56 protein-coding genes and 1 pseudogene (2 of these 57 only partly in view) are annotated in these 55,259 nt (G+C 69.8%); 29 read left to right on the top strand and 28 right to left on the bottom strand.

All coding sequences use genetic code 11. The features are described 5' to 3' along the window. Together OG205_RS12600 and OG205_RS12595 are read right to left on the bottom strand one after the other, a co-directional pair. Positions 1–1,237, bottom strand: partial view of an ABC transporter ATP-binding protein gene (locus tag OG205_RS12600; protein WP_330278155.1) — the 5' portion only. Its footprint begins 710 nt before the window's first position; the window shows 1,237 of its 1,947 coding nt (coding positions 1–1,237); its start codon is at positions 1,235–1,237; the stop codon falls past the left edge of the window. Positions 1,238–1,257: 20 nt separating this feature from the next. After that, positions 1,258–1,842: a TetR/AcrR family transcriptional regulator gene (locus OG205_RS12595; protein WP_330276400.1), complete on the bottom strand. Its 585-nt coding sequence runs from the start codon at positions 1,840–1,842 to the stop codon at positions 1,258–1,260. A 346-nt stretch (positions 1,843–2,188) separates the two neighbouring features. Here OG205_RS12595 and OG205_RS12590 point away from each other — a divergent pair, with 346 nt between their 5' ends. Continuing rightward, entirely contained in the window at positions 2,189–3,640 is a 1,452-nt protein-coding gene (locus OG205_RS12590) for an amidase (protein ID WP_330276399.1), read from the top strand. A gap of 138 nt (positions 3,641–3,778) precedes the next feature. Beyond that, complete coding sequence (locus OG205_RS12585; protein WP_330276398.1) at positions 3,779–4,060, top strand: DUF3040 domain-containing protein; 282 nt, start codon at positions 3,779–3,781, stop codon at positions 4,058–4,060. A 36-nt stretch (positions 4,061–4,096) separates the two neighbouring features. On the opposite strand, the gene OG205_RS12580 is transcribed toward OG205_RS12585, so the two are convergent. Next, the gene (locus OG205_RS12580) at positions 4,097–4,597 is read right to left on the bottom strand and encodes a hypothetical protein (RefSeq protein WP_330276397.1); all 501 of its coding nucleotides are present in this window, start codon (positions 4,595–4,597) and stop codon (positions 4,097–4,099) included. A 105-nt stretch (positions 4,598–4,702) separates the two neighbouring features. On the opposite strand from OG205_RS12580, the gene OG205_RS12575 reads away from it, so the two are divergent. Continuing rightward, a complete protein-coding gene (locus OG205_RS12575) occupies positions 4,703–5,230 on the top strand; it encodes a hypothetical protein (protein ID WP_330276396.1) in 528 nt (175 codons plus the stop codon). Between the two features lie 11 nt (positions 5,231–5,241). On the opposite strand, the gene OG205_RS12570 is transcribed toward OG205_RS12575, so the two are convergent. The 3 genes from OG205_RS12570 to OG205_RS12560 are packed head-to-tail and all read right to left on the bottom strand — an operon-like array spanning position 5,242 to position 7,828. Next, positions 5,242–6,411 (bottom strand): NAD(P)/FAD-dependent oxidoreductase, encoded by a 1,170-nt coding sequence (locus OG205_RS12570; protein ID WP_330276395.1) that lies wholly within the window; start codon positions 6,409–6,411, stop codon positions 5,242–5,244. After that, on the bottom strand, positions 6,411–6,605 hold the full coding sequence (locus tag OG205_RS12565; RefSeq protein ID WP_330276394.1) for a ferredoxin: 195 nt from the start codon (positions 6,603–6,605) through the stop codon (positions 6,411–6,413). The genes OG205_RS12570 and OG205_RS12565 overlap by 1 nt, the downstream gene beginning before the upstream one ends. After that, positions 6,602–7,828 (bottom strand): cytochrome P450, encoded by a 1,227-nt coding sequence (locus OG205_RS12560; protein WP_330276393.1) that lies wholly within the window; start codon positions 7,826–7,828, stop codon positions 6,602–6,604. The genes OG205_RS12565 and OG205_RS12560 overlap by 4 nt, the downstream gene beginning before the upstream one ends. 109 nt (positions 7,829–7,937) lie before the next feature. Here OG205_RS12560 and OG205_RS12555 point away from each other — a divergent pair, with 109 nt between their 5' ends. Beyond that, on the top strand, positions 7,938–8,540 hold the full coding sequence (locus OG205_RS12555; RefSeq protein WP_330276392.1) for a TetR/AcrR family transcriptional regulator: 603 nt from the start codon (positions 7,938–7,940) through the stop codon (positions 8,538–8,540). Here the strand turns inward: OG205_RS12555 and rph are convergent. Then, a complete protein-coding gene (gene rph, locus OG205_RS12550; protein ID WP_330276391.1) occupies positions 8,537–11,059 on the bottom strand; it encodes a rifamycin-inactivating phosphotransferase in 2,523 nt (840 codons plus the stop codon). The genes OG205_RS12555 and rph overlap by 4 nt on opposite strands. Positions 11,060–11,337: 278 nt before the next feature. Between rph and OG205_RS12545 the strand changes: the two genes are divergently transcribed. Beyond that, positions 11,338–12,348 (top strand): lysyl oxidase family protein, encoded by a 1,011-nt coding sequence (locus OG205_RS12545; RefSeq protein WP_330276390.1) that lies wholly within the window; start codon positions 11,338–11,340, stop codon positions 12,346–12,348. A gap of 12 nt (positions 12,349–12,360) precedes the next feature. Here the strand turns inward: OG205_RS12545 and OG205_RS12540 are convergent, their stop codons facing one another. Further along, positions 12,361–12,933, bottom strand: coding sequence for a TetR/AcrR family transcriptional regulator (locus OG205_RS12540; protein ID WP_330276389.1), 573 nt, complete (start codon positions 12,931–12,933; stop codon positions 12,361–12,363). Between the two features lie 58 nt (positions 12,934–12,991). Here OG205_RS12540 and OG205_RS12535 point away from each other — a divergent pair, with 58 nt between their 5' ends. Genes OG205_RS12535 through OG205_RS12525 form a run of 3 tightly spaced genes read left to right on the top strand, consistent with a single transcriptional unit; the run spans position 12,992 to position 15,425 of the window. After that, positions 12,992–13,624: an NAD(P)-dependent oxidoreductase gene (locus OG205_RS12535; protein ID WP_330276388.1), complete on the top strand. Its 633-nt coding sequence runs from the start codon at positions 12,992–12,994 to the stop codon at positions 13,622–13,624. After that, positions 13,621–14,556 carry an SDR family NAD(P)-dependent oxidoreductase gene (locus OG205_RS12530; protein WP_330276387.1) on the top strand — a complete coding sequence of 312 codons (936 nt, stop codon included), beginning with the start codon at positions 13,621–13,623 and terminating at the stop codon, positions 14,554–14,556. Before OG205_RS12535 ends, OG205_RS12530 begins: the two co-directional genes overlap by 4 nt. A 35-nt stretch (positions 14,557–14,591) precedes the next feature. Further along, complete coding sequence (locus tag OG205_RS12525; protein ID WP_330276386.1) at positions 14,592–15,425, top strand: DUF1963 domain-containing protein; 834 nt, start codon at positions 14,592–14,594, stop codon at positions 15,423–15,425. A gap of 113 nt (positions 15,426–15,538) precedes the next feature. On the opposite strand, the gene OG205_RS12520 is transcribed toward OG205_RS12525, so the two are convergent. Further along, positions 15,539–15,961 carry a PLAT/LH2 domain-containing protein gene (locus tag OG205_RS12520; RefSeq protein ID WP_330276385.1) on the bottom strand — a complete coding sequence of 141 codons (423 nt, stop codon included), beginning with the start codon at positions 15,959–15,961 and terminating at the stop codon, positions 15,539–15,541. Positions 15,962–16,058: 97 nt separating this feature from the next. On the opposite strand from OG205_RS12520, the gene OG205_RS12515 reads away from it, so the two are divergent. Next, complete coding sequence (locus OG205_RS12515) at positions 16,059–16,955, top strand: oxidoreductase (RefSeq protein ID WP_330276384.1); 897 nt, start codon at positions 16,059–16,061, stop codon at positions 16,953–16,955. 472 nt (positions 16,956–17,427) lie between these two features. Here OG205_RS12515 and OG205_RS12510 read toward each other — a convergent pair whose 3' ends face one another. Next, entirely contained in the window at positions 17,428–17,865 is a 438-nt protein-coding gene (locus OG205_RS12510; RefSeq protein ID WP_330276383.1) for an Hsp20/alpha crystallin family protein, read from the bottom strand. Between the two features lie 101 nt (positions 17,866–17,966). On the opposite strand from OG205_RS12510, the gene OG205_RS12505 reads away from it, so the two are divergent. Next, a complete protein-coding gene (locus OG205_RS12505; RefSeq protein WP_330276382.1) occupies positions 17,967–18,527 on the top strand; it encodes a hypothetical protein in 561 nt (186 codons plus the stop codon). Here the strand turns inward: OG205_RS12505 and OG205_RS12500 are convergent. Together OG205_RS12500 and OG205_RS12495 are read right to left on the bottom strand one after the other, a co-directional pair. Then, entirely contained in the window at positions 18,524–19,807 is a 1,284-nt protein-coding gene (locus OG205_RS12500) for a cation:proton antiporter (RefSeq protein ID WP_330276381.1), read from the bottom strand. The genes OG205_RS12505 and OG205_RS12500 overlap by 4 nt on opposite strands. 150 nt (positions 19,808–19,957) lie before the next feature. Beyond that, the gene (locus OG205_RS12495) at positions 19,958–20,317 is read right to left on the bottom strand and encodes an STAS domain-containing protein (protein ID WP_330278154.1); all 360 of its coding nucleotides are present in this window, start codon (positions 20,315–20,317) and stop codon (positions 19,958–19,960) included. A 298-nt stretch (positions 20,318–20,615) separates the two neighbouring features. On the opposite strand from OG205_RS12495, the gene OG205_RS12490 reads away from it, so the two are divergent. The 4 genes from OG205_RS12490 to OG205_RS12475 all read left to right on the top strand — a co-directional run bounded on the left by OG205_RS12490 (position 20,616) and on the right by OG205_RS12475 (position 23,821). Next, complete coding sequence (locus OG205_RS12490) at positions 20,616–21,443, top strand: ANTAR domain-containing protein (RefSeq protein ID WP_442916819.1); 828 nt, start codon at positions 20,616–20,618, stop codon at positions 21,441–21,443. 83 nt (positions 21,444–21,526) lie between these two features. Further along, on the top strand, positions 21,527–22,231 hold the full coding sequence (locus OG205_RS12485) for a GAF and ANTAR domain-containing protein (RefSeq protein WP_330276379.1): 705 nt from the start codon (positions 21,527–21,529) through the stop codon (positions 22,229–22,231). A gap of 105 nt (positions 22,232–22,336) precedes the next feature. Beyond that, a complete protein-coding gene (locus OG205_RS12480; protein WP_330276378.1) occupies positions 22,337–23,038 on the top strand; it encodes an ANTAR domain-containing protein in 702 nt (233 codons plus the stop codon). Between the two features lie 45 nt (positions 23,039–23,083). Next, positions 23,084–23,821: a GAF domain-containing protein gene (locus OG205_RS12475; protein WP_330276377.1), complete on the top strand. Its 738-nt coding sequence runs from the start codon at positions 23,084–23,086 to the stop codon at positions 23,819–23,821. Here the strand turns inward: OG205_RS12475 and OG205_RS12470 are convergent. Then, entirely contained in the window at positions 23,818–24,114 is a 297-nt protein-coding gene (locus OG205_RS12470; RefSeq protein ID WP_330276376.1) for a hypothetical protein, read from the bottom strand. The two genes, OG205_RS12475 and OG205_RS12470, sit on opposite strands and share 4 nt — an antisense overlap. Positions 24,115–24,120: 6 nt before the next feature. Further along, positions 24,121–24,609 carry a DUF6328 family protein gene (locus OG205_RS12465; protein WP_330276375.1) on the bottom strand — a complete coding sequence of 163 codons (489 nt, stop codon included), beginning with the start codon at positions 24,607–24,609 and terminating at the stop codon, positions 24,121–24,123. Positions 24,610–24,717: 108 nt separating this feature from the next. Between OG205_RS12465 and OG205_RS12460 the strand changes: the two genes are divergently transcribed. The 5 genes from OG205_RS12460 to OG205_RS12440 all read left to right on the top strand — a co-directional run bounded on the left by OG205_RS12460 (position 24,718) and on the right by OG205_RS12440 (position 29,491). After that, a complete protein-coding gene (locus OG205_RS12460; RefSeq protein WP_330276374.1) occupies positions 24,718–25,149 on the top strand; it encodes a hypothetical protein in 432 nt (143 codons plus the stop codon). Continuing rightward, positions 25,146–26,375 carry an NRAMP family divalent metal transporter gene (locus OG205_RS12455; protein WP_330276373.1) on the top strand — a complete coding sequence of 410 codons (1,230 nt, stop codon included), beginning with the start codon at positions 25,146–25,148 and terminating at the stop codon, positions 26,373–26,375. Before OG205_RS12460 ends, OG205_RS12455 begins: the two co-directional genes overlap by 4 nt. Continuing rightward, positions 26,372–26,770 carry a hypothetical protein gene (locus OG205_RS12450; RefSeq protein WP_330276372.1) on the top strand — a complete coding sequence of 133 codons (399 nt, stop codon included), beginning with the start codon at positions 26,372–26,374 and terminating at the stop codon, positions 26,768–26,770. Before OG205_RS12455 ends, OG205_RS12450 begins: the two co-directional genes overlap by 4 nt. Continuing rightward, on the top strand, positions 26,757–27,029 hold the full coding sequence (locus OG205_RS12445; RefSeq protein WP_330276371.1) for a PRC-barrel domain-containing protein: 273 nt from the start codon (positions 26,757–26,759) through the stop codon (positions 27,027–27,029). The genes OG205_RS12450 and OG205_RS12445 overlap by 14 nt, the downstream gene beginning before the upstream one ends. A gap of 155 nt (positions 27,030–27,184) precedes the next feature. Beyond that, complete coding sequence (locus OG205_RS12440; RefSeq protein ID WP_330276370.1) at positions 27,185–29,491, top strand: ATP-binding protein; 2,307 nt, start codon at positions 27,185–27,187, stop codon at positions 29,489–29,491. Between the two features lie 51 nt (positions 29,492–29,542). Here OG205_RS12440 and OG205_RS12435 read toward each other — a convergent pair whose 3' ends face one another. Further along, on the bottom strand, positions 29,543–30,532 hold the full coding sequence (locus OG205_RS12435; RefSeq protein ID WP_330276369.1) for an NAD-dependent epimerase/dehydratase family protein: 990 nt from the start codon (positions 30,530–30,532) through the stop codon (positions 29,543–29,545). After that, the gene (locus OG205_RS12430; protein ID WP_330276368.1) at positions 30,529–31,668 is read right to left on the bottom strand and encodes a zinc-dependent alcohol dehydrogenase; all 1,140 of its coding nucleotides are present in this window, start codon (positions 31,666–31,668) and stop codon (positions 30,529–30,531) included. The genes OG205_RS12435 and OG205_RS12430 overlap by 4 nt, the downstream gene beginning before the upstream one ends. A 101-nt stretch (positions 31,669–31,769) precedes the next feature. On the opposite strand from OG205_RS12430, the gene OG205_RS12425 reads away from it, so the two are divergent. Next, positions 31,770–31,967, top strand: a complete 198-nt coding sequence (locus tag OG205_RS12425) for a CDGSH iron-sulfur domain-containing protein (RefSeq protein ID WP_330278153.1) — start codon at positions 31,770–31,772, stop codon at positions 31,965–31,967. Here OG205_RS12425 and OG205_RS12420 read toward each other — a convergent pair. Together OG205_RS12420 and OG205_RS12415 are read right to left on the bottom strand one after the other, a co-directional pair. Beyond that, entirely contained in the window at positions 31,889–32,911 is a 1,023-nt protein-coding gene (locus tag OG205_RS12420; protein WP_330278152.1) for an iron-containing redox enzyme family protein, read from the bottom strand. The two genes, OG205_RS12425 and OG205_RS12420, sit on opposite strands and share 79 nt — an antisense overlap. Further along, positions 32,886–33,866, bottom strand: a complete 981-nt coding sequence (locus tag OG205_RS12415) for a carboxylate-amine ligase (protein ID WP_330276367.1) — start codon at positions 33,864–33,866, stop codon at positions 32,886–32,888. Before OG205_RS12415 ends, OG205_RS12420 begins: the two co-directional genes overlap by 26 nt. A 97-nt stretch (positions 33,867–33,963) precedes the next feature. Here OG205_RS12415 and OG205_RS12410 point away from each other — a divergent pair, with 97 nt between their 5' ends. From OG205_RS12410 to OG205_RS12395, 5 genes and pseudogenes are all read left to right on the top strand, one after another. Next, positions 33,964–34,350 carry a hypothetical protein gene (locus OG205_RS12410; protein WP_330276366.1) on the top strand — a complete coding sequence of 129 codons (387 nt, stop codon included), beginning with the start codon at positions 33,964–33,966 and terminating at the stop codon, positions 34,348–34,350. A gap of 50 nt (positions 34,351–34,400) precedes the next feature. After that, complete coding sequence (locus OG205_RS12405; RefSeq protein ID WP_330276365.1) at positions 34,401–34,838, top strand: SRPBCC family protein; 438 nt, start codon at positions 34,401–34,403, stop codon at positions 34,836–34,838. Between the two features lie 122 nt (positions 34,839–34,960). Beyond that, positions 34,961–35,143 (top strand): hypothetical protein, encoded by a 183-nt coding sequence (locus tag OG205_RS12400; RefSeq protein WP_330276364.1) that lies wholly within the window; start codon positions 34,961–34,963, stop codon positions 35,141–35,143. Then, positions 35,140–35,277, top strand: a pseudogene (locus OG205_RS46770) (DUF1295 domain-containing protein); the annotation flags it as partial. The gene OG205_RS12400 and the pseudogene OG205_RS46770, both read left to right, overlap by 4 nt. A gap of 84 nt (positions 35,278–35,361) precedes the next feature. Beyond that, positions 35,362–35,829, top strand: coding sequence for a YybH family protein (locus tag OG205_RS12395; protein ID WP_330276363.1), 468 nt, complete (start codon positions 35,362–35,364; stop codon positions 35,827–35,829). A gap of 14 nt (positions 35,830–35,843) precedes the next feature. On the opposite strand, the gene OG205_RS12390 is transcribed toward OG205_RS12395, so the two are convergent. The 7 genes from OG205_RS12390 to OG205_RS12360 all read right to left on the bottom strand — a co-directional run bounded on the left by OG205_RS12390 (position 35,844) and on the right by OG205_RS12360 (position 45,880). Beyond that, positions 35,844–37,049, bottom strand: a complete 1,206-nt coding sequence (locus OG205_RS12390; RefSeq protein ID WP_330276362.1) for a PP2C family protein-serine/threonine phosphatase — start codon at positions 37,047–37,049, stop codon at positions 35,844–35,846. Then, the gene (locus tag OG205_RS12385; RefSeq protein WP_330276361.1) at positions 37,046–39,757 is read right to left on the bottom strand and encodes a SpoIIE family protein phosphatase; all 2,712 of its coding nucleotides are present in this window, start codon (positions 39,755–39,757) and stop codon (positions 37,046–37,048) included. The genes OG205_RS12390 and OG205_RS12385 overlap by 4 nt, the downstream gene beginning before the upstream one ends. A gap of 211 nt (positions 39,758–39,968) precedes the next feature. After that, entirely contained in the window at positions 39,969–40,811 is an 843-nt protein-coding gene (locus tag OG205_RS12380) for an ANTAR domain-containing response regulator (RefSeq protein ID WP_330276360.1), read from the bottom strand. Positions 40,812–40,976: 165 nt separating this feature from the next. Then, the gene (locus tag OG205_RS12375) at positions 40,977–41,378 is read right to left on the bottom strand and encodes an ankyrin repeat domain-containing protein (RefSeq protein WP_330276359.1); all 402 of its coding nucleotides are present in this window, start codon (positions 41,376–41,378) and stop codon (positions 40,977–40,979) included. An 11-nt stretch (positions 41,379–41,389) separates the two neighbouring features. Further along, positions 41,390–43,651: a catalase gene (locus OG205_RS12370; RefSeq protein WP_330276358.1), complete on the bottom strand. Its 2,262-nt coding sequence runs from the start codon at positions 43,649–43,651 to the stop codon at positions 41,390–41,392. Positions 43,652–43,790: 139 nt separating this feature from the next. Beyond that, the gene (locus OG205_RS12365; protein WP_330276357.1) at positions 43,791–44,687 is read right to left on the bottom strand and encodes an SDR family NAD(P)-dependent oxidoreductase; all 897 of its coding nucleotides are present in this window, start codon (positions 44,685–44,687) and stop codon (positions 43,791–43,793) included. Beyond that, entirely contained in the window at positions 44,684–45,880 is a 1,197-nt protein-coding gene (locus tag OG205_RS12360; RefSeq protein ID WP_330278151.1) for a zinc-dependent alcohol dehydrogenase, read from the bottom strand. Before OG205_RS12360 ends, OG205_RS12365 begins: the two co-directional genes overlap by 4 nt. A 151-nt stretch (positions 45,881–46,031) precedes the next feature. On the opposite strand from OG205_RS12360, the gene OG205_RS12355 reads away from it, so the two are divergent. From OG205_RS12355 to OG205_RS12345, 3 genes are all read left to right on the top strand, one after another. Then, complete coding sequence (locus tag OG205_RS12355; protein ID WP_330276356.1) at positions 46,032–46,508, top strand: SRPBCC family protein; 477 nt, start codon at positions 46,032–46,034, stop codon at positions 46,506–46,508. Further along, positions 46,505–48,103 carry a phytoene desaturase family protein gene (locus tag OG205_RS12350; protein WP_330276355.1) on the top strand — a complete coding sequence of 533 codons (1,599 nt, stop codon included), beginning with the start codon at positions 46,505–46,507 and terminating at the stop codon, positions 48,101–48,103. Before OG205_RS12355 ends, OG205_RS12350 begins: the two co-directional genes overlap by 4 nt. Positions 48,104–48,210: 107 nt before the next feature. Next, positions 48,211–49,113, top strand: coding sequence for a DUF1963 domain-containing protein (locus OG205_RS12345; RefSeq protein ID WP_330276354.1), 903 nt, complete (start codon positions 48,211–48,213; stop codon positions 49,111–49,113). A 129-nt stretch (positions 49,114–49,242) separates the two neighbouring features. Here OG205_RS12345 and OG205_RS12340 read toward each other — a convergent pair whose 3' ends face one another. The 3 genes from OG205_RS12340 to OG205_RS12330 are packed head-to-tail and all read right to left on the bottom strand — an operon-like array spanning position 49,243 to position 53,720. Next, complete coding sequence (locus tag OG205_RS12340) at positions 49,243–50,337, bottom strand: acetate/propionate family kinase (protein ID WP_330276353.1); 1,095 nt, start codon at positions 50,335–50,337, stop codon at positions 49,243–49,245. Then, the gene (locus tag OG205_RS12335; protein WP_330276352.1) at positions 50,334–52,664 is read right to left on the bottom strand and encodes a phosphoketolase family protein; all 2,331 of its coding nucleotides are present in this window, start codon (positions 52,662–52,664) and stop codon (positions 50,334–50,336) included. Before OG205_RS12335 ends, OG205_RS12340 begins: the two co-directional genes overlap by 4 nt. Before the next feature lie 57 nt (positions 52,665–52,721). Then, complete coding sequence (locus OG205_RS12330; protein ID WP_330276351.1) at positions 52,722–53,720, bottom strand: Acg family FMN-binding oxidoreductase; 999 nt, start codon at positions 53,718–53,720, stop codon at positions 52,722–52,724. Between the two features lie 139 nt (positions 53,721–53,859). Here OG205_RS12330 and OG205_RS12325 point away from each other — a divergent pair, with 139 nt between their 5' ends. Then, positions 53,860–55,259 carry the 5' portion of a sensor histidine kinase gene (locus OG205_RS12325; protein ID WP_330276350.1) on the top strand. Its footprint extends 274 nt past the window's final position, so 1,400 of the gene's 1,674 nt are visible here — the first part of the coding sequence; the start codon lies at positions 53,860–53,862; its stop codon lies off the right edge, out of view.

The raw sequence follows: 55,259 nt of genomic DNA, 5'->3' as shown, positions 1-55,259 counted from the left end.
CGGGATCCTCGGCGCCCGGATAGCTGAAGGTCACCGAGTCGAACTCGATGTGACCCTCCACTGTGGACGGCATCGGCCGTGGCGACGGCGGCGCCGTGATCTCCGGCTTCGTGTCGAGGAACCGGTACAGCGTGTCGAGGTAGAGGTTGTTCTCGTACATCCCCGAAAGCGCGGTGAACAACCCGGACACCGACGTCTGCACGGACGCCGCGGCAGCCGTGTACAGCGCCAGGTCTCCCAGTGTGAGCCGTCCGCCGACCGCTTCCAGCGCGATGTACAACGTGATCGCCGAACCCGCGAACGTGCTCAGCAGCCCCCAGGACGTCGAGCTGATGTTGCGGTTGACCGTCAGCTTCCGCTGCCGTTCGTAGGAGACGGTGCCGAGCCGGCGGAACCGGTCGACGAAGTACGGGCCGAGCCCGAACAGCTTCGTCTCCTTGGCGTAGGTGTCCGTCGTGACCAAAGAGGACAGGTAGTCCATCCGCCGCTTGATCGGCGACATCATGAAGGTCAGCCAGAACGCGCGCGAGCCGTACTTCGACTGCGAGATGAACGCGGGGATCGGCGCCAGCAGCGCGACCAGGGCGAGCAGCGGGCTGATCGAGACGAGCAGCGCGATCATGCTGCCGAACGTGATCAGCGTCCGCAGGAGCCCCAGCGCGGAGTTCATCATCGACAGCGGGCGCGTCGGCGCTTCCTGAGCGGCCTGACGCAGCATGTCGTACGACGTCGAGCCCTCGAAGTACGCGAGGTGCAGGTCGCTGGCGTGCGCCATCACCCGGTGGCGGATGGTCAGCGTCATGCGTTCCTGCAGCAGCGCCTGCGCGATCGACGTCAGCGCGCCACTGATCGCGGTCGCGCCGAGAACGGCGAACTGGAGCAGCGCGACTTTCGCGATGTCACCCGTGGTGCCGGTGTGCTGGATCGCCGCGACGACGGAGTCGAGCAGCAGCTTCGCGATGTAGGCGGTCGCGGTCGGCAGGAGCCCCGACAGGAGCGTGATCAGCGCCAGCACGATGGTCAGGGCCGGGCTGGCCTGCCACGTCAGCCTCGCGACCTTCGGCAGGCCGCGGACGGTGCCCGCCACGGACGTCTTCACGCGCTTCAGCCGGGAGCGCAGATCCTTCGGTTCGTCGTCCGGCTTCGGTTCCGGAATGTCGACGGGTCCGGTGAGCCCGCTCTCCGGCACCGTCGTGGCGCGCCGCCGCCGGCCGCGCCTGCCCAGCATGAACTCCATGCCGCCCCCGCCGCCCGGGATCATTCAGCCTCCACGGCGCCGCGCAGGAAGAAGTCGACCACCTGGCGCGTGGTGGGCGGGTCGACGTCCGCCGTCAGCCGGCGGCCGCCGAACAACAGGGTCATGAAGAGCGCGGCGAGCTGCTCCGGCGGCAGCCGCAGCCGATCCTTCTCCGGCGTGAACAGCTCGACCATCGCCCCTCGGATGGCGGCCATCGACTCGCGGCGCCCGCCCTTCCTGGCGCCGTCCTTGTGACGCTGTTCGGGGTCGCGGTGCTTGACGCGGCCGGACGCGTGCAGCGCGCCCATCAGCGCGCCCATTCGTTCAAGGTGCGCGCCGAGCGCCTCGGCGGCCTCGACGAGCCGGTCTTCCAGCGGCTGGTCGACGGGGATCTCGGTGATCGCGTCGAGCACGTGGTCGGGCCTGAGCGCCTCGGCCGTGCAGGCGTCGAACAGCTCGTCCTTGTCCTTGAACGCGCGGAAGATGGTGCCCTCGCCGATGCCGGCGGCGCGGGCGATCTGGCTGCTCGTCACGTTCGCGCCGTGCTCGATCAGGAGCGGCAGCACGGCGTGCACGATCATGGCGCGCCGGTCTTCCGCGCTCATGCTCGGCGCTCTTCGCCGGGTTTCGGATGCTGGTGTCATGCGTCCATCATGCGGAGTGAGTGCTCACTCCGTCAAACGAGTATGGGCTCCTGTGAGGCAGGAGTGCGCGCTCGGCGGGATGAGCGAACGTGGATAAAAACTGCGATCGAGAACATCGGTGGGCGAACAAGAACTGAGACCTCCGTCCTGTTGTGCGATGCGGAATTTCATGGCTTGCGCGGGGGAGCTGATCCACTTTCGGTGCTGTGACCTGCGGGTAGCCACCTTCGGCGTTGGGATGTTCGGCGTCCCTGTTTCGCGAATCGGAATTTCGTGCCCTCTGAGTCACGTCATTAGCTTCGAATTCATGGAATGGAGCTTTCAGACGGCAGAACAGCTCGTCGCCGCGTTGCGTGCCGGCGAGGTGACATCGGTGGAACTTGCCGACGAGGCGATCGCCCGCATCGAGCGCGACGACGAGGTGATCAACGCGATCTGCGTGCCGGACTTCGACCGGGCACGGGCCGCCGCCCACCGTGCCGACCAGGCACGGGCGCGGGGTGAGGACCGGCCGCTGCTCGGCGTTCCGGTGACGGTCAAGGAGTGCTACGACGTGGCCGGGCTGCCCACGACCTGGGGCATGCCGCCGCACCGCGACCACCTGCCGGCCGAGGACGCGGTGCAGGTGTCACGACTCAGGGCCGCGGGCGCGGTGGTGCTCGGCAAGACCAACGTGCCGTTGGGGCTGCAGGACATCCAGAGCTTCAACGACATCTACGGCACCACCACCAACCCGTGGGACCACAGTCGCACGCCGGGTGGCTCCTCCGGCGGTTCGGCGGCGGCCCTGGCGTCCGGGTTCGGCGCGCTGTCCATCGGCTCCGACCTCGCGGGCTCGCTGCGCACCCCCGCGCACTTCTGCGGCGTCTACGCGCACAAGCCGACCGTCGGACTGGCGGCGACCCGCGGCATGGTCGCGCCGTCCGACCCGGTCCTGCCGACCGACCTCGACCTCGCCGTCGTCGGTCCGATGGCGCGTTCCGCCCGCGACCTCACGCTCCTGCTCGACGTCATGGCGGGACCGGACCCGCTGACGTCCGGCAAGGCGCACCGGGTGGCACTGCCGCCCGCCCGGCACGAACGGCTCCGCGATTTCCGGGTCCTGGTCCTCGACGACCATCCGCTCATCCCGACCGGGTCCGCCGTGCGGGCGGGCGTGCACCGGGTGGCCGCCGCGCTCGTCGAGGCCGGCGCCCGCGTCGAACGGCACAGCCCGTTGCTGCCCGACCTGACCGAAGCCGCGACGCTCTACATGCGGTTGCTGATCTCGGGCTCCGTCGCGCGTTTCCCCATCGAGTCGTACGAGCAACTGCAGACCCGCGCCGCCGGACTGAGCGCGGACGACCGGAGTCTCGACGCCGTGCGGCAGCGCGCCCTGGTGTGCAGCCACCGCGACTGGCTCGAGGCGAACAACCGCCGCGAGATCCATCGGCACGGCTGGCGGCAGCTGTTCGCCGAGTTCGACGTCGTGGTGTGCCCGATCACGCCCACCCCCGCGTTCCGGCACGACCACGACCCCAACCCGCTGGAACGGCGCATCGACATCGACGGCGTCGAGCACCCGTACTTCGACCAGCTCGTCTGGGCAGGCCTGGCCACCATGCCCGGCCTGCCCGCCACCGCCGTACCCGCGGGCCGTTCCCCCGAAGGCCTGCCGGTCGGAGTGCAGCTCATCGGCCCGATGTTCGAGGACCGCACCCCGCTCCGGCTGGCCGAACTGCTGGAGCGGAGGACCGGCGGCTTCGAGGCACCGAGGTAGCCGGGCAGGCCCCCTGCGCACTCCGCAAGGCCTGGCAGCCGCACCCGGCCACGAGTCCGCGCGATGATCGGGGAACCTTGAGCCGTCCCGTGCGTTGGCGTAGGTGACGCCTTGACCAGCCCAGCGGGAGGACCGGGAATGAGACTGCCGGACCGCGAGCAGCAGGAACTGGACGAGATCGAGCGCCGCCTCGCCGAGGACGACCCGAAGCTGGCCGCCAAGCTCACCCGTCCGGCACCCAAGGTGCCGCGCAGGACCCTGCTCCTCGCCACGGCACTGTTGACCTACGCGGCCGGGCTGATCGTCGTGATGACCGGCGTGACGCTGTCCTCGGTGGTGCTCGTCGTGCTCGGCGCCTGCGTGGCCCTCGGAGTGTTCGCCTGGTTCGCCGTGCGGGTCTGGCGCGAGCACCGCGAGTAGCGAGCGGCCCCTGCCGGCAACGCGTGCGCTGGGTCCTCAGTACTCCCAGAGGATCGTGGTGCCGCTGCCCGCGCTTCTGAACACGCTGCCGAACTCGATCACCTGGACGGGGTCGGGATCAGTGCGGTGCCGGTATCGCAGAACTCGCCTGCTCAACACCCTTGAGTGACCGCGGGGAAGCGTCGGCGACAGGTGGACGAACATGAGGTCCTCGTGTTCGGAGCTCGAGCTCGAGTTCGAGTTCGGTGACAGTTGCAGGCGTTGAGGGCAGAACTCCCACAGCGGCCCTGCGCGAACCACCGTCGCAAGATCGTCGATCGCGTGCTGCAGCGTGAGATTTGTTGTTCTGTCATATGTCGCACCGCGATAGGCCGGGGCCGCGGTGAGCCAGTCGTGCAGGGCTTGGCGCAGCCTGGCATCCGCCGCCAGCCGGTCCGCGAGTTCCTCGAGCGGTTTCCCGCACACGAGGCACGTCGTCTTGCGCGTGAACCTGGCCTTCCGGAACAGCCACTGGCCACAGGCCACACATTTCACCATGACGACTCCCGGCTTCCGCGTTGCCGGAACCGTAGGGAGCCGGCGCGGGACCCCTCCCGGAGTCGACCAGTCGGCGCATTCCCGCGCTCACCTACCATGCGTGCCGTGCCGTCACTGATCGCCATCATCGCCAACGACGCCGAAACCGCTCGTTTCCTGGCCTGGCCGGGCGACTTCGAACTCGACCGGGCAGATCACGTGGAGGAGGTGCACCTCGCGTCCGGTGCCGCGCTGGAGGGGTTCGCCGGTGACGGCGCGGGAGGCACGTTCTTCTTCTGCGGTGACGGCGGTGAGGAACGCCCGGTGCTGTACGCGGACTCGGAAGGCGGCGCGGCGCTGGTCGCGATCGGACTGCGGAGTCTGCTGCAGCTGCTGCTGGTCGCGCCGTGGTGGCGGGACTTCCGCGAGTTCACCGAGCAGGAGAACACGGAACTCACCGCCGAGTACCTGAACGACATGCCGGACCTGCCCGCACGACGGCAGCGTGCGGCCGACGTGCTCGGCCTCGAACTGCCACCGGCGGCCGAGGTCCTGGCACGGCTGCGAGAGACCGCGACCGGAGCCGGTCCGGAGTTCGACTTGGTCTTCACACCGGAGAACACGACGTACGAGCGGCTGTTCCGGGTCTCCTAGGGGCCGGCAGGTCAGGCAACGGTTGCCGGGGAGATCAGCTGCCGGTCCTGGCGCAGTTGCCTGGCCATGTTCCAACCGAGCACGCCCACGACCCGGCCGGCCGCGAGGTAGTGCGCCACGAACTTGCGTTCGGCGAGCTGCCCGTGAGCGACCACCATCTCCGCGTCGGCCGGAAACACGCCGTACGCCTGGATCTTCGCGTCGAACTGGTCGGTCCAGAAGTACGGCACCGGGGCGAACGGGGTCCGCGCGCCGAGCAGGGTGCGGGCCGCCGCCATGCCCTGCTCGGTGGCGTTCATCCGGTGCTCGACCCGCATCAGCGAACCGAAGTGCGGGTTGAACCAGCGCGCCACGTCGCCGGCGGCGTACACGCCGTCGACGGCGCGGCAGGTGGCGTCGCACACCACGCCGTCGTCCACCGGCACGCCGGAGCCGTCGAGCCAGGCGGTGGTGGGCGCCGCGCCGATCGCGACCAGCACGACGTCCGCCCGCAGCACGGTTCCGTCGGTCAGTTCGACTCCCGACACCGCGATGTCGCCGTGCAACGCGGTCACGCCGGTTCCGGTGCGCAGCCGCACCTCGTGTTCCTCGTGGAGTTCGGCGATCGTCGAAGCGACCTGGTCACCGAACTGGCGGACCAGGGGGAGGGGCAGCGGGTCGACCAGCGTCACGTCCAGGCCCAGCCGCCGGGCCGCCGCCGCTGCCTCGGTGCCGAGGAATCCCGCTCCGACGACCACAACAAAAAACGAGCGCAGCAGGTCGCCGCGCAACGTCAGCGCGTCGTCGATGGTCCGCAGCACGTGGACCCCGGCGAGGTCGTGGCCGAACGGGAGTTTTCGCGGGGTCGTCCCGGTGGCGATCACCAGGCCGTCGTAAGCGATCTCCTCGCCGTTCGACAGCGCTACCGTGCGACCGGCCAGGTCCAGTCCGCTCGCGGCACTCCCGAGTTTCAGCTCGATGTCGTGGTCCACATATGCGGAATCGGGCCGCAGCAACGTCTTCTCCGGCTCCCACGTGCCCGCCAGGACCTGTTTGGACAGTGGTGGCCGGTCGTAGGGGAGCACCTTCTCGTCGCCGACCAGGGTGAGCCTGCCGGTGTAGCCCTCGCGGCGCAGCGTCTCGGCGGTGGTGACGCCGGCCGCCGAAGCGCCGACGACGACCACCCGTTCCAGGTTCCCCACTACTTGTCCACGACGATCGCGAGCGCCGGGCACAGCAGGGCGGCGTGTTCGGTGGCCGCCTCCAGTTCCTCGGGCGGGTCCTCCAGCAGCAGGACCACCATGCCGTCCTCGTCGCGCTGGTCGAACACGTCCGGCGCCGCGAGCACGCACTGGCCCGCCCCCACGCAGGCGTCCACGTCGATCCGGACCTTCATCGGTTGTCCTCGCGGTCCCACGTGACGGGCAGCGAGCGCACGCCGTAGACCAGCGCGTCGTTCTTGAACTCGATGTCCTCGAACGGAACCGCGAGTCGCAGCGTCGGGATGCGCTGGTGCAGCCGGGCGAACACCTCCTGCAGCTCGACCCTGGCCAGCTGCTGACCGAGGCACTGGTGGATGCCGTAGCCGAACGCCAGGTGCGCGGTCGCCTCGCGCTTCAGGTCGATGAGGTCGGGGTCGGGGAACACCGACTCGTCCCGGTTGCCGGCCGACAACGCGGCCACGAGCCACTCACCGGCCTTGATCGTCTCGTCGCCGATCGTCACGTCGCCGGTGGCCTGGCGCAGCACCCCGAACTGCACGATCGACAGGTACCTCAGCATCTCGTCGACGGCGGTGCCCGCGAGTCCGGGATCGGCGCGCAGCGCGGCCAGCTGGTCGGGCTGGCGCAGCAGGGCCAGCGTGCTCAGGCCGATCATGTTCGCGGTGGTCTCGTGCCCGGCGATCAGCAGGGTGATGCCCAGGGTGACCAGTTCCTCGACCGACAGCTCCTGGCCGTTCTCCCCGGCCCTGACGATCAGCCTGCCCAGCAGGTCGTCGCTCGGCGCCGCCAGCTTGGTCAGCACCAGCTGGGTCATGAACCCGACGACCTCCAGGTTGGCCTGCTCCAGCGCGGCGGGGTCGCTGTTCGTGCCGATCAGCACCGCGGTCTGCTCCTGGAACCGGTCGCGGTCGGCGTAGTCCACGCCCAGCAGTTCGCAGATCACCAGTGACGGGATCGGCAGCGCGAAGTCCGCCACCAGGTCGACCGGCCCGGTCCGCGCCAGCAGCGCGTCGAGGTGGTCGTCGACCAGGCCCTGGATGTAGGGGCGCATGGCCTGGATCCGCTTGACGGTGAACTCCGGCGTCAGGAGGCGCCGCAACCGGGCGTGGCCGGGGCCGTCCATGTTCAGCAGGCTGCCGGGCGCCACCGGCCGGTCGAGCAGGCCGCCCGCCACGACGTGCGTGGACGGGGCCGCGTGCGAGCTGAGGTTGGGATCGCCCAGCATCGCGCGCACGTCGGCGTACCGGCTGACAACGCGGGCCTCGACGCCGACCGGACAGGCCAGCGAGGCCGTGCCCTCCTGAGCGCGCAGTTCGGCGTACTCGGCGGGCGGATCGAACGGGCAGCCGGAGTCGCGTTCGGTCGGGAACTGAGAAAATATGGCAGTCGCTGTCATATGACCGAGACTGCCAGATGACATGCACTGCCGCAACTGTGTGTCATGTGGCAGTGACTGCCATGTGGCAGTGCTACCGTTCGCGGGAGACGGGGCAGGGAGGTGCGCTGTGGGCTTGCGCGAGACGAAGATGGAACGCACCCGGAGGTTCATCGCCGAGTCGGCGTTCGACCTGTTCGTCGCGCAGGGGTACGACGACACCACCATCGAGCAGATCGCCGCCGCGGCCGAGGTCGGCACGCGGACGCTCTACCGCTACTACTCCACCAAAGAGGCGCTGGTCGTCAGCTTCGTGGAGAACGGGCTCGACGCGGCGATGGACGCCTTCCTCGCCCAGCCCGACGAAACGCCGCTGTCCGAAGCGCTCTACGCCGTCGTCGACAGCGTCGAGCAGACGATCGGGGCGAACTCGGCGCGCCTGCTCGCGCTGTACGACATCTTCGACAAGACCACGGGGCTGCGGGCCGGTCTGGCCGACCTGTGCTGGAGCTGGCGTCAGCGGCTGGCCCAGGAGATCCTCCGTCGGGAGAACGGGACCGGGGATGTGTTGCACGCCGCGCTGACCGCCGCGAGCACGATGAACGTGATCGAGGTCGTTGTGCAGACGTGGACCGCGAGCGGTGGCGGGGTCGACGTCACGGACATCACCCGCGAGACGCTCAAACTGTTGCACACCAAGGCGATCCCGTTCCCCAGCCCCGCGGCCCCCTAGCGCGCCGGAAGGATCTCGACGAACCCGTCGGTCCCGTTCACCCTGATCCGCTGACCGTCCTGGATCGTCCGGGTGGCCTGGTCGACGCCGACGACCGCGGGCAGCCCGTACTCCCGCGCGATCACCGCGCCGTGCGTCATCATGCCGCCGACTTCCGTGACCAGGCCCGAGATCGCCACGAACAGCGGTGACCAGCTCGGGTCGGTGTAGGCGGTGACGAGGATGTCGCCCGGCTCCAGATCGGCGTCCGCCACGTTCAGGACGACCCTGGCCCGTCCTTCGACCGTCCCGCCGGAGACGGCCAGACCGGAGAGCGCACCTTCCGGCAGGTCGTCGCGCCGGTAGCTTCCGCTGATGGCCTCGCCGTCGGAGGTCAGCACGCGCGGGGGAGTGAGCACCTCGAACGACCTGAAGGCCTCCCTGCGCTCGCGGATGACCTCGCCGTAGCCCTGGCCGGTGCGCGTCAGCTCGTGAAGTTCCTGCAGCGTGAGGAAGAAGGCGTCCTCTTCGGACTCCAGCAGGCCTGCGCCGGTGAGGCGTTCGGCCTCTTCCAGCAAGGCCAGCTTGTAGACGAGGTAGCGGCTGATCATCCCGTACTTCGGGTACTCGCGATAGCCGATGAACGTGCGCACGCGGTCGATCATCCGCTTGGTGTCGGCGGCCTTCTGCTCGCCGCCGGGAAGAACGAGCAGGCGTTGCAGGACCTCCTGCTCCTTCTTCCACGCCTCCTGCCGGCCCTGTTCGAAGCGGTGCCCCGCGGCGCCCTGCTCGAAGTTCCTGACGTTCGTGAGGATCATGGGCAGGAGTGCGGCGGGGTTCTCGCTCCACCGCGTCCTGGTGATGTCGATCTCGCCGACGCAGCGCATGCCGTACTTGCCGAGGTAGTCCTGGATGGCGTCGAGTGCCTCCTGGCCACCCTCCAACCCGGACAGGTCGTCCAGGAAGTCGCCCTCGGCGTTCTGCAGGAACGCGACGACCTCGGGGTGCGGGCGGATCGCGTCCGCGACGTCGAGCAGCGCCAGTCCCATCTCGGACGTGACGTTGTGCGGAGCGGACAGCGTCAGCGTGTCGGCGGCGTTCTTCTCACCGAGCCACTCGCGCAGGTTCTCGTTGAGCCACCACGTCGCCTGCATCCCGGCCATGATCACCTGGTTGCTGCGCGGGTCGAACAGGATCCGGCGCAGCTCCTCGAAGTCCGCGATGACGAACTCGAGCAGCTCCGGTCCTGACTTCCCCCGGATGTCGCGCTTCAGCACGGCGACGGACGCCTCGGCGTTCCCGATCAGCTCGGTGACCAGGTCCGGATCGGACTCGATCTCGGCCTGCGCGGTGCCGGGGAACGACGGTCCGGACCCGTCGCCCGCCGGGACGAAGCCGGTGCGGCCCAGGACGGTGCGCAGGGCGTCGCCCATCAGCGGATCGGCCTTGTCCGCGACGTCCAGGAACGCGGCGCTGCTCTGGGGCGTGGCGAGGATCGGGGTGACGTCGACGAAGAGCCGCCCTGCCGCGATCGCCATCGGCCTGGGCGTCGTCGACTGCCACACGGAGAGGCCCAGCGGCTTCATGGCGTCCGTCATCATCTGCTGATGGCCGACCGAGACGTAGACGTGGTTGTCGTCGTCATCGGTCTCCGGGACGGGGAACAGCGTCGTGATCGGCCTGCTCTGGACGATCTGGAACTCGTCGCCGGCCAGGCACCACTCGATGTCCTGGGGCCTGCCGAAGTGCTCCTCGATCCGCCGGCCGAGCCGGGTCAGGCGCACCACCTGCGCGTCCGTCAGCGCGGGTTGCCCGGTGGCGACCGTTTTTTCGATGATCTCGTCGTCGAGGACGCGGTACATGTCCGCGTTCACCAGACCGGACACAAAGGACTCACCGAGCCCGGGAACGGCTTCGACGCAGGAGATCCGCCTGCTGGACGTGACGGGGTCGGCGGTGAAGAGAACGCCGGCCGAGTCCGGGAAGACCATCTGCTGCACCACCACGGCCATCCGCACCTCGCGGTGGTCGAAACCGTTGCGCAGCCGGTAGGTCACAGCGCGCTCGGTGAACAGCGAGGCCCAGCACCGGCTGACGTGCCGCAGGACCTCCGCCGTTCCCACCACGTTCAGGTACGAGTCCTGCTGGCCCGCGAACGACGCGGTCGGCAGGTCCTCCGCGGTCGCGCTCGACCGCACCGCGCAAGGGGTTCGCTCGCCGAGCCGCGCCAGCGCGTCCGTGATCTCTGCTGCCACTTCGGCAGGCACGACGAGACGCTCGATGTCCTGCCGCACCTCCGCACTCCGCGCCGCGATCTCCTCCCGGTCGTCCGCGGTGAGGAGTCCCAGCCGGTCCAGCCGCTCGCCGATCGACGGCGCCTCGCGCAGGACCCGGTCGAACGCGTCCGTCGTCACGCAGAAGCCGGGAGGCACCTGGATACCCTCGATTCGGGCAACCTCTCCAAGGTTCGCTCCTTTGCCGCCGCAGAGCGAGATCCGCGTGTCGTCGACTTCAGCGAGACCGACCACATAGCCGCTCATCCGGTCATTTCCCCCGATTCCTCGTCTCGCGCACTGGCACGAGCTTTGCGTCAGGCGGGAGATTCTGCGCGCCGAACAGGGGCTTGCCGCAAGCCCAGGGGTGCGCTATATGTTGAAGTGGGGAGAGGGGATCTCCCCTTTTTTCGTCTCTGGCCCCCGGGAATCGTTCACTCGGCCGGGTACATCTGGCGCTGGTGACGGCTTGCCGGTGATGTCCGGCTCTAGCCTTGTCCGCCGTGGGTTCTGGTAGAAGGTGGAGCGCGGCAGGGTTGACGCTGGTGGTCACTCTGGCTTTGACGCAACCGGCTCAGGCGGACGAACGGCCCCTGCTTCCCGACCTCCGCCAGGCGCCGGTCGGGTGCGCCGGTGGCTACGGCGGCGATCCCTCGCTGTGCAGGGACTGGGACGTCTGCATGGTCGCCGATGCCCAGGCGCCCAACGGGGAGTGCGTGACGTCCGGCGAGATCCGGGCCGTCCGGATCCGGTTCACCACGGCGATGGACAACGTGGGCGAAGGCCCGTTGATGCTGCACGGCCGCCGTCCTGACCGGACCTCGGACGAGATGTCGGTGCGTCAGGCGTTCCAGACGTCGCGCGGCGGACCGATTCCCGGCACCTACGACGATGCCCGGCGCGCCACTGCCACGTCGATGTACTACGAGCCGACGCCCACGCACCTGCACTGGCACCTCATGGGGTTCGCGCGGATGCAGTTGCGCACGCCGGGTGGCAAAACGGTGGTCGCCGACCGCAAGAACGGCTTCTGCCTGGGAGACCGCTACCGGAACGCCGACGCGGGTGGACTGCCCGACCCGGCCAGTCCGGAAGGACAGCTCGCCGAACGCCTGAAGAAGAGCAACTGCGGCAGGAACGACCCCGGTGCCACGGAGATGTTCGAGGGCATCTCCGTCGGCAGCGGCGACGACTACCGCAAGGGTGTCGACTTCCAGTGGCTCGACCTCACCAACGTCGCCTCCGGCACCTACGACCTGGTCAACACGGTCAACTCCGACCGCACCCTCGCGGAGTCCCGCTACGACAACAACTCCTCGTCGATCTCGATCTCGGTGCAGTGGCCGGGCGGGGCGAAGCGGCGGCCCGCGGTGATCACCGCGGCCCCCGCCGTCACGTTGCTGCGGAGCTGTCCGGGGCAGGAGCGGTGCTCGGGACAGCTCAAAACGGACGACTTGCTCGCCCGCGCCCGCAGTGGTCCGATCCGGGAATCCGCGCCGGGCAGGCCGGAGTGCGGAACGGCCGAGCAGAGCTGCTGCTGTTGCGCCTGCCGCTGAACCGGTACCGGCCTACCTCTCGATCGTCCAGGTCCCGATCGCGTCCAGCAGGTGATCGATCATCGCGTCGGTGACCGGGCGGCGCTCGAACATGCTCCGGAAGACCAGGGGGCCGATGATGATCGCCGGGGCGTCGGGGAGGTCGGCAGACGGCTGAAGCTCGCCGGTCCGGGTCGCCGAGTCCAGGGCTGTGCCGAGCTGGCCGCTGATCGTGGCGATGAGTTGCTCGCGTCGAACGGTCGCGTCGGGCTCGTCCGACGGTCCGTGGAACAGCGCCGCGGTCACCGCCTGCACCTCGGGCAGGGCCAGTTCGTCGGCGAGTGTGCGCATCTGCCGCGCCAGCCACGGGCGGACGGGCGGGACGGGGTCTCGGAAGAACGGCATCCGGACGCCGGCCATCGTGTCGTCGAGCAGCATTCTCGGCTGCGGCCAATGGCGGTACACGGTCGCGCGCCCGACTCCCGCGCGTTTGGCGACGTTCTGGTGGGTGACCGCGGCCGGACCGTCCTCGCGGAGGAGCTCCCGTGCGGCGGAGAGGATCGCCTCGCGGCTGCGGGTGATGCGCGGGTCGGTGGAGTCGGCCATGACGACATCTTATGAGACAACTTGACTCAGAAGCACGTGGGACGGCAGAGTGGAACTTATGAGACACAGTGACTCAGAAGTTTCCCGGTTGGTGGTCCTCGGTGCGAGCGGTGGCACCGGACGGGCTGTCGTCGACGTCGCGCTGCGAGCCGGGCACGCCGTCACGGCTGTTGTGCGCCGCAGTGACGCGATGCCGTCCGCGCCCGGCCTGACCGTGTCGGTACTGCCGGTGCTGACCGACCTGGCCCACGTCGTCGCAGGCCACGACGCGGTCATCAGCGCACTCGGCACCAATGACCGTGGCCCGTCCACGGTCTGTTCGGACGGCATCCGCGCCACGTTGCTCGCGATGAAGGAGACGGACGTGCGCCGCCTTGTCGCCGTCAGCGCACACGGCGCGGCGGAGAGCCGTGACCGGTCGCTGTACTCCGTGCTGCTCTGGGCGTCGGTCAAGCACAAGATGCGGGACAAGGAGGTGATGGAGGCGCTCATCCGTCAGTCCGATGTGGACTGGACGATCGTCCGGCCGCCCGCGTTGAAGGACACTGCGGCGACCGGCGGCTACCGCACGGGCAACGATCTGCGCGTCACCGTGACCTCCTCGGTGTCGCGCGCCGATCTGGCCGACTTCCTCGTGTGCGAGGCCGTGCGACCGGCGTTCGTCCGCCAGACCCCGGGGATCGCCGCATGAACGTCCACAGTGGCCGGATCGACCTGAGCGGCCAGGTCGCGCTGGTGACCGGTGGCGCCGGCGGAATGGGCAGGGTCATCACCGCGGAACTGGTCCGTGCCGGAGCCCATGTCGTCATCACGAGCCGTGACGGTGAACGTGGAGAGGCACTGCGGCGCGAGATCGGTGCCGATCAGGTGGAGGTGCTCACCGGCGACCTGGGTGTCCGCCGCGACCTGCACCGGCTCGCCGCCGAGTTCTCGCGCCGTCACGACAGGCTGCACCTGCTGATCAACAACGCCGGGGCGCACTACCGCGACCGGCGGCTGACCGCCGACGGCGTGGAGGCGCACCTGGCCGTGAACCACCTGGCCGGGTTCACGCTCACCTATCTCCTGCGTGACCGGCTCCAGGCCGCCGCGCCCAGCCGTGTCGTCAACGTCGTCTCGGCGACCATGTCCGACACCTGCTCGGTGCCGCTGCCCGGCAGGCCCCGGCCGGTCTCGCTCGACCTCCGAGGCGTCACCGACCTGCGTGAGCTCAATCCCGCCGAGGGCTTCGCCCCGTTCACCGCCTACGCGAGGGCCAAGTTGCTGAGCACGATCTGCGGTTACGTCTTCGCCGACCGGTGGCACGACGACGGCGTGACGGTGAACGCCGTGCACCCCGGGATCGTGAGCACGAGCATCGTCGACGACATCACGCCCGCCGCGCTCAGGCCTTTCCGATCACTGATCCACAGTCGTCTGCTGACACCGGAAGCCGGTGCGGAGGCGGCACTGCGCCTGGCCACGGACCCCGGCCTCGCGACCGTGACGGGCCGCTATTACGTGCGGGACAAGGAGGAACGGTCGCCCAGCGTCTCCTACGACCCCGGCACGCGCGACAAGGCCTGGCAACTCAGTGCCGACTGGGCGGATGAGATCAGTGCGGGGGACCGAACAGGGGAATGATCAGAACTGTCGGTACCCCGCGTTACGGTGCCGCCGTGAATCCCAGGAACGTGAAGATCCTCGACCAGATCCGCTCCGAGGCGCTCGCGCGGAAGATCCCGGAGCCCGATGTGGAGCGGTGGATGGAGATCGTCCGCCCCTGCGCACTTCTGGCGCTGGACGGGGACGGACCGGTCGTGGGCCGGTTCGGCGGTCCGATCATGCTGCCCGCCGACGTCGAGACCCAGGATTACCCGTTGGTCGCCACCATCGACTGCGCCGCTCTTCCCCGGGAAGCGACGGATCTTCCGCTGCCGTCCGACGGCAGGCTGCTGTTCTTCGGCTATCCGGAGGAGCACGGCATGGGCGAGGTCGTGTACGTGCCGGAAGGCGCGGCCGTCGTGGAACGGGAACTGGACCCTGCGTCCTATCCGGCCTGCGGTGACGATTTCGCGGAGAACCACGACGAGTTCCCGCAAGGCGACATCCACCTGACGGCCGACGTGTCCCTGCCCTTCGTCGGCACGGTCGCCGCGCCGTCACCCGTCTACCTCGTGCCGATGCCGGGGCATCCTCATTCCGAGGCGCTGGCCGAGGTGTGGGCGGACCAGTGGGGCGGGGCGACCCTGGTGCTGGGCGGGTACGGCACGGACTGCAACGGCAGTGACGCGACAGAGATCGCCGCCCTTTGCGCCGCCGACGACGAGAAAGCGGAACGATGGCCCGGCCCTGGCACGCCGTCGTCCGACGCCGGCGACTGGGTTCTGTTGCTGGAGTTCAACGTCCACCGGTCAGGCGGAGGCGCCGCCATCTTCTGGGTGATCGAGCGAGACGACCTGATCGCACAACGCTTCGACCGCACCCAGGTCCTCGTGGACTGGAATCCCTGAGTCAGGGTCCGGCGAGCACGGCTTTCGTCCACTGTGGACGTGAGCGCCTTCCGGAGGCAGGCGCGAGCGCGAGTGAGGAAGGCCTCCGCTCGCGCTCGCACCGGGTGCTCAGCTCACACGCAGGCGTAGTACCGCGTCAGGCTTGTCTGCGGGAACCACTCGTTGACCGCGCAGTGGTAGACCCTGCCGGTGGCTTCCTCGTGGATGTCGACGTACTCGGAGTACCAGGCGTCGGACTCCCGGCCGCCCTTGCCCAGGCTGATGTAGCCGACGGTGCCGAACGACGGGTGCCGGTGCGGGCCGGACGTCCACGTCTCGCCGCGGCGGAAGTCCCTGTCGATCTGCATCGGGTCGGACTTGCCCTCGGTGCCGAACATCGTCACGCGGACGGGGTCCTCAGTGTCCGCGTTCGGCAGGTTGCCGGTGCGGAAGGTGAGGTAGTAGGTGCTGATGCCGTCGGCCGAGGCGGGCACGACCGTCGTGAGCGTGCCGAGGACGGCCAGTGCTGCGCAGAGCAGCACACTGCGGATCTTCATCTTCTCTCTTCCTGTCGACGAAAACCGTGACACCGATACGGTGGAGGGGGACGGTGGTCGTTCAGTGGTCATCCGGCGGCCGCCTAAGCTGGCGATCATGACGAAGCACCAGTGGACCGCCGGCGACCTTCCCGACCTCACCGGTCGCACCGTCGTGGTGACCGGTGCGGCCAGCGGGGTGGGCCGCGGCACGGCGACCGCCTTCGCCGCGGCAGGGGCACGCACGGTGCTCGCGGTGCGCGACGTCGCCGCGGGGGAGCGGGCCGCGGCCGCCATGTCCGGCACCACCGAGGTTCGTGAACTGGACCTGGCGAACCTGGCGTCGGTGCGCGCGTTCGCCGAGGGCTGGCAGGGCGCACTCGACGTCCTGGTCAACAACGCCGGGGTGGCGATGACCCCGTTCGGTCGCACGGCGGACGGATTCGAGCTGCAGTTCGGCACCAACCACCTCGGCCACTTCGCGCTGACCAACCTGCTGCTGCCCTCGATCACCGGCCGCGTGGTGACCGTGGCCTCCGGCGCGCACAAGGCGGGCGTGCTCGATCTCGACGACCTCGACCTCGCCCGTTCCGGCTACACCCCGGTCAAGGGCTACGGCCGGTCGAAGCTGGCGAACCTGCTGTTCACCCTGGAACTGGAACGGCGCTGCCGCGAGGCCGGGTCGTCCGTGCGCGCGCTGTCCGCGCACCCCGGCTACTCCGCGACGAACCTGGGTACCAAGGGCCGCAACCCTTACCTGGTCAAGATCGTGCACGTGGCCGGGCGTTACCTCGCGCAAACCGAGGCGCAGGGCGCGCTGCCGTCGTTGTACGCGGCGACCCAGGACCTGCCGGGCGCCAGCTACGTCGGTCCGGACGGACGGTTCGAGCTGCACGGCCATCCCACGCTGGTCGGCCGGTCGGCGGCGGCCAGTGACCCGGTGCTGGCGCGGCGGCTGTGGGAGACGTCGGAGCGGCTCACCGGGGTGAGCTTCCCGCTGACCGCGAAGTCCTGAGCCCTGCGCTCGGTCACCACTGTCCGATGAGGACAGAAAAAGGTGGTCCCGTGCCGCGATCTCGCGGTACGGGACCACCTGGGTGGAGGAGTCCGGGCGGCTCGCTGTTCGTTGCGCCCGTGCGCTTGGTGGCGTCAGTGGAGCTGGCCACCGTTGGGTCGGCTCGACGGTGCGAGCGGTCGGCCGGACGTGCTCCTGCTGTTCACCGTTTCCACGCATCACCTGCCTTCCGTGACGGAGGGGAGCGCTGCCGAGCCGCTCTGCCGATCGGGAGGCGGTCCTGTCCGTGTGGCTGGACCACGTTCCGGTGCGGTGTCGAAGGGATCGGCCGGCGTGGAGCCGGGGAAAGCGGTGGCTCTCCCCAGCTCGCTTCGATGATCGCGTCGAACTCGGCGCGCACCAGGTCCTCGTCCTCGCACATCAGCGCGAGGAACTCCTCGTCCAGTGTTCGTGCGACCACGACCACTCCCGGTCAGGCGTCGATCTGCTTGACGTCCTGCTCGGTGTTCGTGATCGCGATCTTGCGTGGCTTCGCCTTCTCCAGCACCGGAATGCGCAGGGTCAGCACACCCGCGTCGTAGGCGGCCTGGATGCGTTCGGTGTCGAGTGTGTCGCCGAGGAACAGCTGGCGGGAGAACACGCCCAGCGGTCGTTCCGCGACCTGCATCTCGGCGTTGTCGCCCGTGATGGTCGGCCTGCGCTCCGCCTTGACGGTCAGCACGTTGCGTTCGACGTCCAGCTCGATCGCGTCCGCGGACACGCCCGGCAGGTCGAACGCCACCACGAACTCGTCGCCCGCGCGGTAGGCGTCCATCGGCATCGCCGTGGGCCGCGACCACGTGCCCGGCCCGGTGAGCACCTGCTGCGCCAAGCGGTCCAGCTCCCGGAACGGGTCAGTGCGCATCAACATCCGGCACCTCCTCGATGTTTTCGACTGCTGTCAACGCGCACCACTGTTGTAGCATGTCGTCGGAACGATGACAAGACAAATGTCGTCGAAAGGATGACACGATGGCGATCGGCGACTACGAGGCGCTCCGTGCGGCGACGAACGCGGACGCGGACCTCAGCACGACCCAGGTGCTGGCCGCGCTGGTCCTGCTGCGCGAGCTGCGGGCCGAGCTGACGGACTGGGAACCCCAGCTGATCGCCGCCGCCAGAGAGCTCGGCACGAGCTGGGCGGAGCTGGCGCCCGCGCTGGGGGTGGCCAGCCGCCAGGCCGCGGAACGCCGCTACCTGCGCCTGCGGCCGTCCGACCTCGACGGTGCGACCGGGGACGAGCGCGTGCAGGCCGAACGCGACCGCCGTGCGGGTGATCGCGCGATATCGCGGTGGGCAAGGGACAACTCCGGCTCGCTGCGCAGTCTCGCCGGACACGTCGGCGAGGTGGATCCGGCCGTTCGCCAGGCTCTGTCCGAGAACGACGCCGCGCGGTTGCTCGGCCCGCTGGCGGACGCCCACGACCAGGTCCGGACGACGGACCCCGCGCTGGCCGACCGGATCGCGGCGGTCACCGCGCAGACCGACCAGGTGCGCCGCGACACCCAGAACCGCCGGACAGGGCTCGACTAGACGTGAGTGTGGGACGGTTTGTCGTTGTGGCGTAGTGCTTTCTGCCGCCGTTTCCGGTCGAGCAGCCACATGACCGGCGACGCCGACAGTCCGTGCACGAGGATCGAGCCGATCACGACGAGCGCGACGACCCGCCAGAGCGCGTCCTGTTCGCCGAACCGGCCTTCCTGCAGGGCGTAGACGAGGTAGAACAGCGATCCGACGCCGCGCACGCCGAAGAACGAGATGACGGCTCGCTCCCGAGGGCCGGACCTGCCTCCCAGCAGGCCGATCCAGCCCGCCAGCGGTCGCACCACCAGGAGGACCGCCGCGGCCACGCCGATCTCCGCCCACGTGGTGCCGGACAACAGGCCGGTGGCCGCGGCGCCGCCCAGCAGGAAGACGATCACCACGGTCAGCATGCGCTCGGCCTGCTCGACGTACTGGTGCAGGACCTGGTGGTAGCCGTGGCGGTGTTCGCCGGCACGGATCGCGCAGGCGCACACGAAGACGGCGACGAACCCGTAGCCGTGGATCAGTTCGGTGACGCCGTAGGCGAGGAAGGTCGCCGCGAGGGCGACGAACCCTTCCGCGTGCTCGGCCAGGCGGAACTTCTCCGACGGGGCCGAGAAGAACAGCTTGCCGAGCGCCCAGCCGATGAGCAGGCCGACGGCCAGCCCGGCGAGCAGCCGCCAGAGCACGTCCACCGCGAGCCAGTGGCCGAGCCACTCCGAGGGCGCGGCTCCGGCGAGGCTGATCGCGATGGCGGCATAGGTGAACGGGAAGGCCAGACCGTCGTTCAGACCGGCTTCCGAGGTGAGTGCGAACCGTGCCTCGTCCTCGTCGGACTCCGGGTTCTCCGCGGGTTCGCCGACCTGGACCTCGCCTGCCAGCACGGGATCAGTCGGGGCGAGGGTGGCCGCGAGAAGAACGGAGGCCGCGACGCCGAGCCCGAGCGCGCCCCAGCCGAGCAGACCGACGCCGAGCATCGACAACGGCATGGTGATGGCCAGCAGACGCCAGGTGCTCGCCCATCCGCGCAGGCTCACCACGCGGTTGAGCGCGAGCCCTGCGCCCATCAGCGAGATGATCACGCAGATCTCGGTCAGGTGCAGCAGCAGGCCGCTGTGTTCGACGGGATCGGGTGCGGGCAGCGGCTCGACCACGGAGAACGTCAGCGCGCCCGCGCCGAGGAAGAGCATCGGCATGGAGATCGGTGCGCGGTCCAGCAACCGGGGCAGGAGAGCGGCGGCCAGCGTCGCCAGGCCCGCGCCGGTGTACAACAGGGGGCCTGCATCCACTGTGTGCCTCTCGTTCGACCCTCGAAACGGGCAGATACCCCGTTGGGTACAAGGCCGAAACTGAAGGCCACTCGCGGTGGTCGTCGTACCCCGGCGTTGTCTCTCCGGTCACGCCACCGGACCACCCGTCGTCCACTGTGGACGCAGCGGTCAGCGGGCCGGCCCTGACAGCGCCTCCGCCAGTGTCGGATGGACCCGGAACACGCTTTCCATGCCGGAGAAGCGGAGAGTTCTGAGCACGGGCGTCCTGTCCGCCACCACCCGGAGATCCGCCGCCTGCCGGTGGGCCGTGAGCAGGGCGCTGATGCCGGAGGAGTCGAAGAAGGTCACCTCACGCAGGTCCACGACCAGCACGACGGGTGACTGTGCCAGTTGGACGGTGAGTTCCGCGCGCAAGAGCGGCGCGGTGGCGATGTCCACCTCGCCTGTGACGGCGACGACCGGAACGCCGTCCTGCCGCGAACCGCACACCGAGCACACGGGTGGACCGGGGCTGAGCTCTGCCTCCATCACGGTGACTCCACTCTGTGGTGGTGGGACCTTCACCGAGCTGCTTGCTGAACCCGACAGGCGAACTGCTGGACCTTTCCTCCACGGTAGGCGATCCCGGCACGGCCCACAACGCGAGGCGAAGGGTTTTGCGGCGTCTGGCAGAGTTGGGGCAGCAGTAGCGCCGCATCGGCCGCCAGCGACCGGTGCCGGGATCGCCTACCGTGGGCCAGGGGTTCAGCAGTGCAGCGCCCGGTCAGCCCCATCACCGTCGACGGTGTTCCACCGGACGGGAAGGAGAGGATCCGAGGTGCCGCAATTGCCCCCCAGCGACGAAGACTGGAGTCTCGACCGGACGAGGTTCACGGCCGATGCCGAGAAGGCGATCGCGTCCGGCCAGGTACCCACGAGGGATCACGGAGCGCCGCTCGGGCCGCTGGCCCAGCAGTTCGCGACCCTGACGTACTCCCTGCTCGACGCCGCCACGGCGGGGGAGGTTCTGCAGCAGATCGTCGATGCCGCGGTGCGGGTCGTGCCCGGCGCGGACCTGGTCAGCATCACCCTGCGGTCCCGGGACGGGAAGTTCCACACGCCGGTGGAGACCGACCCGATCGCCATCGAGCTCGACCAGCTGCAGTACGACCTGCTGGAAGGTCCCTGCCTCGACGTCGCGGATCCGGCGGGCCCCGCCGTCGCGTCGGCGCCCGACCTGGCCGTCGCGGTGTCGTGGCCCCGGTTCGGCCCGAAGGCGGCCGAACGGGGCATGGGCGCGGTGCTGTCCACGGCGTTGCTGCCCGACGTCCAGGCGCCCCGGCTGTCCGGTGCGCTGAACATCTACTCCCGTGAGCGGTACGGCCTCGACCAGACGGACCAGGCGGTCGCGTTGCTGCTGGCCACGCACGCGTCCCTGGCGCTGGCGCACACCGAGGCCGTCGACGCCTCCACCCTGCAGGCGGAGCAGTTGCGCCGGGCGATCAACTCCCGTGACGTCATCGGACAGGCCAAGGGCATTCTCATGGCCCGTCGCGGATTGAACGCCGACGAGGCGTTCGACCTGCTGCGCCACTCCTCCCAGCACCTCAACGTCAAGCTCGTCGAACTCGCCGAGACCATCGCGAGCCGCCACAGCGAACTGGATCTGCCCTGACCCGCTGACGCGGTGAAATGCGGAGTCCGGACGGGGTTCGTAGGCTGGAACCCGACCCATGACCGGCGGCAAGAGGAAAGCTGTTGGACGGGCAACGCCGAGACCGGCTCGTAGAGCAGGTGCTCAAGTGCACGACGGCATCAGGGCGTGCGGAACTGGGGCAGGCCCTCAGCTCCGTGTGCGTGCGTGTGATGCCGGACGTCGACGGCGCTGCGTTGGCCTTCTACAGCGGCTCCCGCGTTCAGGAACTGGTCGGTGCCAGCGATCCGTGGGCCGCGGGCATCGAGGAAGCGCAGTACACGCTGGGCGAGGGGCCGGGCTTGGCGGCCGTCGCGGCCGACGGCCCTGTGCTGGTTCCGGATCTGAGCGTCGACGAGGTGCGGTGGCCCGTGTTCGCCGGGGCCGCGCGGGGTGAGGGGCTCGCGGCCGCGTTCTTCTTCCCGCTGCGGGTCGGCGCGATGCAGCTCGGCACGCTCGGGCTGTACCGCCGCCGCCCCGGCGTGCTGCCCGCGGATTTCGTCTTCGACGCGGCGTTGCTGGCCGATCTGATCTCCCACAAGCTGCTCCTGCAGAACGAGAAGATGACAGGCGAGGAACGGATCTGGATGGAGACGTCGTACCAGGACGTCAACATGGCGACCGGAATGCTGGCCGTCCTGCTGCGGATCAGCCTGGAGGACGCGTTCCTGCGGTTGCGCGCGCACGCCTTCGGCGCCGGGAGGTCGGTGCTGGACGTGGCCGCGGACGTGCTGGCCCGGCGCCTTCCCCTCGACCGGCTGACCGACTGACCCGCCGCCGACCCGTGGTGCGCGCCGGCCGCCGTCCGGTCTAGGTTCGTACCCTGACGTCGGAACGGGTTGGGCTGACCGCGCGACCGCTGGGTTTGAGGACGGGTGTTGGACGGGCAGCGTCGGGATCGGCTCACGCGGGCGGTGGAGGAGTTCACGTCCGCGGCCTCCGGGCGTGCGGAGCTGGCGCGGGCGTTGTGCACCGCGTGCGTGCACGTTCTGTCCGGTGTGGACGCCGCGGCGTTGACGTTGCGTGCCAGCGCTCGTGCTGAGGAGATGGTCGGCGCCAGCGACGAGTGGGCCGTGCGGCTGGAGGAGATCCAGTACACCCTGGGGGAGGGGCCGGGCGTGGCGGCGTTCCAGGACGCCACGCCGGTGCTGGTGGCAGACCTGGGCACGGACGGTGTGCCGTGGCCGGCTTTCAGCGCGGCGGCCTCGGCGGAGGGCCTCGCGGCGATGTTCGCGTTCCCACTGCGGGTCGGCGGCATCAGGCTCGGCACGCTCGATCTGTACCGCCGCCGTTCTGGTGGCCTGACCGCGGTGGCGGACGCCGTGCTGCTGGCCGATCTGGCGACCTACGCCCTGCTCGAACAGAACGAGCGAGCCGCCGACGATCAACTGCGGATGACGCTGTCGTACCAGGACGTGAACATGGCGACCGGGATGCTGGCCGCACAGCTGCGGATCAGCCTGGAGGACGCGTTCGCCCGGCTGCGCGCGCACGCCTTCTCCTCGGGCCGTTCAGTGCTGGACGTGGCGCGTGATCTGCTGGAACGGCGCATCCCCCTCGACCGGCTCGCGGACTGACCTGTGCCGCGAGCACCGGACCTCGGTGGGTCGTATGCTGCGGACGTGCCCCGCGTCCAGGATCAGATCGCCGTCACGTTGAGCGAACTCACGGCGAGTTTGGTCGACGGTCACGACGCCGAGTCGGTCCTGCGCCTGGTCACCGCCGCGTGCGAGAACCTGCTCTCCGCGAGCGCCACCGGCGTCCTGCTGGCCGATCCACGTGGCGGGCTGAGCGTGGTGGCGGCGTCCGACGAGCGGGCGCGGTTCCTGGAGTTGCTGCAGGGCCAGATCGACGAAGGCCCGTGCGTGGACTGCGTTCGCGACGACGCGATGGTCGCCTGCCAGGACCTGGAAGGCGATCCCGATCGCTGGCCGGTGTTCACCCGTGCCGCACTCGGTGCCGGTTTCCGCGCGGTGCACGCCGTACCGATGCGTCTGGCCGGCGAAGCGATCGGCGGGCTCAACGTGTTCTACGCGGCTGTCACGCCGTGGGAGGCGTGGCAGGAACGGCTCGGGCGGGTGCTCGCGGACCTGGCGGTGCTGGGCCTGTCGCAGGACGACGATCCCGCGCGCACACACCGGCTGGCCGAGCAGACCCTCACCACGCTCAACGACCGGGTGATGCTCGCGCACGCCATCGGCATGGTCGCGGGCGCTCTCGACACCGGCACGGACGAGGCTCGCCGCCTCATTCTCGGGTACGCCACGAGGAATCGCGGCCCGGTGCGCGACGTCGCCCGCAGGCTCACCGGCGGAGACCTCGACGCGGCCGTCCTGCTGCAGGCGGCGGACGCGAGCTAATCGCCCCAGTCCGGATCCGCGCGCCGCTCGGCCGCGGCATCGACGACCGCGTTGACCCGCGCGACCTCCGCCTCACGTTCGGCATCGCTGCGCTGGTCGCCCAAGCGCTCCACCACGTCGCCGCCACCCCACGCCTGCACCACACCCACGGCCTCGTGCAGCGCGGCGCGCTGCACGATCGCGTCGACGAGGCGCTGAGCCGCGGCCGTGTCGTCGGGTGAGGTCATGCCCTCACCCTCCTCTTTCACGGAGTGGATGGCGACCTGCGAGAGGACGTCGTGCTCGGTGGTCACGGACGCTCAGATGTCGGTGATGTCGTCGCCGAGCTTGGAACTGGTGTCGCGGGTCAGCAACGGCATGGCGAACCACAACGTGCCGTAGACCAGCAACGCGGCGACGCCGATCAGCACGGCCGTCCAGCCGCCGACGATGACCTCGCTGATCAGCAGGACGGTGCCGGTCATCGCGACGGCGAGAAAACCCAGTCCGGCCAGCAGGAACGTGTTGCCCGCGGCGACGACGTCCTCGCGCCGGCCCCGGCGGAACAGCACGCGGTGCCAGGCCGCCGGCGCGGTCAGCAGCGCGACGGCCGCCGCCGCGCACAGGACGGTCACCAGATGGGTGGTGCGGATGAGGGTCGACGCGGTGGCGTACTTGTCGGTGAACGTGATGGAGAGCAGGAAGCCGAACAGGATCTGCACGCCGGCCTGGGCCACGCGGAGCTCCTGGAGCAGCTCGTTGAGATTCCTGGCCAGGCGGCGGTGCTCAGACTCTTCGGCGTTGCTCACCAGAGTTGTCTACCCGCGTGCGAGCACGTGAAACGGTGTCTTGGAATGCCCATGTGTATTCGGGCGCGGAGTGGGTATGCGTCTCGTGTGCGAAGGCGTGGTTGGGCAGTGCCGATCGGTGTGGGGACGGTACTGCTCGCCCTCGTGCTGCTGGGCGTGTGGCCGCAGAGCGCAGGCGGATATCGGTCCACTGTGGAGTCGAGCGTGCAGGACGCCGTCTCGTCCGTGGGCGTGGCGCGGATCGCTGGGCAGAACTCGTTGAAGGGAAACACGTTCTCCTCGTACGAGTCCACCGTGCTCGATGACGCTCGGACGAATGTGACGAGTGCGTTCTCGGACATCAGCGAGCTGTCCACGCCCGATTCGGACAGTCAACGCACACGGGACGAAGTGCTGCCGCTGCTGCAGGAGTGCGTTCGCCTCATCGACGACCTCGGCCTCGGACTCGGGAACGACGACCAGGCTTCCGCGACCCGGTCGGTGGACGCGCTCGGCTCGGTGGGGGAACGGCTCGCGGCGGTGCTGGAGGGGCTGCGATGAAGCGACTCCTGGCCATCACGCTCGGCATCCTCACCGCGATCGGCGGCTTCGTCGACATCGGTGACCTGGTCGCGAACTCGGAGACGGGCGCGCGGTTCGGCATGCGGCTCGCGTGGGTCGTGGTGGTCGGTGTGATCGGCATCTGCGTCTACGCCGAGATGGCCGGGCGGGTGGCCGCGGTGAGCGGGCGTCCGGTGTTCGACCTCATCAGGGAACGGCTCGGGCCTCGCGTGGCGCTGGCGAACCTGGCAGGGTCGTTCCTGGTCACGCTGCTGACGCTGAGCGCGGAGATCGGCGGTGTCGCACTCGCGATCGAGCTGGCGACCAGCGTGCACTACCTGCTGTGGGTGCCGATCACGGCTTTCGTGCTGTGGGTGGTGTTGTGGCGGGTCAAGTTCGAGCCGATGGAACGCGTCTTCGGCCTGGCAGGGCTCGCGCTGGTGGTGTTCGTGGTGGCGTTCTTCGCGCTCGACCCGCCGTGGGGACGGCTGGGAGAGCAGGTGACGAGCCTGTCCCCGCCTGCCACCGAGGACTGGGGCACGTACGGGTTCTTCGCGGTCGCGTTGTTCGCGGCGGCCATGACGCCGTACGAGGTTTTCTTCTTCTCCTCTGGAGGCGTGGAGGAACGGTGGACCCGCAAGGATCTGGCTCTCGAACGCGTGAACGTGTTCGTCGGCTTCCCGCTCGGCGGCCTGTTGTCGCTGGCGATCATGGGCTGCGCGGCGATCGTCTACGAGCCGGCCGGGATCCAGGTCGACTCGCTCGGCCAGACCGCGCTGCCGGTGGCGATGGCGCTGGGCAAGCTGGGACTGGCGGTGGTGATCCTCGGTTTCTTCGCCGCCACCTTCGGCGCGGCGTTGGAGACGGGCCTGTCGTCCGGGTACACCGTCGCGCAGTACTTCGGCTGGCAGTGGGGCAAACTCGTGCGCCCCAGGGAAGCGGCCCGGTTCCACACGGTCGTGCTCGTCAGCATCCTGCTCGGTGTCGCGATGTTGCTCACCACCGCGGATCCGATCGAGATCACCGAGTACTCGCTGGTGTTCAGCGCGATCGCGTTGCCGCTGACCTACCTGCCGATCCTGATCGTCGCCAACGACCGCGACTACCTGGGCGACCAGGTCAACGGGCGCTTCACCAACGTGCTGGGCGTGACCTACCTCGTGGTCATCCTGGTGGCCGCGGTCGCGGCCGTCCCGCTGATGATCCTGACGGGAATGGGCGGATGAACGCTGAGCTACCGGATCCGTTGCGGATCGACTTCCACCTGCTGGACCGCCAGATCGTGGACCTGGACGGCCGTCTCGTGGGCAAGGCCGACGACGTCGAGTTCGGCGTCACCGAGGACGGCCGCCCGTTCGTGGCCGCGATCCTGGTCGGCCACCACGCGCTCGGCACGCGCATCGGTGGCGCCCTCGGCCGGTGGATGGCGGCGGTGGCACGGCGTCTGCACACCACCGGGGACCCGCGGCCGCTGCGCATCCCGTTCGACCGCGTCGCCGAGGTCGGCAGCGCGATCAGGCTCGACGTCCGGCACGAGCTGCTCGACACCCCGGCGCTGGAACTGTGGTTGCGGGACAAGGTGATCGGGCGGATTCCCGGAGCGACCGATGTTGGCCAGTGACCTTCTCGGACGGACCGTGCGCGACCGCGACGGAAACGTGCTCGGCAGGGTGGCCGATCTGCTGGCCGAGACCGACGAGGCGGGCCGGCAGCGGATCGTGCGGGTGCTCGTGGCGCCACGGCGGCGCGGGCGGCTGCTCGGGTTCGAACGGCCGGGCTATCAGCCGCCCTGGGTGCTGGAGAAGCTCACCCGCGTGCTGCACCGCGGCACCCGTGAAGTGCCGTGGGAGGACGTCGACTGGTCATCCGGCACGGGCTGACAACACGTCCTCCACCCGCGCCACGAAGCCCCCGGAAGATCTTCCGGGTAGAATTCCGCCATCGGTTGAAAACGGCAGCCGAGCGGTTCTGGGTCGGCTACGAACCTGCTCGGTGTCGTCCGCCTCCCAGCTCCGCCACGACAGCGGAGGGCGTGATGGCGAGGGTGGACCTGTTCACCGGCGACGACGAGACCAGCGCGGCGCATCGTGGCCTGGACTGGGCGTCGACATCGCTGGGCCCGGTCGAGTCGTGGCCCGTGGAGCTGCGGTCCGCCGTGCGCACGGTGATGCCGTCACAGATCCCGATGCTGCTGTGGTGGGGCCCTGACCTGGTGCAGATCTTCAACCACGCCTACATGCCCGTGCTCGGGGACAAGTTCCCCGCGGCGGTGGGACAGCCCGGTTCCGAGTGCTGGGCGGAGGTGTGGGACGAGCTCGCACCGCTGGCCGACCGCGCCCTGTCCGGCCGCGCGACGTACTCGGAGAATCTGCAACTGCTCCTGCGCCGCCACGGCTACCTGGAGGAGACGTACTGGACGTTCTCCTACAGCCCGGTGCACGCGGAGGACGGCGGCGTCGTGGGCATCTTCGTGGCCACCACCGACGTCACCGCCCGAGTGCTGAGCGAACGCCGCCTCGAGTCGTTGCGCCGGCTGGGCATGGTGACGATCGCCGAGGCCGACACCCCGGCCGACGTGTGCCGCGCCGCGGTCGAGGTGCTGGCGAACAACCGCCCCGACCTGCCCGCCGTGAAGGTCTACCTGTGCGACCAGGACGGGCGAGACGAACTGGTCGCCGCGAGCGGTGAGATCGACGTACCGGACGAGATCGTGCGGCAGGCAGCCGAAACAGGCCGGAAGCACTACCTGGACCACGCCGTGGTGGCTCCGCTGCAGGACGCCTCGGCGGTGACCGGCGTGCTGGTGCTCGGCCTGAGCCCGCTGAGAGCGTTCGACGACCTGTACGCGGGCTATGTCGACCTCGTCGCGGCCAAGGTCGCCGCCCTCGTGGGCGACGCGCACGCGTACGCCGCCGAACGTGCCCGAGCCGAGGCCCTCACGGAGCTGGACGCGGCCAAGAACCGCTTCTTCCAGAACATCAGCCACGAGTTCCGCACGCCCCTGACCCTGTTGCTCGCACCGCTCGGCACGCTCATCGAGGACGAGACGGGGGAGCGGCGCGAGACGCTGGCCGCGGCTCACCGGGCGGCGGTGCGCCTCAAACGACTGGTGGACGACCTGCTCGACGTGGCCAGGGCGGAGTCCGACCGGTTGCACGCCCGGCCCGAACCCACCGACCTGGCGGAGCTGACCGAAGCGTGCGTCAGCATGTGCCGGGCCACCGCGGACGCCGCCGGCCTGGCGCTGACGGTGTCCGCCGAGCCCGTCACGGCGGCCATCGACCAGGAGATGTGGGCGCGGATCGTCCTCAACCTCGTCTCCAACGCGATCAAGTTCACCGACCACGGCACCGTCACGGTCACCCTCCGCCGGACCGGCGGGCAGGTGGTGCTGGCCGTCGCGGACACCGGCGCCGGTATCCCGCCCGGCGAGCAGGACCGCGTCTTCGACCGATTTCACCAGGTAGAAGGCCCTGCGGGTCGCAGTCGTGGAGGCACCGGGATCGGCCTGGCCCTGGTCGCCGACTTGTCCACGGCGTTGGGCGGCCACGTCGAGCTGCACAGCCGCACCGGCGAGGGCAGCACCTTCACCGTCACCATCCCGTACGTGCCTGCGGACATCCCCGTGCCAGGGGGTGAGCGGATCGCGGACCTGGGCGCGGCGTTCGCCGATGAGGCGCGGCAACAGGAGCCGGTCGCACGCGGCCGGTCGCGCACCGAGGACGAACGGCGGATCCTTCTGGTGGAGGACAACGCCGACCTGCGGGCCTACCTGGTGCGCCTGCTCACCGGCCAGGGCTGGACGGTGGACGCGACCGCGGACGCCGAGACCGCGTTGGACCGCGTCTACACCGCCCGCCCGGACCTGGTGCTCACCGACGTGATGCTGCCCGGCCGTGATGGCCTTGCCCTGCTGGGAGATCTGCGCGGCGACCAGGAACTGGCGCGCCTGCCGGTGATCCTGCTGACCGCCCGTGCGGGTGCTGAGTCCACTGTGGACGGACTGCGGCTCGGTGCGGACGACTACGTCGTCAAACCCTTCGACCCGGCCGAGCTCGTCGCACGCGTCCGCGTCCATCTCGAGCTGTCCCGGTTCCGGGAGACGCTCATCGTCAGGGGCGAACGCCAGACGGAGACGTTGCGCACCGCCGTGACCACCCGCGGCGAGATCGGCAAGGCCATGGGCATCCTGATGGTGACCCGGCGCTGGGACGGCGACACCGCCTTCCAGCACCTGGTGAGCCTCTCCCAGCGCAGCAACACCAAGCTGAATCGTGTCGCCGAGGATGTGCTCGCGGACTTCGCCCGCAGTCTGGAGAAGACCGCTCCCGGGGCTCTCTGAACGTTCCAGCCCAGCGCTGTCCTGTGTGGACTCCTGTGCCAGTCCTCCGCGTCACAGCGCTGGGCTCGCGTCGACCCCGCCTCCTCGCCCGATGCCGTGCACGATCTCCCGCAGCGCTTCCTCCGCGCCGACCAGGGGTTTCCAGCCCAGCTCCTCGTGTGCCCGCGACGCGTCCAGCAGGGGAGACCTCAGTGCGAGGTCGACCCATCCGGACGGGGTGGGCTGCAACCGCAGGTGCCACGTGACGTTCGCCAGTTGCCGCAGGACACCCGGCGCGATGGGCACGTGCCGGGCGCCCAGCACCTCAGCGAACGCCCGTGGCGTGATGACGGGCTCGGACACGAGGTTCACCGCACCGGGCAACCGCTTCTCGAGGATCAGCGCCAGCGCGTCGGCGACGTCGTCGGCGTGCACGAACTGCAACACCATGTCCCGTGGCAACGGCAGTACCGGAATCCGGTGGCGGAACAGGCTTCGCGGCACCAGCCGGCCCAGGAAGTAGTCGCGGATCTCCGCTCCGGCGTCGGACTGCAGGATCAGCCCCGGCCGCGGCCGGCTGATGACGAACCGGCCCTCGAAGGTGTCCAGCATGTGCTCCACCGCGGCTTTGTGCCTGCTGTAGAACGAGCTGGACACCCCGTCGACCGGCCAGGTCTCGTCCACCCGGCGGTCCTTGCTGCCCGGCGAGTACGCGCCGACGGACGACATGTGCACCAGATGCGGCGCACCCGCTGCCACCGCCGCGTCGAACACGCGCGCGGATCCCGCCACGTTCGTCGCGTACGTCAGGCGTTCGTCGCGGGCGGGCTGGATGAGCCAGGCGAGATGCACGACCGCGTCCGCGCCCTCGAACGCCACGCGGAGGAGTTCCTCCGCTCCTGACCTGCTGATGTCGATCGGGGTCCACTTGACGTCGTAGGGAGGTGCGGACGCTGGTGGTCTGCGGGAGATGCCGTGCACCTCGATGCCGGGTTCCTCGGCCAGCCGCCGGAGAAGGGCAGTGCCCACGTTGCCGGTCGCGCCGGTGATGACGACCTTCACGGGCGGCTCACGTTCAGCACCGTCTTCAGCCAGCCGTCTTCTCGCAGGTCGAAGGTCTGGTACGCCTCGATCGCGTTCGAGGGCTCCTCGTGCTGCGTGATGAACGCGGTCGGGTCGACCACACCGGTCAGCACCAGGTCGAGCAGCCTCGGGAGGTACCGGCGGTGGTTGCAGTTGCCCATCCGCAGCGTGAGGTTCTTGTTCATCGCGGCACCGATCGGGAACTGCTCGAACCCCGGCGGGTACACGCCGATGATCCCGATCGAGCCGGCCTTGGCCACCATCTCGACGGCCCAGTCGAGCGCGAGCCCGGGCGCGTCACCGGGCTTCCACTGCTCACCTTCCGGCTTGCCGGGACTCTCCGCGTCGACACCGACCGCCTCGATCACCCGGTCAGGTCCGATGCCGCCGGTCAGGTCCTTCACGACCTCGACGGGGTCCTCGGAGTTGAAGTCGACGGTCTCGGCGTTCTGCTCACGCGCCTTGTCCAGCCTCGACCTGATGCCGTCGACGACGATGACGCGGCCTGCGCCCTGCCGCTTCGCCGAGGCGATCGCGAACTGGCCGACCACACCCGCGCCCAGCACCAGCACGGTGTCACCGGAGCCGACCTCGGCCAGCCGGGAGCCGAACCACGCGGTCGGGAAGATGTCGGAGAGCAGGATCGCCTGGTCGTCGCTCACCGCGTCCGGCACGCGCACCATCGTGGTCGCGGCGTACGGGATCCGGGCGTACTCGGCCTGCAACCCGTTGATCGGGCCGGTCGCCTTGGGGCCTCCGAAGAAGCACGTGCCCGCCGCCGGACCGTTCGGGTTCGCCGTGTCGCACTGCGCGTAGTACCCGGCGCGGCAGTAGGAACACGTGCCGCACCCGATCGTGGACGGGATCACCACGCGGTCGCCAGGAGAGAAGCCGCGCACCGCGTCGCCCACCTCCTCGACGACACCGACGGCCTCGTGCCCGAGCACGGTGCCCTCCACCATGTCCGGCATGGTGCCCCGCACCATGTGCAGGTCCGTGCCGCAGATCGCGCTGCGGGTGATCCTGATGATCGCGTCCGTCGGTTCGAGGACCTTCGGGTCCTCCACGTCGTCGAGCCTGATGTCACCCTTGCCGTGCCACACGACTGCTTTCATGTCCGCCTCCCGAAAGTTCCCTTGCGGTCTTCCCCCGATTCGGCGGAGCGAACCCCGGGTAGTCAGGAACGGTGACCAGACAGAACCCGCGCCGCGTGACGATGGTGCCGAACGGCCCGATGCTCGTTGAAGGACCGGTCGAACTGGTCACCGACGACGGAGTGACGCACACCAGCGACCGGTTCGTGGTCGCGGTGTGCGCGTGCCGTCGCAGCAAGCGCTACCCGTTCTGCGACACCAGCCACCGCAAGCGGGTCCGCAGCGACGACTCGCCCGCCTCCCAGGAGGACAACAGGTGATCGGCGAGGCGTGACTCCAGCAGTTCCGTCGCCTGGATGCCGAACACCACGTCCGTTGTGAGCAAAGGTTCCTGCTCCAGCAGAGAGCCGATCACGTCGTTGCGCATGATCTGCTCGTGCACGGCGTCGGCTTCGATGTGCTCGGTGAAGAACTCGACGCACCGCGGGTCGGCGCCGAGACGCGTCAACGCCTGCACCATGCGGTGCGCGCTCGGTCCCGTGGTGATCTCGGCGGCGGCGAAGTGGCCGACCAGCGCGCCGCGCAACGACCGGTGCAGGCCGAACATCGACATCATGTTGACGATCGCGATGGCCGGCGCCGGCACGTCGTCGAAGTAGTGCAGGTACTCCGCCGACATTCCCGCGCCCTCGAGAAGATCGGCGTACAGGCGGGAGTGCATCCGGTCGGCCCGGCCGGCGCCGTACTCGTCGAACTCCACGGCGACCAGGGCGGCCTTCGCCTTGCCCCGCAGACGCGGAATAACCCAGGCGTGCGGGTCTGCTTCCTTGTGGTGGTAAACGGAACGATGCGCGAAGTACTCGCACATCTGCTCCCACGTTCCGCCGTCACGCATGTGGTGGGAGACGCCGCTGCCGGGGACGTGCTCGACCAGCATCGCGCCGAGAGTCCCTTCGAGATCGTCTCCGCCGTCCACATCGGATCTGAGCCGGTCGAGGAAGACGCGTTCGACCTGTGCGCGCAGCCGCAGCAGCTCGGGATCCCATTCCCAGGCCGGGTGCACGCCGTCGAAACCGCCGTAATGCAGTTCGTACAGCGTGTGCAGGGCGACGGCGAGGTCCTCGCCGTACGGATCGGCGGCCACGAACGCGATCTCGCGTCCGTCCGGTTCACCGTTCAGTGCGGCGACGACACGCTCGGACAGAGGGCCGCGAGGCGAAGGAAGTTGCACCCACAGGTCATACCCGCGCGGCGACGAGCCCATGCACGAGAGCGAGTTCGTCACGTTCGTCCAAAGCGGACGTCACGTGTTTGAGCAGGTCGTCGAGCAAGGCCGTCGCGGGCACCCGGCACTCGCGCCACGGGTCGATCCCGGCGCCGTCGATGCCGTACCGGGACGCCGTCCACACCGCGGCGGCGAGCACGTCGTCCCGCACCGCGGAAGGCTCCTTGCCCGCGAGGACGTCTTCGTGGGCGGTGTGCACGAGTGCGCGGGACAGCGCCGCCTGCAGCACCGCGTCGTCCACCTCGGCGGCCGCGTCGGCCACGCGGAACTCGACGGTCGGCAGCGTCGTGGCCAGGCGCACCAGCCAGAACGACTGCGCGCGGTCCACGAGCGTCCCGCAGGCCACCATCCGGCCGACGTGGGCGTCGTAGTGCTCCGCGTCGACGAACAGCGGAGGCACGCCGGCGCCGGGGAACCTCGACTGCAGCACCGTCCGCCAGCTCGCGTAGCCGCGGTCGGGGGAGTTGGCGGACAGGGCGAGCAATGTGGGCAGCCACGGCCGCACGTGGTTCAGCACGGCCACGGCGGTCTCGCGGTCGGGCACGCCGACGTGAACGTGGCACCCGCACGCCTCGTAGTCGTCGACGACGCCCGCGTAGGTGTCGAGTATGCGGTGATACCGCGCACCGTCCGTGACCACCGAGTGCGTCGAGTTCTTGACCGGCGTGCCACGGGAGATCAGCTCCAGGCCCTCTGCCCGTGCGGCGTCCGCGACCATCGAACGGGCGTGCGCGAGCGCCTCACCCAGCGCGGCAACGCTGGTGCACGGCCCGGTCGCGGCCTCCACCTGCGTTCCGGCCAGTTCCGCGTGGAACTTGGTCAGTTCCGTGTCGCGCAATCGGGCGAGCACGGCGTCCGCTCGCATCACCGTGCGCCGGGAAAACGGATCGACGAGCAGGAACTCTTCTTCCACACCCACGGTGTCGGCGCACATGTCCGGCAAGTGACCGTCTCCGCTCTTCCTGGAACGTTGTGAACTGGGGTTACCCGTACGGGGTAGGCGCGAACCGCCACGGGGTATTCGGATCGGCATGGACGACAAGACGATCGAGGCGCTCGGCAAGCTGCGCAAGGCGCTGGAGACCACCGAACGCGCCCGCGGGCACCTGTACTCGTTCCACCAGCTCACCGGCACCGCCGACTTCGAGCTCGACGACGCGATCGCGGCACTGCGCGAGGCGGGCCACCCCGAACACGCCAAGCGCGTGCAGCGGGACCTGATGGGTCGCAACGTGCTGCCCGGCCGGTGGACGTTCCAGATCGTCGAGGAGTACGACGACATGTACTACGACGTGTTCCGCGACGTCGAGCGCGCCGCCCGCGACGACCTGGCCGGCGGACAGAGACACGGCCTGGAGAAGGAGCTCAAGCGCGACCGCCAGCGCCGCAGCTCCGCCGCGTACGCCGAGAACGACTGATCGCTCCCGCACCGGGTACCCGGACCCGTACCCGGCGAAAGGATCTGTTCATGACCACCGTGTCCCGCACGTTCACCGTCGACGTTCCACCCGGGACGGTCGTGCCGTACCTGGCCGACTTCGGCAACGCCGAGCAGTGGGACCCCGGTACCGAGAGCTGCACCCGCAACGACAGCGGGCCGGTCGCGGTCGGGGCGAACTGGCACAACACGTCGAAGATCGCGGGCATCACCACCGAACTCACCTACACGCTCGAACAACTCGCTCAGGACCGCATCGTGCTGGTGGGCCGCAACGACACCGCCACCTCCACCGAGACCATCGAGATCGCGCCTCACGGCACGGGCTCGGCCATCACCTACACCAACGACCTGGAGTTCAAGGGCGCGGCCAAACTCGCGGCCCCGCTGGGCAAGGTCGTCTTCGAGAAGCTCGGCAACGACACCGAGAAGCAGATGACCGAGGTGCTCAACGGACTGGCGCGCTAGCGCCTCGCGAGGTGGACCTCGCCAACCTGCGACGGGTGGCGGCCTGTCCGCTGCCGTCGTGGGGACGATCCAGGCGACCACGGCGGTGGTCGCCCTGCGCACAGGGCGACCCGACTACGCCGATGTCGCCTGGGGCCCAGGCCTGGCAGCCGTGGCGGTCACGGGCGCCCTCGCCGGCAGCGGCGACACCCGCAGGCGGGTGGCTCGCTCCCGCCGGACTCGCCGTCACGGCCGCGGTGATCGAGGCGCTGGCCGACCGGCAGAAGACCGAGTACTCGAAGCGGGACAGGAGCGAACGCCCCTGACGTGCTCGACACCGGCCTGCGGGGGCTGGTCGCGCCATCCCGACCACCTCGGCGACTCGCTCGTCTGGGACGGCGCCTGGCTCGCGGCGGCCGCGTCGTCCCTGGCCGGCTGGACGCTGCCCGCACCGGCGTTGACGAGCTATCTTTCCCCGGCCTTCGAAGCGGGTGGGTGTGACGCACCCTGCCTGAAATCCTGGCGCGGTCCTAACTTCGAGATCATGAACGACGAACAGTTGGTCGCGGAACTGCACGGCAGGTGGGTGTTCGGCTGGGACCGTCGCGAAGGAGACGCGCCCTTCGACTTCGGGCGCGTCTTCGGCGGGTTCTACGACTTCACCTCACCGGACGTCCGCCTCTACGACGACTTCGACCCCGAACACCGCGTGGCGACGACCGCCGCCGGCTACGGCGCGATCTGGGAACCCGCCTTCCGCGAGATGGTGTCCGCGCACCACGCGATCGACGACGGACCGCACGTCGTCGCCAGTGGCGACCTGGCCGCGTCCACGCTGAGGTTCGTGGCCCGGATCGTCACACCCGGCGGCGTCACGGACATCCGCACCACGACCTCGCTGGTCTGGCGGCGGACGCCGGACGGGTGGCGGATCGTCCGTGAGCACAACTCCACCGAGGTCCTGCCGCAGGGGAGACTCGACGGCCGCTTGGACGATGCCCGGGGTTCGTGAGACTCGGGCGCAGGTCAGGGAAGAACGCGGTGGGCCGCGGTCCTGCTCCACTCGAGCAGCAGCAGGGTGGCGTCGTCCTGCAACTGCCCGCGCTGGTGGTCGAGCACCGCGCGGGACACGCGGCGCAGGGTCTCGGGTGCGGGCAGACCGGCCGTTTCGTGACGTTCGGTGAGATCGACCAGGCGCTCCACGCCGAACTGCTCGCCCTGCGGGTCGCGCGCCTCGGTGACGCCATCGCTGTGCAGCAGGATCCGGTCGCCTGCCTGGAGTTGTTCCCGCCCGAGCCGCCGTGGCGCCTTGGTGAGGTGGCCGAGCCCGAGCGGCAGGGAGACCGGGTTCTTCAGCGCCTTGACCATCCTGCCGCCGCGCACCAGCAGGGCCGGCGGGTGTCCCGCGACCAGGTGGTGCAGCACGCCGGTCGCGAGATCGAGTTCGGCGAGCACCGCCGTCGCGAACGGGGCCCTGAGTCCCTCGGTCGCCTGCTGCTGCACGGCCTCGTCGGCCAGTTCGGCCGCTTCGACGAGGCCGAGGCCGTTGCGGCGCGCGTTGCGGGTGGCCGCCAGCGCCACCGCCGTGGTGAGGCCCGCGCGCATGTCGTGCCCCGTCGCGTCGAAGATCGAGACGTGTGCGCGGCCGTTGTCGACGGAGTAGTCGTAGGCGTCGCCGCCTACAGAGTGATAGGGCTCCATCACCGCCGTCACCGTCAACTGGTCACAGGCGAAGGTCTGGGGCGGCAGCAGCTGCCACAGCAGTTCGGATGCCACGGAGAACGGTGTGGTGCGGCGCAGGACGTGCAGGAAGTCGCTGTAGTGGAGCTTGCTCATGACGAGATGCCCGACCAGTCCCGCGAGCTCCCAGCAGTACTCGCGGGACTGGTCGTCGTTGTCCTCGTGCAGCGTGGCCTGGAGCACGCCGAGCCGCTCGGTGCCGTTCAGCACCGGCAGCCACAGGTGTGGCGCCGAATCGCGCACCGCGATGATGTCGGTCCGCTGGAACGCGCGCCCGGCCACGGTGGAGTCCACTCGCAACGGTGGCAACGGTTCGGGACGGGCCGAGCGCAGCCACTGCTGTCCCATGTCGACGACGTAGAGCTGCACGGTGACACCGACCTGGGCGGTGGCCTCGTCCAGCAGTGCCGCCAGACCGTCGGCCGTGGACAGGTGCGCGCCGTTGATGATCTGGCGGAACACCGAGTTCCAGGCCTCGGCCCGTCCGGTCACGCGAACTCACCGGACCGGCTCCGCACCGCGAGGACGTCGTGCAGGCCCGACAACATGAGGATGCGGTCCGGAGCGCTGCCGCACAGGCAGGTCACGCTGATCGTCCGCCCGGCTCGCCGTGCGCCGGCCGCGGCCTCGAGGAGCAGCGCGACACCGGAGCTGCTCAGGTAGCCGAGGCCGGTGAGGTCGATCTCGACCGGGCCGTGGGGCCGGGAGCCGATGTGGGCCAGCAGTGGTTCGCGCAGGCCGCCGGAGGTGTGCGCGTCGAGGTCGCCGGTGAGGCGGAGCACCTGCGTGCCGTCGGGAGCCTCCTGCGCGGCGAGCCCGATCACGTCGGACGGCTTGGCGGGAGGCGGCGATGCCGGCGTGGCGCCGGTCGGTGCGGTGGAGAACTGGAAGCTGACCGTCGTGCCCGTGGTGTCCGAGTCGAGCTCGACGTCCTCTGCCAGTGCGCGGATCATCTGCAGCCCGCGGCCGCGGTGACCGGGATCCTCCGGTGCCGGACGCCACCTGCCGTGATCCCGGACGGTGACGTGCACCGCGCCGTTCCTGTGCGCGATCTCGGTGTCGAAAGTGCCGGTGGTGTCGGGGTAAGCGTGATCCACGACGTTGGCGGCGGCTTCTCCGTAACCCAGGACGAGGTCGTACGCGAGGTCGTCGGAGAGCCCCGCGGCGGCAGCCCACTCGGACACGGCCCCGCGCAGTTCGGACAGCCGTCGTGACTCGGCGGGGGAGGACACGTGCAGTGGTGCGGGCAGGTGGCGGGCGACGACGAGCGCGACGTCGTCGCTGCGGCCGTCGGCGAGCAGCGCGCCGACGATCGTGTCGGTCAGTTCGGCGGGTGCCCGGTGGTGTGCGTCCGCCACGACGGTGCGCAGCAGGTCGAGACCGTCGTCGACGACGACACCCCTGCGTTCGACCAGGCCGTCGGTGTAGAGCACGATCGATCCACCGGGGGCGAGCGTCGTGCTGTGCTCCTCGTACGGTCCTCGTCCCGGAGTGCCCAGCACCGCGCCGGTGTGGTTCGTCAGCAACCGGGCTCCCCGCTGATCGGCCACCAGCGGCGGTAGATGACCCGCGCTGGACCAGCACAGTCGTCCGGTCGCCCAGTCGAAGGTGATGCACGCGCAGGTGCTGCCGGTGGCGCCGTTCACCCTGGACGCGAAGGCGTCGAGCCGTTCCAGCGCGGCGGCGGGGGAGTGCCCGTCGACCAGAAAACCGGCCAGGGCACTGCGGAGCTGTCCCATCACGGCCGCCGCCGTCGGGCCCGAGCCGACGACGTCGCCGACCGACATCCCGACCACCGTGTCGCTGACCGGGAGCACCTCGTACCAGTCGCCGCCGATCTGCGCGTGACTCGACGCCGGCAGATAACGGGCGGAGATGGCGAGGCGCTCCAGCACCGGGAGCTCGCGGGGCAACAGGCTGCGCTGCAACGCGGTGGCGATCTCGTGTTCGCGCTGGAGCAGCAGTTCGCGCTCGGCCTCGGTGCGCTGCCGTTCGGTCACGTCCCGCCCGATGGCCTGCAGCCCGCCCGGCGTGACCTGGACGCTGAGCTCCAGTGCGACGACGGACCCGTTGGCGCAGCGCAGGTTCCAGACTCCGGTCTCCTGGGCCTGCGGCAGTTCCTGGCCGTCGTCGCCGAGCACGAACAGTTCCTCGGCGCGGCGGCCGATCAGCTCCTCGCGCCGGTAGCCCAGCAACGCGCACGCCGCCGGGTTGATCTCGACGAACCGCCGTTCCCCGTCGAGGACCCAGATGCAGTCGACCGCCCGATCGATCAGCAGACGCAGGCGCCGCTCGTTGTCGCGCAACGCACGGTCGGAGTGCGCGCGCTGCATCGATTCCCAGCAGCGGTTGACCACGACGGACACGAGGTCGATCTCGTCCTGGGTCCACTGCCGCGGTTGCGCCTGGTGCACTGCCATGGCCGCGACGAACCGCCCGCCCCGCAACAGCGGCAGGCAGATCACCGCGCGGATGCCCGTGACCGCGTAGGCGGCCAGGTCGTCCTCGTCGAGTCGTGGGTCGGTGCCGCAGTCCGCGACCACCCACGGCTCTCCCGCCCGCATGGCGCGCAGCGCTCCCGCGCCGAACTCGCGCATGGCGAACCGCCCCGGCAACGGAGGCAGGCCGGTGGCGTGGTCGCCGCTCATGACGAAGTGGTTCTCGTCCTCCTCCGTCCTCGCGTAGGCGCACCGGTCGACGGCGAGGTGCTCGCCGAGCAGCCGGGTCGCGAGCGCCATGAGGTCGTCGGCGTCGTCGAGCTTCTGCGACTCCCGGTCGAGCACGGTGAGGAACCGCTCGCGCTCGGCGGCGGCGCGCTGGCCGGTGACGTCGATGAGCACGCCCTGGAGAACTCGCGGGGCGCCCGTCTCATCGCGCTCCACGTGGACCTTCTCGTGCAACCACACGACTTCACCCCCCGCGGTCAGCGCGCGGTAGCTCAGGTCGTAGTCGTCGTGGTCCCCGGCGCGGTGCCACCGTTCCCGCCGGGTCCTGTCGCGATCGTCGGGGTGCACGACCGAGTCCCAGAACTCCGGCTCCTCCCGCCAGCGCCGCACGGGATGGCCGAGCAGTTGTTCGACGTAACTGGACACGAAGGTCAACTCGCGGGTCCGTGCGTCGGCCGCCCAGAACACGACGCCGAGGTTGCGCACGAGCCCGCGCAGTCGGTCGGGGTCGATCTCATGTCCGGCGGTGCCCATTCCCGCAGCCTGTCACGCCGGTGACGGTGCGGCGAACCGCCCACGTCCGAGGTTCGTCACGGCCAGGAAGTGCGTATGGGCCACCGGCCACGACGAACTCATGTGCGGGCCCCTTCATCTCGAACAGCTGTGGCGGGGTTGCCACTGAGAAGCGCCCGGCAAACGTGTCCCGTGCGACTGCCATGACCCGTTCGAGGGACGTGCGTCGTGCTCAGCGCGAGGCGACGCCGTCGAGCAGGTCCTGCGCGACATCACGCAGCTTCAGGTTCTTGTTCTGGGACTGCTGCACGAGCATCGCGAAGGCCTCGTCCGCGGTGCACGAGTGCACCGCGATGAGCACGCCCTTGGCCTGGTCGATGACCGCACGTGAGACGAGCGCGGTCTCGAGCTGCGTGATCTTCTCGCGGGAGCGTTGCCAGAGGTGGGCGTTGGCGATCGCGGCGCTGGCGGCGGTGGTGAACAGCCGCATCACGCCTTCGTCGAACGGGTCGAAGGCCGTGCCGGTGTAGCTGTAGATGTTGAGCGACCCCACGTGTCCGGCGTCGCTGCGGTCCGCGTCCGGCAGCAGGATCGGCACGGAGAGGTAGGCGCGCACGCCGTGCCGGCCGGCGGCCGCGTCGAACTCGGGCCAGTCGGTCCTGTCGTCCCCGACCACGGCGCGCACGGCCTGGAGCGTGCGCGCGGCCTCCAGACACGGACCGCGGTTGGCGCGGTACTGCTCCTCGTCGATCTCGACGAGCGTGGCGTCGCTCGCGGCCGCGGTTCTCGGCTGCTCGGGGTTCACGGTGACGGTGACCGCGTCGGCGTCCTGGATCGCTCTCGTGGCGGTCTCGGAGAGGCGTTGAAGCACCTCGTCGAGGGGCTCTTCACCGGAGAAACCGTCCCGCAGCATCATCAGCGCGGAGGTGGCCTCGTCGAGTCGCTCCACCGGATCCTGCCGCTCGGCTCCGGCGGTGTGCCCGCTGTCCTGACCCGGTGGGACCGTGAAGTCGTTCATACCGCCGGGCCTCTCGCCAGGATGGAGTTGGCGGCGCTGGTCGCCCAACGCTCTCACAGGGAATCCTAGAGGCTGCGAGAGCCGGCGTGTACGCCCGCGCGAGACCGCGCTCACCGCCGCCGCGACTTTCTGGATCGGCTGTCCGGTACGGCGCGAGTGAATACCCGCGCCGTACCGGAACAACCGTTGAGAAGCCGGATCCGTTGGGCCCCTTGGGCGGGGCTACCGGTCGTCCCTGGAAGTGAGCAGGGTGAGCATTTCCGGCAGGTCGAAGAACCGGGCCACGTCCAGAGCGGATCGGGGCCCGAGGGCGGGATCGGCTCCCGCGTCCAGCAGGAGTTCGACCGTGCGCCCGGAGCGGCGGAAGACCGCCGCCCCGAGCGCTGTCTGTCCCCGGTCGTTGACGCGCCCGGCGTCGGCGCCTCGCTCCAGCAACGCCTCGACGGTGCCGGGATGGTCGTGATACGCGGCCAGAACGAGCAGGGAGTCTCCCGCGCCGTTGGTGAGGTTCACCGGGATGCCCGCGTCGATCGCCTCGGCCAGCCGGTCCGTGTCGCCGGTGCGGGCCAGGTCGAACATCGACCGCAGGACAGCGAGCTCCTGCTCGGTGAGCGCGTTGGTCACGGCCGTACTCCTCAGGCGATCGTCGCGGGGAAGCGTTCCCACACGCGGTGGGATTCGAGGAGGATCGTCAGCGCCTTGAGGACGTCCGACGGGTCGTCGCCGATCACGATTCCCGGCTCGGTGGAGTACCCGGCCGCCTCGACGGCAGCACGCCCGGCGCCCCACGCGCCGACAGCCTTCGCGTGGCGGAAGCACTCCTGGATCATGAGGACGACGCGGGGATCGAGGGCGGCGCCCGGTGCGCCGGCTTTCGCGTCCCTGGCCGGTGCGGCGTCCGGTCCGGGCGGTGGGCTGCCCGCGAGCAGCAGGGCGTCGAACTCGACGGATCGAGCGGTGAGGAACGTCCGCTGGGCGACGAGGCCGCTGTCACCGAGCGGCCCGCCCGTGGGGGCGATCAGCAACGGGACCATGCCCCCGGCCAGGACGGTCTCGCGGACCGTCCGCACGCCGTCGAGATCGGCCGGATCGACGACGATTCCGATGATGCGCCCGTCGGTGGGCCATGTCTTCCCGAGCTGCGAGAGAGCCGGGCTCGGCGTGACCTTCCTGGGCCGCACGGTGGCGCTGGGGGCGGGCAGTCCGAGTCCCGTGGCCACCTCCTTGCACAGCAACGGATCGACGTTGGCCAGCACCTGCAGCTGGCGTTCCTTGACGGCCTGCTCGTAGCACTTGCCGAGCTCGAAGGTGAACGCGCGCACGACGTGTTCCTTCTCGACCGGCGAGAGGCTCCGCCAGAACAGCCTCGGCTGCGTGTAGTGGTCCGCGAACGACGTCGGGGACTGCCGGATCTTCGTCGCCTTGGGCAACGGTTGCGCCACCTCGACGAACGGCCGGTCCTCGGCTCCTGCCTCGAACGGGTTGCCGCCGTCGAGGGAATTGGGCCGGTAGGGAGCGACACCGGCGTGCACGGCGTGCTGGTGGAACCCGTCGCGGAGCATGTCGTTGACCGGCACGTGCGGGCGGTTGATGGGGATCTGGTTGAAGTTCGGCCCGGCCAGCCTGGACAGCTGGGTGTCCAGGTAGGAGAACAGCCGTGACTGCAGCAGTGGGTCGTCGGTGACGTCGATGCCCGGCACGAGGTTCCCGAGGTGGAACGCGACCTGCTCGGTCTCCGCGAAGTAGTTCGTGGTGTTGCGGTTGAGGGTCAGGATGCCCACCGGCTGCACCGGGGCGAGCTCCTCCGGGACGATCTTCGTCGGGTCGAGCAGGTCGATGCCCTCGAACGTCTGCCGAGGCGTGTCGGGCATGATCTGCAGGCCGAGCTCCCACTGCGGGTACGCGCCGGACTCGATGGCGTCGGCCAGGTCGCGGCGGTGGAAGTCGGGGTCGATGCCGTTGATCATCTGCGCCTCCTCCCAGACCAGGGAGTGCACGCCGAGTTTCGGCTTCCAGTGGAATTTCGCGAGCGCGGTCTCGCCGTCGGCGTTGACGAGGCGGAACGTGTGGACGCCGAAGCCCTCCATCGTCCGATAGGACCGGGGGATGCCGCGGTCCGACATGTTCCACATGACGTGGTGAGTGGCTTCGGTGTGGGTCGACACGAAGTCCCAGAACGTGTCGTGCGCGCTCTGCGCCTGGGGGATCTCGCGGTCCGGGTGCGGCTTGCCGGCGTGGATGACGTCCGGGAACTTGATGCCGTCCTGGATGAAGAAGACCGGGATGTTGTTGCCCACCAGGTCGAAATTGCCTTCCTGGGTGTAGAACTTCGTCGCGAACCCGCGGGTGTCGCGAACGGTGTCAGCCGAACCTCGTGAGCCCAGCACGGTGGAGAACCGCACGAACACCGGCGTCTCGACGCCTTCGCCGAGGAATCCGGCCATGCAGACGTTCGCGGCCGTGCCGTAACCCACGAAAACACCGTGCGCGCCGTACCCCCGCGCGTGCACGACCCGCTCCGGAATGCGCTCGTGGTCGAAGTGCATGACCTTCTCGCGCAGGTGGTGGTCCTGCAGCAGCGTCGGCCCGCGCTCTCCGGCCTTCAGCGAGTGGTCGGTGTCGTACAGCCGCGCGCCGGCCGACGTGGTGAGGAAGTCGCCCTGCTGTGCGTTGGCCGACTGCGGCGCGCCGGTGGGAACCCCTGTCGGGGACACCGTCTCCGGCCCGGTCTGGTCTGGCTTGGGCGGCAACGGCCCGCGCGGCTCGGTCGGCTCTTCGAGTGACGGCGGCTCGCTGCCGGGGGCGCCGGGGATCGGTGGGTTCACCAGCTCGGTGACCTTGTCGACCGCCTTCTCGAGCGCCGCCTTCACGAGCTTGCCCGGCTTGTGGGTGGCCACTGCTTCCTCCTCAGGGCAGGGAACGTACGCATGGCAATACCCGCGCTCCGGCCGGATATGCGCCGCGGACCGTTCTGCGACACATCCGTGTGGCCGGGACAGGTTTCCGTTGTGACGTCAGGGCTCGCGCCGGCCGCCGTCACGACGGCGACGTGCTCGGTGGCCAGCGTCCGTGAAGTCCTTCTTGCGCGGGCATCGGCTGGTGCACGTTGCCTGTCGTCGGGGGAACCGTTGTCCTCGTCAGCGCGGCGAGCCGGAACAGGGGACCCACGAGCCGGTCGAAAAGGCGCGGCAGGAGCCGGAACGCGGTCGTGATGAACGGGTTGGTGATGCCGACCGGGATCGAGACGTGCCGCCGTGGCCGGTCGGCCAGGCGGGTGATCGCGGTGGCGACCCGTTCGGGACTCACGACCGGAAACGGCGGCCTGGTGGCGCGTCCGGTGTAGTTGGCGGCCTGGTAGTAGATCGGCGTGTTGACGCTGCCAGGGCTCACGATGCACACGTGCACCCCGGGCTCGTCCCGCGTTTCCTGTCGCAGGGTGCGCAGGACAGCGCGCTGCCCCCACTTCGCCGCCGCGTAGGCGCCCATCTGGGGAACGGTGACCGAGCCGAGCAGTGAGTTGACTCCGATCAGCACACCGGAGTGCTGGCGGCGCAGCACCGGCAGGACCGCCCGCGCCAGGTGGACCGTGCCGTGGATCGAGGTGTCGACGACGGAGGTGAACACGTCCGCTGGCATCGCCTCGACGCTGCCGTAGCCCATGACGGTGGCGCTGTGCACGACCACGTCGATCCGACCGTGCCGCTCCAGGGTCCTCGTGACGATCCTCCCGGCGCCGCCGGGATCACCGATGTCGTCGACGATGACGTCGACCACCGCGGCCCCCGCCGAGCGGCAGGCCTTCTCCGCCGCGTCGAGCGCGCGGCCGCTGCGCGAGACCAGCACCAGGTCGTCCGCACCGCGGGCGAAGGCGACAGCGGCGGCCAGGCCGATGCCGCTGCTGGCACCCACCACGATCACCACACGACCGGTCACGGCGTGAGGACGACCTTGACGCAGCCGTCGCTCTTGGCGCGGAACATCTCGTACCCCTGCGCGGCATCGGCGAGCGGAAGGCGGTGCGTGGTGAGATCCAGGGCGCCCAGCGGATCGGCCGGGTCGAGCAGCAGTGGCAGGATCTCGCCGGTCCACCGGCGCACGTGCGCCTGGCCCATCCTCAGCTGGATGCCGCGGTCGAACATCTCCATCATCGGCATCGCGTCCTGCTCGCCCCCGTACACACCGGACACCGACACCGTGCCGCCACGGCGCACTCCCTTCAGCGCCGCGTGCAGGGCGTCGAGCCGGTCGACGGCCAGCTTGTCGGTCACCTTCTGGGCGAGCGCGTCGGGGAGCAGGCCGGTGGCCTTCTGCGCGGCGGCGACGAACCGCCCGCCGTGGGCCTCCATGCCCACGGCGTCGATCGTGGCGTCCGGCCCGCGGCCGTCCACCATGTCGATCAACGCGGCCGCCACGCCCTCGGCACCGTCGAACTCGTCGAGGTTCACCGGTTCGGCGCCGTATCGCTCGGCCAGTGCGAGCCGTTCGGGCACCCGGTCCACGCCGATGACCCGGCCGGCGCCGAGCCGCCTGGCGATCCGGACGGCGAACTGCCCGACGGGGCCGAGACCGAGCACGGCGACGGTGCCGCCGGGGGGCACGTCGGCGTAGCGGACGGCCTGCCACGCGGTGGGCAGGATGTCGGACAGGAACAGGAACTGGTCGTCCGGAGTGCCGTCCGGGACGACGACAGGTCCGAACTGGGCCTGCGGAACGCGGAGGTACTCGGCCTGACCGCCGGGTACGGAACCGTAGAGCGAGGTGTACCCGAACAGGCTCGCGCCCTTGCCTTCGCCGCGGACCTGCGTCGTCTCGCACTGCGCGAACAGGTCGCGCTCGCACATCCAGCAGTGACCGCAGGAGATGTTGAACGGCACGACGACCCGGTCGCCGACCTTCAGGTGACCGCTCGCCTCGGCACCGACCTCCTCGACGACGCCCATCGCCTCGTGGCCGAGCACGTCGCCCGGTTTCAGATAGGGGCCGAGCACCCCGTACAGGTGAAGGTCGGAACCGCAGATGGCGGTCGAGGTGACCCTGATGATCGCGTCGGTGGGCGTCTCGATGCGCGGGTCGGGCACGTCGATCACTTGAACCTTCTCGTTGCCTTGCCAGGTCAGAGCTTTGATGACGCCTCCTCGGCAGCCGTGGGGGTTCTTCGAGGCGAGTAGCCCGAACGAGGCACCTCAAACGCATGACCTGGCACCCGTGCCGCATGAACACGCCGGATTCAGGGAAGAAAGAGTGCGGGACTCGCTACACGGATCACGGGAGAAAGTCATGATGAAGACAGTTCACGTCGTGGGCACGAGCCCGGACAACGTCTTCGCCGTACTGGCCGACGGCTGGTCCTACGCCGGTTGGGTGGTCGGCAACTCCCACATCCGGGACGTGGACGAGGGGTGGCCGTCCGTCGGGACCCGCATCCACCACAGCGCGGGAGCGTGGCCCACCCAGATCGAGGACACCACCACGGTTCTCGCCGTCGAACCAGGACGGCTGCTCGAACTGGAAGCGCACCTGTGGGTGCTGGGCACCGCCAAGGTGCGCCTCACCCTGTCGCCGCTGCACAACGGCACCGGAACCCAGGTGACCATGGAGGAGGAGGTCGTGGGAGGGCCCGCCCGGCTGGTTCCCGCCGTCGTCCAAGGAGTGTTGTTCGGGCCACGCAACAAGGAATCCCTCGCCCGCCTCGGCGATCTCGCCGTCGGCCGCGACGCACCGTCGCCCGGCACCGGCGAGAACGAGCCCCGGTGACCGTGCCCGCGACCACCGTGGACGCCGTGGTGATCGGCGCCGGGCCCAACGGCCTGGTGGCGGCGAACCTGCTGGCCGACGCGGGATGGGACGTCCTCGTGCTGGAGGCCGCCGCCGAGCCAGGAGGAGCCGTCCGCACGGCCGAACTGATCGAGCCGGGCTTCCACAGCGACCTGTTCAGCTCGTTCTACCCGCTGGGCGCGTCGTCCCCGATCCTGCGGGAGCTGCAATTGGAACGCCACGGGTTGCGGTGGACGCACGCGCCCGCCGTCGTCGCACACGTGCTGCCCGACGACCGGTGTGCTGTCCTGTCGCGGGACATCGATGAGACCGTCGCCTCGCTGGCGGCGTTCTCGGCGGCGGACGGAGACGCCTGGCGCACCGAGTTCGAGACGTGGCAACGCATCCGCGACCACCTCCTCGACTCGTTGTTCACGCCGTTCCCGCCGATGCGGCCGGCGTCCCGGCTGGCGCGCACGCTCGGCGTCGCCGAGTCCCTGCGGATGGCTCGGATGCTGACCATGCCGGCGAGGACCCTCGGTGAGGAACGCTTCAGCGGCGACGGCGCCCGGATCCTGCTCTCCGGCAACGCCCTGCACTCCGACCTCGGACCCGGCCAGTCCGGCAGCGCCATCTTCGGCTGGCTGCTCTGCATGCTCGCCCAGGACGTCGGCTTTCCGGTGCCCGAGGGCGGAGCGGGCGAGCTGACCGCGGCGCTGGTGCGCAGGCTGACCGAGCGCGGCGGCAGGATCGAGTGCGGACGTGAGGTCACGAAGGTGCTCGTCGCCCGCGGCCAGGCCGTCGGAGTCGCCGACAGCGGCGGTGAGCGGATTCGCGCGCGGCGCGCGGTGCTGGCGACCGTGCCCGCCCCCACCCTCTACGGGCGAATGGTGGACGCCGGGCACCTACCGGCGCGTCTCCTCGACGACCTGCGGAACTTCCGCTGGGACGACGGCACCGTCAAGGTCGACTGGACGCTGTCGAAGCCGATTCCGTGGACCAACCCGGCGGCCGGCTCGGCAGGCACGGTGCACCTGGACTCCGACGTCGACGGCCTCACCGACTTCGGCACGGCACTGGCCGCCGGCCGCCTGCCGGACGACCCTTTCCTCCTGCTGGGCCAGATGACCACGACCGATCCGTCCCGCTCACCCCAGGGCACGGAGGCCGCCTGGGCCTACACCCACGTGCCACGTGGCGTGCGCTGGGACCGTGACGCCGTCCGCCGTCATGCGGACCGCGTCGAACAGGTCGTGGAGCGGCACGCACCCGGTTTCACCGCCACGATCCGCGGCCGTCACGTGTCCGGCCCGCACGACCTGGAGGAGCGGGACGCCAACCTGGTCGGCGGCGCGATCAACGCCGGCACCTCCGCGATCCACCAGCAACTGGTGTTCCGCCCGCTGCCAGGTGCCGGGCGCGCGGACACCCCGATCGACCGGCTCTACCTCGCCGGCGCCTCGGCGCATCCCGGTGGCGCGGTGCACGGGGGACCCGGAGCGAACGCCGCTCGTGCCGCTCTGGCCAGGGCCGGCGTCGGCGGTGCCCTGTACGGCCGGTCGATGCGGTTCGTGCAGGACCTGATCTACACCTGAGACCCGCACCGCGCCTACCGCGAGCGTCGTCACCACGACCGGCGGGACGGCGATTCCTGACGGCCGTGTGAGGGAGCGCTCCCATCCATCTGCGATCATGCTCCGCCATGAACCGCTACGAGCAATTCCGCAGTGCCGCACTCGATCGGGACATCCCGGGCGACGAAGTCGACAAGTTCTCCGAACAACTGCGGTTCGCGATCTGGGCGAGTGCGGGCAGTGCTGAAGAGGAGAGCGTCGGACAGCTCGGGGGATTACCGCGGTTACCGGTGGGCGTGGAGTGGCCGGGCGGCGAGAGCTACCCGCTGCCGTTCATCGGCTCCGTGGACTGCGCGGCCCTTCCTCGGGTCGAAGGACTTGCCCTGCCGGAAGACGGCTCGCTGCTGCTGTTCCTGCACCACGAGGAGGACATGGAAGAACATTCCCCTCTTGGCGGGTCGCTGTACGCGCAGGCCCTGTACGTCCCGGCGGGAACGGACACGGCGGTGGCGTCGCCGCCGTCCAACCACGACAGTGCGACGTTCTTCCACGAGAACATCCCGTTCCTCATCCCCGAGCACCGGCTGTCCGCGTGGGTTCAGCCGGTTCTGCCGGACTGGATCGAAGAACGCGACGTCGAGTTCGAGCCGGACACCGTGAAGCAGCTCTTCGACGAACTGAAGCACCTCGACGAGCTGTGCGCGCTGGTCGGTGAACTCTGGCCGGCGCAGGACCGGTACGCCGCGCTCCGTCTCGGCGGGTACGGCAGGGAGATCGGCGGCCAGGACGGTCCGTGGACGCAGATGGCGTCCGTCAACATCGGTGACCGGCCTCGCGGTTCCGACCTCCAGAGGGCGGAGTGGTTCCGCCGGCTCCGCGAGGAGGAGTCCCGGTTGAGGCGGGAATGGGTGCCGCTCGCCCAGTTCCCCACGGAAAGCGACGTCTACTACGGATGCTTCCTGATCAGCACCGACGATCTCGCTGCCCGGCGCTTCGACAGGATGCGGTCGTTCACGATGTTCACCGAGTAGCGCGCAGGAGGCCGTGAGACGGCAGCAAGGAGAACCGGGGTTCTGCTGGTGTCGTTGCAAACAGAACCCCGGCTCTTTTTGAAGAGGTGCGGTGCCTCGGCTCACTGTCGCGCGCGGCCAGTTGTGTTCTCATCCCTCGACGTCGCGCGCTGAACGGGTCTGTGTGGCGATCTCGACGTCCTCCCGTGCCTCGACGACCCAGACCCCGACAGCCGAACCGCCTGCGCTGACGCGGCTGTCCCGCACGACTTCGGAGTTGCGCCCCTCGTCGAGGCCGATGCCGAGGAAAGCCAGTCCGGCAGCAGTGTCCGCCCGCAACGCGGCGTCGTGCTCTCCCACGCCGCCGGTGAACACGAGCAGGTCGATCCCACCCAGCGACGCGGTCATCGCGGCAACGTTCTGGCGCAGCCGATGCACGTACACCTGCAAAGCGAGAACCGCGTGCTCGTCACCGTTCTCCGCGGCCTTGCGCACGTCCCTCAGATCACCGCCGACCTCGGACAGGCCGGCGAGACCGGAGTGGTGTTCCAGGCCGTCCTCGAGTTCGTCCAGTGTCAGTCCGGCGCGCTGCAGCCACACCAGCAGGCCGGGGTCGACGTCGCCGCTGCGGGTGGCCATCACCAGGCCCGCCAACGGGGTGAAGCCCATCGTCGTGTCCACGGACCGTCCATTCGCGACAGCGGCGAGCGACGCTCCGGAACCGAGGTGGCAGCTCACCACGCGAGCACCGGGATTGCCCGCCAGTTCGGCCGCCCGCCGGGACGCGTAAGCGTGTGACAGGCCGTGGAAGCCGTACCTGTGCAGGTCCCACTTGCGGCGCCACGCGGCGGGCACGGCGTAGGTGGTGGCGGCCGCGGGCATCGTGGTGTGGAAGGCGGTGTCGAAGCACGCGATCTGGGGCACGTCGGGGAGCAGGTGGCGTGCCGTGTCGATGCCGGCGAGCGCGCGGGGCTGGTGCAGCGGCGCCAGTCCGGTGAGGGCTTCGATCCTGGCGCGCACGTCGTCGTCGATCGCGGTGGCGCTGGTGAACTCGGAGCCGCCGTGCACGACGCGGTGCCCGACCGCGTCCACGGACGGTGCGTCACGAAGGAAGTCCTTCAGTGGGCCGGTCTCGTCACCGCCCGACCACCGTTCGGCGGTGGTCTCAGCGAGGACGGTGTCGTCCTCGCCGAGGACGCGGAGCTTGAGACTGGAGGAGCCCGCGTTCACCACGAGGACGTTCACTGCCAGGTCCAGTCGCGGACCTCGGGCATGTCCTCGCCGTGCTCGCGGATCCAGTTGTGGTGGCGGGTGCGCTGGTCCTGCATGTGCTGACGCAGCCGGGCCGCCTTGGGGCCGAGTCCTGGCACGCGGTCGACGACGTCGATCACCAGCCGGTAGCGGTCCATGTCGTTGAGCACCAGCATGTCGAACGGCGTTGTCGTGGTGCCTTCCTCCTTGTAGCCGCGGACGTGCAGGTTGTGATGGTTGGTGCGGCGGTAGGTCAGGCGGTGGATCAGCCACGGGTAGCCGTGATAGGCGAAGATCACGGGCCTGTCGGTGGTGAACAGCGCGTCGAACTCGCGGTCCGGCATGCCGTGCGGGTGCTCGGTGTCGGGCTGCAGGCGCATCAGGTCCACCACGTTGACCACGCGGATCCGCAACGTGGGCAGGTGCTCGCGCAGGAGCTTCGTCGCGGCGAGCACTTCGACGGTGGGGGCGTCGCCGGCACATGCCAGTACGACGTCCGGTTCCTCGATGCTGTCGTCGTTGCTCGCCCACTCCCAGATGCCGGCGCCACGGGTGCAGTGCAGGATCGCCTCGTCGACGTCGAGCCAGTCCGGCGTCTCGTTCTTGCCCGCCACGATCACGTTGACGTAGTCCCTGCTGCGCAGGCAGTGGTCCGCCACCGACAGCAGCGTGTTCGTGTCCGGCGGCAGGTAGACGCGGACGACCTCGGCCTTCTTGTTCATGACGTGGTCGATGAAACCGGGGTCCTGGTGGGAGAAACCGTTGTGGTCCTGGCGCCACACGTGCGAGCTGAGCAGGTAGTTCAGCGACGCGACGGGCCTGCGCCACTCCAGCTTCTTGTGCGTCTTGAGCCACTTGGCGTGCTGGTTGAACATCGAGTCGATGATGTGGATGAACGCCTCGTAGCAGTTGAACAGCCCGTGCCTGCCGGTGAGCAGGTAGCCCTCCAGCATGCCCTGGCACAGGTGCTCGGACAGCACCTCGATCACCCGGCCGTCGTGCACCAGGTGCTCGTCGACGGCCAACGTCTCGGCCTGCCACTGCTTCCCGGTCACCTCGTACACGGCGTCGAGGCGGTTGGACGCCGTCTCGTCCGGGCCGAAGATCCGGAAACTCCTGGCGTCGGCGTTGAGCGTGATGACGTCGCGCAGCATCCGGCCGAGCACCCTGGTCGGTTCGGAGTGCGTGGTGCCGTGCTTCACGACCTCGGACGCGTACGCGCGAATCCCCGGCATCTTCAGCTCACGCAACAACAGTCCGCCGTTGGCGTGCGGGGTCGCGCCCATCCGGTGCTCACCTGACGGCACCAGCGCGTCGAGTTCCGGCCGCGGTGCTCCGTTCTCGTCGAAGAGTTCCGTCGGCCGGTAGCTCCGCAGCCAGGCCTCCAGCTGCCGCAGGTGGTCCGGGTTGTCCCGCACGCCCGACAACGGCACCTGGTGCGCCCGCCAGGTGTTCTCGACCGGCACGCCGTCCACTTCGGACGGACCGGTCCAGCCCTTCGGGCTGCGCAGCACGATCATCGGCCAGCGCGGCCGCTCCTCGGAGCCCCTGACGCGGTGGATCTCGTCCACGATCTGGTCGAGCACCTCCGCCATGCGGGCGTGCATCTTCTTGGGTTCGTCGCCCTGGACGTAGAACGGCGTGTAGCCGTAGCCGCGCAGCAACGCGTCCAGCTCGTCGTGCGGGATCCGCGAGAGCAGGCTCGGGTTGGCGATCTTGTAGCCGTTGAGGTGCAGGATCGGCAACACCGCGCCGTCGCTCCGCGGGTTGAGGAACTTGTTGGCGTGCCAGCTGGCCGCGAGCGGGCCGGTCTCGGCCTCGCCGTCACCGACCACGCACGCGACGATCAGACCGGGGTTGTCGAACGCCGCGCCGAACGCGTGCGCCAGCGAGTAACCCAGTTCGCCACCTTCGTGGATGGAGCCGGGCACCTCGGGCGCGACGTGACTCGGGACGCCGCCGGGGAAGGAGAACTGCCGGAAGAGCTTCCGCATCCCTTCGGCGTCGCGCGGCACGTCCGGATAGGTGTCGCTGTAGGAGCCTTCCAGCCACGTGTTGGCCAGCAGCGCGGGACCGCCGTGGCCGGGGCCGGTCACGAACATCATGTCGAGGTCGCGCTCGCGGATGATCCGGTTGAGGTGCGCGTAGACGAAGTTGAGGCCCGGCGTGGTGCCCCAGTGGCCGAGCAGGCGTGGCTTGATGTGCTCCGGCACCAGCGGTTCGGTCAGCAGCGGGTTGTCCATCAGGTAGATCTGGCCGGCCGACAGGTAGTTGGCGGCTCGCCAGTACGCGTCGACGAGCTCCAGGTCGGCGTTCGACATCTCACGCTCCATTCGGGTCGGTGCGGTCAGCGGAGGGGGAGCCGGTCACGCGACGCCTCAGCATTCGGCGCGATCCTTCGAATTCAGCAGGAGTTCGGCCACCGAACGTCGCGGCGTGGCCGGGACCTGTGTGCTGAACCCCACGCGCAGCACGGTCTGCGGGACGAGCGTTCCGCCGAGGGAGCGCCGCAGGTCCTCGCGGATCTGCCGCACCTCGACCGGCTGGGACAGGAACGACGCGGACAGCCCGTGCGTGGTCGCGGTGAGCAGCACGCGTTGCAGCGCCTGGCCTGCCTGCAGTTCGCCGAGCGGGCCGTCGTAGAACGAGCAGAGCACCACGACGAGCGGGTCGGACTCGTAGTCCTTGCCGGGATGGCGTTCGGGGCCCTGGAAGTCGCGGAACGCCCACTCGTCCTGCGGTTCCGGCCGGAGCCCCGCCGACGCGGGTGGCACGCCGTCCACCGCGTGCGGCCGGTGGCCGGTGAAGGCCGCCAGCTCCGCCTGCACGGCCCCGTCGCCCAGCTGGATCTGGTGCGCCTGCTGGACGAATCGCTTGAGCTGGGCCCGACCCTCAGGGGTCGTGACCACGTGCAGCCACGAGCGTTCCAGCTCGGCCGCCCGCACGAGGGAGTGACGCTGGCGAGGGTCGACAGGGGCGTCGTGGAACGGGTGGCGGTTGGTGCGCCGTTGGGGAACGGCGTCGAGCAGCGCGCGGTTCTCCTCGTCGGGCTTGATCTTGCCGCCCTTGCGCACGATCGCGAGCGCGCCGGGTGCGTCCTGACCCGGCAGCATCGTGACGAGCGGGCGCACTCCCATGTCCTGCAACGCCAGCCGCATGTTGTACAGCGCCGCGCCGCACGACAGGCGGAGTTCGCGGTCCTCGGGATCGGTCGCCTCCAGCCTGCGGGAGGTGTCCGGGTGCAGTTCGATGCGGTCGGACCGGACGCGGAAGCGCCAGGGCTGGGTGTTGTGCACCGACGGCGCGAGCGAGGCCGCCGCCAGCACCCGCTCGACCTGCTCGGGCCCCAGTCCCAGCGCCGCGGTCACCTCGGCCATGTCCGTCACCCCGTCGTGTTGCCGTGGGAACTCCTGATCGGTCCACTGTCTGCGCAAGCGCCGGGCGGTCCCACCGTCGAAGGTCCCGACCTGGCAGGGACCGCTTGGCGTCGCCACGACCTCGTGACAGGCTTGATCCATGGTCGACCCGCAGGACCCACCGGTGCGCAGCCTGCTCGGTGGGCTGCGCCTGGACGATCTGCTCGACGAGATGCGCGACCGGCTCGCCGAGATCGGGTCCACGCGCGACAAGATGCAGAGCCTGCTCGACGCGGTCCTCGCCGTCGGCGCAGGCCTGGAGCTGGACTCCACCCTGCAGCGCATCGTCCAGGCCGCGGTGAAGCTCGTGGGAGCCCGCTACGGCGCGCTGGGCGTCCTCGGCTCGCGGCACAACCTCTCGCAGTTCGTCTACGTAGGCATCGCCCCGGAGACCCGTGCGCACATGGGACACCTGCCAGAGGGCAAGGGCCTGCTCGGCCTGCTGATCAAGGACCCGAGGGCGATCCGGTTGCACGACCTGAGCGAGCACGCCGCCTCGGTCGGCTTCCCGGCCAACCATCCGCCGATGCACAGCTTCCTCGGCGTGCCCGTGCGGGTGCGCGACGAGATCTTCGGCAACCTCTACATGACCGAGAAGATCGGCGGCGGCGACTTCACCGCCGACGACGAGGTCGTGCTGGCGGCGCTGGCCGCCGCGGCCGGCGTCGCGGTGGAGAACGCCCGCCTGTTCGAACGGTCGCGGATGCGCGAGCGGTGGCTGGAGGCGACGGCGGAGATCAACGCCCAGCTCCTCGGCGGCGCCACCGCCGAGGACGCGTTGCGGCTGATCGCCCAGCGCACCGTGGAGCTGGCGTCGGCGTCGTGGGCCGCGGTGCTGTTGCGTGACGGCAACGAACTCCGCAGGGCGGCGCACGCGGGAAACGAGGCTGTCCCCGACACCTTCTCCGCCGACGCGCCAGTGCTCGCGCAGGTGCTGGAGACGGCCGCTCCGGCGTTGGTCGAGGAGGCGGACGGCCAGCTCGGCGACCTGCCGGCGCGGACGGGCGCCGCGGTGGTGCTGCCGCTGCGGACCGGCACCGCGGTCACCGGTGTCCTGCTCGCCGTCCGGGACAAGGACGCCGCCCCGTTCGGCGCGGACCTGATGCCGTTGCTGGCGTCGTTCGCGGACCAGGCCGTGGTCGCGATCGAGTTCGCGGAGAACCAGAGCGCCAAGCGCCTGGTGGACGTGCTGGAGGACCGCGACCGCATCGCCCGTGACCTGCACGACCACGTCATCCAGCGGTTGTTCGCCACCGGCATGAGCCTGCAGGGCGCGCTGACGTGGGTGACTCACCCGGAGGCCCGCAGGCGGGTGACGAAGGCGGTGAACCAGCTCGACCAGACGGTGCTGGAGATCCGCACGTCGATCTTCGACCTGCAGGCGGACTCCGGCGACACCGGTCTGCGGCGCAGGCTGCTCAACGTCGTCGCCGAGCTCACCGAGGACGGCCAGCTGAGTCCGGCGGTGCGGATGTCGGGCACCATCGACAGCCTCGTGCC

The organism is Lentzea sp. NBC_00516 (genome assembly GCF_036346835.1).
Classification (GTDB): Bacteria; Actinomycetota; Actinomycetes; order Mycobacteriales; family Pseudonocardiaceae; genus Lentzea; species Lentzea sokolovensis.
Note: the sequence above shows the minus strand (reverse complement) of the source record. Positions and strands in the feature narration are given on the sequence as shown.

What these genes read in the sequence shown, in the direction of transcription:
- OG205_RS12335 (WP_330276352.1), bottom strand. Translation starts at nt 52,664, where the DNA reads ATGTCGAACGCCGACCTGGAGCTCGTCGACGCGTACTGGCGAGCCGCC.
- OG205_RS12385 (WP_330276361.1), bottom strand. Translation starts at nt 39,757, where the DNA reads ATGGGCACCGCCGGACATGAGATCGACCCCGACCGACTGCGCGGGCTC.
- OG205_RS12450 (WP_330276372.1), top strand. Translation starts at nt 26,372, where the DNA reads ATGAACGCTGAGCTACCGGATCCGTTGCGGATCGACTTCCACCTGCTG.
- OG205_RS12520 (WP_330276385.1), bottom strand. Translation starts at nt 15,961, where the DNA reads ATGAAGATCCGCAGTGTGCTGCTCTGCGCAGCACTGGCCGTCCTCGGC.
- OG205_RS12495 (WP_330278154.1), bottom strand. Translation starts at nt 20,317, where the DNA reads ATGGAGGCAGAGCTCAGCCCCGGTCCACCCGTGTGCTCGGTGTGCGGT.
- OG205_RS12455 (WP_330276373.1), top strand. Translation starts at nt 25,146, where the DNA reads ATGAAGCGACTCCTGGCCATCACGCTCGGCATCCTCACCGCGATCGGC.
- OG205_RS12445 (WP_330276371.1), top strand. Translation starts at nt 26,757, where the DNA reads ATGTTGGCCAGTGACCTTCTCGGACGGACCGTGCGCGACCGCGACGGA.
- OG205_RS12515 (WP_330276384.1), top strand. Translation starts at nt 16,059, where the DNA reads ATGACGAAGCACCAGTGGACCGCCGGCGACCTTCCCGACCTCACCGGT.
- OG205_RS12505 (WP_330276382.1), top strand. Translation starts at nt 17,967, where the DNA reads ATGGCGATCGGCGACTACGAGGCGCTCCGTGCGGCGACGAACGCGGAC.
- OG205_RS12510 (WP_330276383.1), bottom strand. Translation starts at nt 17,865, where the DNA reads ATGTTGATGCGCACTGACCCGTTCCGGGAGCTGGACCGCTTGGCGCAG.
- OG205_RS12560 (WP_330276393.1), bottom strand. Translation starts at nt 7,828, where the DNA reads ATGACAGCGACTGCCATATTTTCTCAGTTCCCGACCGAACGCGACTCC.
- OG205_RS12440 (WP_330276370.1), top strand. Translation starts at nt 27,185, where the DNA reads ATGGCGAGGGTGGACCTGTTCACCGGCGACGACGAGACCAGCGCGGCG.
- OG205_RS12410 (WP_330276366.1), top strand. Translation starts at nt 33,964, where the DNA reads ATGGACGACAAGACGATCGAGGCGCTCGGCAAGCTGCGCAAGGCGCTG.
- OG205_RS12535 (WP_330276388.1), top strand. Translation starts at nt 12,992, where the DNA reads ATGAGACACAGTGACTCAGAAGTTTCCCGGTTGGTGGTCCTCGGTGCG.
- OG205_RS12585 (WP_330276398.1), top strand. Translation starts at nt 3,779, where the DNA reads ATGAGACTGCCGGACCGCGAGCAGCAGGAACTGGACGAGATCGAGCGC.
- OG205_RS12425 (WP_330278153.1), top strand. Translation starts at nt 31,770, where the DNA reads ATGGTGCCGAACGGCCCGATGCTCGTTGAAGGACCGGTCGAACTGGTC.
- OG205_RS12540 (WP_330276389.1), bottom strand. Translation starts at nt 12,933, where the DNA reads ATGGCCGACTCCACCGACCCGCGCATCACCCGCAGCCGCGAGGCGATC.
- OG205_RS12420 (WP_330278152.1), bottom strand. Translation starts at nt 32,911, where the DNA reads ATGGGCTCGTCGCCGCGCGGGTATGACCTGTGGGTGCAACTTCCTTCG.
- OG205_RS12355 (WP_330276356.1), top strand. Translation starts at nt 46,032, where the DNA reads ATGATGAAGACAGTTCACGTCGTGGGCACGAGCCCGGACAACGTCTTC.
- rph (WP_330276391.1), bottom strand. Translation starts at nt 11,059, where the DNA reads ATGAGCGGCTATGTGGTCGGTCTCGCTGAAGTCGACGACACGCGGATC.
- OG205_RS12405 (WP_330276365.1), top strand. Translation starts at nt 34,401, where the DNA reads ATGACCACCGTGTCCCGCACGTTCACCGTCGACGTTCCACCCGGGACG.
- OG205_RS12330 (WP_330276351.1), bottom strand. Translation starts at nt 53,720, where the DNA reads ATGGCCGAGGTGACCGCGGCGCTGGGACTGGGGCCCGAGCAGGTCGAG.
- OG205_RS12345 (WP_330276354.1), top strand. Translation starts at nt 48,211, where the DNA reads ATGAACCGCTACGAGCAATTCCGCAGTGCCGCACTCGATCGGGACATC.
- OG205_RS12415 (WP_330276367.1), bottom strand. Translation starts at nt 33,866, where the DNA reads ATGTGCGCCGACACCGTGGGTGTGGAAGAAGAGTTCCTGCTCGTCGAT.
- OG205_RS12530 (WP_330276387.1), top strand. Translation starts at nt 13,621, where the DNA reads ATGAACGTCCACAGTGGCCGGATCGACCTGAGCGGCCAGGTCGCGCTG.
- OG205_RS12595 (WP_330276400.1), bottom strand. Translation starts at nt 1,842, where the DNA reads ATGAGCGCGGAAGACCGGCGCGCCATGATCGTGCACGCCGTGCTGCCG.
- OG205_RS12565 (WP_330276394.1), bottom strand. Translation starts at nt 6,605, where the DNA reads ATGAAGGTCCGGATCGACGTGGACGCCTGCGTGGGGGCGGGCCAGTGC.
- OG205_RS12590 (WP_330276399.1), top strand. Translation starts at nt 2,189, where the DNA reads ATGGAATGGAGCTTTCAGACGGCAGAACAGCTCGTCGCCGCGTTGCGT.
- OG205_RS12430 (WP_330276368.1), bottom strand. Translation starts at nt 31,668, where the DNA reads ATGAAAGCAGTCGTGTGGCACGGCAAGGGTGACATCAGGCTCGACGAC.
- OG205_RS12580 (WP_330276397.1), bottom strand. Translation starts at nt 4,597, where the DNA reads ATGGTGAAATGTGTGGCCTGTGGCCAGTGGCTGTTCCGGAAGGCCAGG.
- OG205_RS12400 (WP_330276364.1), top strand. Translation starts at nt 34,961, where the DNA reads ATGTCGCCTGGGGCCCAGGCCTGGCAGCCGTGGCGGTCACGGGCGCCC.
- OG205_RS12395 (WP_330276363.1), top strand. Translation starts at nt 35,362, where the DNA reads ATGAACGACGAACAGTTGGTCGCGGAACTGCACGGCAGGTGGGTGTTC.